The 57,671-nt window shown below is 57.5% G+C and carries 49 protein-coding genes and 3 pseudogenes (1 of these 52 running past the window's edge); 26 read left to right on the forward strand and 26 right to left on the reverse strand.

From position 1 onward, the window contains the following. Positions 1-107: 107 nt before the first annotated feature. Positions 108-365, reverse strand: coding sequence for a hypothetical protein (locus KHO41_RS29085; protein WP_211956707.1), 258 nt, complete (start codon positions 363-365; stop codon positions 108-110). A 942-nt stretch (positions 366-1,307) separates the two neighbouring features. Between KHO41_RS29085 and KHO41_RS29090 the strand changes: the two genes are divergently transcribed. The 4 genes and pseudogenes from KHO41_RS29090 (at position 1,308) to KHO41_RS29105 (ending at position 5,897) form a co-directional block, all read left to right on the forward strand. Beyond that, complete coding sequence (locus KHO41_RS29090; protein WP_211956708.1) at positions 1,308-3,311, forward strand: acetoacetate--CoA ligase; 2,004 nt, start codon at positions 1,308-1,310, stop codon at positions 3,309-3,311. A 26-nt stretch (positions 3,312-3,337) separates the two neighbouring features. Beyond that, positions 3,338-3,625, forward strand: a complete 288-nt coding sequence (locus KHO41_RS29095; protein ID WP_211956709.1) for a putative quinol monooxygenase — start codon at positions 3,338-3,340, stop codon at positions 3,623-3,625. 110 nt (positions 3,626-3,735) lie between these two features. After that, positions 3,736-3,849 (forward strand): annotated as a pseudogene (locus KHO41_RS29100) (helix-turn-helix domain-containing protein); the annotation flags it as partial. 254 nt (positions 3,850-4,103) lie between these two features. Beyond that, a complete protein-coding gene (locus KHO41_RS29105) occupies positions 4,104-5,897 on the forward strand; it encodes an acyl-CoA dehydrogenase (protein WP_211956710.1) in 1,794 nt (597 codons plus the stop codon). 442 nt (positions 5,898-6,339) lie between these two features. On the opposite strand, the gene KHO41_RS29110 is transcribed toward KHO41_RS29105, so the two are convergent. Next, a complete protein-coding gene (locus KHO41_RS29110) occupies positions 6,340-7,323 on the reverse strand; it encodes a Bug family tripartite tricarboxylate transporter substrate binding protein (RefSeq protein WP_211956711.1) in 984 nt (327 codons plus the stop codon). Between the two features lie 498 nt (positions 7,324-7,821). Here KHO41_RS29110 and KHO41_RS41985 point away from each other — a divergent pair, with 498 nt between their 5' ends. Next, positions 7,822-8,151 (forward strand): MerR family DNA-binding transcriptional regulator, encoded by a 330-nt coding sequence (locus tag KHO41_RS41985; protein ID WP_376989798.1) that lies wholly within the window; start codon positions 7,822-7,824, stop codon positions 8,149-8,151. A gap of 109 nt (positions 8,152-8,260) precedes the next feature. Here the strand turns inward: KHO41_RS41985 and KHO41_RS29120 are convergent, their stop codons facing one another. From KHO41_RS29120 to KHO41_RS29140, 5 genes are all read right to left on the reverse strand, one after another. Further along, positions 8,261-9,466 carry a MalY/PatB family protein gene (locus KHO41_RS29120; protein WP_244874084.1) on the reverse strand — a complete coding sequence of 402 codons (1,206 nt, stop codon included), beginning with the start codon at positions 9,464-9,466 and terminating at the stop codon, positions 8,261-8,263. Positions 9,467-9,586: 120 nt separating this feature from the next. Further along, the gene (locus KHO41_RS29125; RefSeq protein WP_211956713.1) at positions 9,587-10,372 is read right to left on the reverse strand and encodes a DUF169 domain-containing protein; all 786 of its coding nucleotides are present in this window, start codon (positions 10,370-10,372) and stop codon (positions 9,587-9,589) included. 144 nt (positions 10,373-10,516) lie between these two features. Next, positions 10,517-11,023 (reverse strand): hypothetical protein, encoded by a 507-nt coding sequence (locus KHO41_RS29130; RefSeq protein ID WP_211956714.1) that lies wholly within the window; start codon positions 11,021-11,023, stop codon positions 10,517-10,519. Positions 11,024-11,216: 193 nt separating this feature from the next. Then, positions 11,217-12,224, reverse strand: a complete 1,008-nt coding sequence (locus KHO41_RS29135; protein ID WP_211956715.1) for a Bug family tripartite tricarboxylate transporter substrate binding protein — start codon at positions 12,222-12,224, stop codon at positions 11,217-11,219. A 63-nt stretch (positions 12,225-12,287) separates the two neighbouring features. Continuing rightward, a complete protein-coding gene (locus tag KHO41_RS29140) occupies positions 12,288-13,409 on the reverse strand; it encodes a porin (protein WP_211956716.1) in 1,122 nt (373 codons plus the stop codon). Between the two features lie 669 nt (positions 13,410-14,078). On the opposite strand from KHO41_RS29140, the gene KHO41_RS29145 reads away from it, so the two are divergent. Continuing rightward, positions 14,079-15,065 carry an IS5 family transposase gene (locus KHO41_RS29145; RefSeq protein ID WP_211956717.1) on the forward strand — a complete coding sequence of 329 codons (987 nt, stop codon included), beginning with the start codon at positions 14,079-14,081 and terminating at the stop codon, positions 15,063-15,065. A 217-nt stretch (positions 15,066-15,282) separates the two neighbouring features. On the opposite strand, the gene KHO41_RS29150 is transcribed toward KHO41_RS29145, so the two are convergent. From KHO41_RS29150 to KHO41_RS29170, 5 genes are all read right to left on the reverse strand, one after another. Further along, on the reverse strand, positions 15,283-16,188 hold the full coding sequence (locus KHO41_RS29150) for a LysR family transcriptional regulator (protein WP_211956718.1): 906 nt from the start codon (positions 16,186-16,188) through the stop codon (positions 15,283-15,285). Positions 16,189-16,703: 515 nt separating this feature from the next. Then, positions 16,704-17,702: a tripartite tricarboxylate transporter substrate binding protein gene (locus KHO41_RS29155; RefSeq protein ID WP_211956719.1), complete on the reverse strand. Its 999-nt coding sequence runs from the start codon at positions 17,700-17,702 to the stop codon at positions 16,704-16,706. A gap of 491 nt (positions 17,703-18,193) precedes the next feature. After that, the gene (locus KHO41_RS29160) at positions 18,194-19,303 is read right to left on the reverse strand and encodes an alkene reductase (protein ID WP_211956720.1); all 1,110 of its coding nucleotides are present in this window, start codon (positions 19,301-19,303) and stop codon (positions 18,194-18,196) included. A gap of 83 nt (positions 19,304-19,386) precedes the next feature. Next, a complete protein-coding gene (locus tag KHO41_RS29165) occupies positions 19,387-20,619 on the reverse strand; it encodes a CaiB/BaiF CoA transferase family protein (protein ID WP_211956721.1) in 1,233 nt (410 codons plus the stop codon). A 1-nt stretch (position 20,620) separates the two neighbouring features. Further along, positions 20,621-21,379, reverse strand: a complete 759-nt coding sequence (locus KHO41_RS29170; protein WP_211956722.1) for an enoyl-CoA hydratase/isomerase family protein — start codon at positions 21,377-21,379, stop codon at positions 20,621-20,623. Positions 21,380-22,098: 719 nt separating this feature from the next. Here KHO41_RS29170 and KHO41_RS29175 point away from each other — a divergent pair. Then, entirely contained in the window at positions 22,099-23,133 is a 1,035-nt protein-coding gene (locus tag KHO41_RS29175) for an AraC family transcriptional regulator (RefSeq protein WP_244874085.1), read from the forward strand. A gap of 89 nt (positions 23,134-23,222) precedes the next feature. Here KHO41_RS29175 and KHO41_RS29180 read toward each other — a convergent pair. The 7 genes and pseudogenes from KHO41_RS29180 to KHO41_RS29210 form a co-directional block, all read right to left on the reverse strand. Beyond that, positions 23,223-23,951, reverse strand: a pseudogene (locus KHO41_RS29180) (acetyl-CoA C-acyltransferase); the annotation flags it as partial. 49 nt (positions 23,952-24,000) lie between these two features. Further along, on the reverse strand, positions 24,001-25,554 hold the full coding sequence (gene tnpC / locus KHO41_RS29185; protein ID WP_211956724.1) for an IS66 family transposase: 1,554 nt from the start codon (positions 25,552-25,554) through the stop codon (positions 24,001-24,003). A 30-nt stretch (positions 25,555-25,584) separates the two neighbouring features. Continuing rightward, positions 25,585-25,932: an IS66 family insertion sequence element accessory protein TnpB gene (gene tnpB, locus KHO41_RS29190; protein ID WP_211956725.1), complete on the reverse strand. Its 348-nt coding sequence runs from the start codon at positions 25,930-25,932 to the stop codon at positions 25,585-25,587. Further along, positions 25,929-26,339 carry an IS66-like element accessory protein TnpA gene (gene tnpA / locus KHO41_RS29195; protein ID WP_211956726.1) on the reverse strand — a complete coding sequence of 137 codons (411 nt, stop codon included), beginning with the start codon at positions 26,337-26,339 and terminating at the stop codon, positions 25,929-25,931. The genes tnpB and tnpA overlap by 4 nt, the downstream gene beginning before the upstream one ends. 69 nt (positions 26,340-26,408) lie before the next feature. Further along, positions 26,409-26,876, reverse strand: a pseudogene (locus KHO41_RS29200) (thiolase family protein); the annotation flags it as partial. A 103-nt stretch (positions 26,877-26,979) separates the two neighbouring features. Next, positions 26,980-27,921, reverse strand: a complete 942-nt coding sequence (locus KHO41_RS29205; RefSeq protein WP_342344483.1) for a 3-hydroxybutyryl-CoA dehydrogenase — start codon at positions 27,919-27,921, stop codon at positions 26,980-26,982. Between the two features lie 1,155 nt (positions 27,922-29,076). Continuing rightward, positions 29,077-30,072 (reverse strand): alpha/beta fold hydrolase, encoded by a 996-nt coding sequence (locus tag KHO41_RS29210; RefSeq protein WP_211956727.1) that lies wholly within the window; start codon positions 30,070-30,072, stop codon positions 29,077-29,079. Positions 30,073-30,298: 226 nt separating this feature from the next. Between KHO41_RS29210 and KHO41_RS29215 the strand changes: the two genes are divergently transcribed. Continuing rightward, entirely contained in the window at positions 30,299-30,580 is a 282-nt protein-coding gene (locus KHO41_RS29215; protein WP_211956728.1) for a putative quinol monooxygenase, read from the forward strand. A 3-nt stretch (positions 30,581-30,583) separates the two neighbouring features. Here KHO41_RS29215 and KHO41_RS29220 read toward each other — a convergent pair whose 3' ends face one another. Beyond that, positions 30,584-31,222 carry a TetR/AcrR family transcriptional regulator gene (locus KHO41_RS29220; RefSeq protein WP_211956729.1) on the reverse strand — a complete coding sequence of 213 codons (639 nt, stop codon included), beginning with the start codon at positions 31,220-31,222 and terminating at the stop codon, positions 30,584-30,586. A gap of 327 nt (positions 31,223-31,549) precedes the next feature. Between KHO41_RS29220 and KHO41_RS41990 the strand changes: the two genes are divergently transcribed. Together KHO41_RS41990 and KHO41_RS41995 are read left to right on the forward strand one after the other, a co-directional pair. After that, positions 31,550-32,080 (forward strand): hypothetical protein, encoded by a 531-nt coding sequence (locus KHO41_RS41990; protein WP_376989818.1) that lies wholly within the window; start codon positions 31,550-31,552, stop codon positions 32,078-32,080. Further along, a complete protein-coding gene (locus KHO41_RS41995) occupies positions 32,077-32,784 on the forward strand; it encodes a TetR/AcrR family transcriptional regulator (RefSeq protein WP_211956730.1) in 708 nt (235 codons plus the stop codon). The genes KHO41_RS41990 and KHO41_RS41995 overlap by 4 nt, the downstream gene beginning before the upstream one ends. On the opposite strand, the gene KHO41_RS29230 is transcribed toward KHO41_RS41995, so the two are convergent. After that, the gene (locus tag KHO41_RS29230; protein ID WP_211956731.1) at positions 32,781-33,413 is read right to left on the reverse strand and encodes a response regulator; all 633 of its coding nucleotides are present in this window, start codon (positions 33,411-33,413) and stop codon (positions 32,781-32,783) included. The two genes, KHO41_RS41995 and KHO41_RS29230, sit on opposite strands and share 4 nt — an antisense overlap. Next, positions 33,410-34,519, reverse strand: coding sequence for a PAS domain-containing sensor histidine kinase (locus KHO41_RS29235; protein WP_211956732.1), 1,110 nt, complete (start codon positions 34,517-34,519; stop codon positions 33,410-33,412). Before KHO41_RS29235 ends, KHO41_RS29230 begins: the two co-directional genes overlap by 4 nt. A gap of 187 nt (positions 34,520-34,706) precedes the next feature. Here KHO41_RS29235 and KHO41_RS29240 point away from each other — a divergent pair, with 187 nt between their 5' ends. The 11 genes from KHO41_RS29240 (at position 34,707) to KHO41_RS29290 (ending at position 46,429) form a co-directional block, all read left to right on the forward strand. After that, the gene (locus tag KHO41_RS29240) at positions 34,707-36,500 is read left to right on the forward strand and encodes an acyl-CoA dehydrogenase C-terminal domain-containing protein (RefSeq protein WP_211956733.1); all 1,794 of its coding nucleotides are present in this window, start codon (positions 34,707-34,709) and stop codon (positions 36,498-36,500) included. A 57-nt stretch (positions 36,501-36,557) separates the two neighbouring features. Beyond that, on the forward strand, positions 36,558-38,483 hold the full coding sequence (locus tag KHO41_RS29245) for an acyl-CoA synthetase (RefSeq protein WP_211956734.1): 1,926 nt from the start codon (positions 36,558-36,560) through the stop codon (positions 38,481-38,483). Positions 38,484-38,522: 39 nt separating this feature from the next. Further along, a complete protein-coding gene (locus KHO41_RS29250) occupies positions 38,523-39,269 on the forward strand; it encodes an enoyl-CoA hydratase-related protein (RefSeq protein ID WP_211956735.1) in 747 nt (248 codons plus the stop codon). Positions 39,270-39,324: 55 nt separating this feature from the next. Continuing rightward, a complete protein-coding gene (locus KHO41_RS29255; protein ID WP_211956736.1) occupies positions 39,325-41,388 on the forward strand; it encodes a 3-hydroxyacyl-CoA dehydrogenase NAD-binding domain-containing protein in 2,064 nt (687 codons plus the stop codon). Positions 41,389-41,413: 25 nt separating this feature from the next. After that, positions 41,414-42,592 carry an acetyl-CoA C-acyltransferase gene (locus KHO41_RS29260; protein ID WP_211956737.1) on the forward strand — a complete coding sequence of 393 codons (1,179 nt, stop codon included), beginning with the start codon at positions 41,414-41,416 and terminating at the stop codon, positions 42,590-42,592. A gap of 56 nt (positions 42,593-42,648) precedes the next feature. Then, positions 42,649-43,431 carry an SDR family oxidoreductase gene (locus KHO41_RS29265; RefSeq protein ID WP_211956738.1) on the forward strand — a complete coding sequence of 261 codons (783 nt, stop codon included), beginning with the start codon at positions 42,649-42,651 and terminating at the stop codon, positions 43,429-43,431. A gap of 33 nt (positions 43,432-43,464) precedes the next feature. After that, on the forward strand, positions 43,465-44,247 hold the full coding sequence (locus KHO41_RS29270) for a crotonase/enoyl-CoA hydratase family protein (RefSeq protein WP_211956739.1): 783 nt from the start codon (positions 43,465-43,467) through the stop codon (positions 44,245-44,247). A gap of 12 nt (positions 44,248-44,259) precedes the next feature. Continuing rightward, the gene (locus tag KHO41_RS29275; RefSeq protein WP_211956740.1) at positions 44,260-44,718 is read left to right on the forward strand and encodes a MaoC family dehydratase; all 459 of its coding nucleotides are present in this window, start codon (positions 44,260-44,262) and stop codon (positions 44,716-44,718) included. 130 nt (positions 44,719-44,848) lie between these two features. After that, positions 44,849-45,241 (forward strand): winged helix-turn-helix transcriptional regulator, encoded by a 393-nt coding sequence (locus KHO41_RS42000; protein ID WP_211956741.1) that lies wholly within the window; start codon positions 44,849-44,851, stop codon positions 45,239-45,241. Then, positions 45,228-45,419, forward strand: a complete 192-nt coding sequence (locus KHO41_RS29285) for a hypothetical protein (protein ID WP_211956742.1) — start codon at positions 45,228-45,230, stop codon at positions 45,417-45,419. Before KHO41_RS42000 ends, KHO41_RS29285 begins: the two co-directional genes overlap by 14 nt. A 32-nt stretch (positions 45,420-45,451) precedes the next feature. Beyond that, the gene (locus KHO41_RS29290; RefSeq protein ID WP_211956743.1) at positions 45,452-46,429 is read left to right on the forward strand and encodes an NAD(P)H-dependent flavin oxidoreductase; all 978 of its coding nucleotides are present in this window, start codon (positions 45,452-45,454) and stop codon (positions 46,427-46,429) included. A 66-nt stretch (positions 46,430-46,495) separates the two neighbouring features. Here the strand turns inward: KHO41_RS29290 and KHO41_RS29295 are convergent, their stop codons facing one another. From KHO41_RS29295 to KHO41_RS29310, 4 genes are all read right to left on the reverse strand, one after another. Beyond that, a complete protein-coding gene (locus KHO41_RS29295; RefSeq protein WP_211956744.1) occupies positions 46,496-48,403 on the reverse strand; it encodes an acyl-CoA synthetase in 1,908 nt (635 codons plus the stop codon). A 7-nt stretch (positions 48,404-48,410) separates the two neighbouring features. Continuing rightward, the gene (locus KHO41_RS29300; protein WP_211956745.1) at positions 48,411-49,250 is read right to left on the reverse strand and encodes a tripartite tricarboxylate transporter substrate binding protein; all 840 of its coding nucleotides are present in this window, start codon (positions 49,248-49,250) and stop codon (positions 48,411-48,413) included. Between the two features lie 498 nt (positions 49,251-49,748). After that, positions 49,749-51,662, reverse strand: a complete 1,914-nt coding sequence (locus KHO41_RS29305; RefSeq protein ID WP_211956746.1) for an acyl-CoA synthetase — start codon at positions 51,660-51,662, stop codon at positions 49,749-49,751. Positions 51,663-51,667: 5 nt separating this feature from the next. Beyond that, a complete protein-coding gene (locus KHO41_RS29310) occupies positions 51,668-52,669 on the reverse strand; it encodes a Bug family tripartite tricarboxylate transporter substrate binding protein (RefSeq protein ID WP_211956747.1) in 1,002 nt (333 codons plus the stop codon). Positions 52,670-53,386: 717 nt separating this feature from the next. Here KHO41_RS29310 and KHO41_RS29315 point away from each other — a divergent pair. The 5 genes from KHO41_RS29315 to KHO41_RS29335 all read left to right on the forward strand — a co-directional run. Continuing rightward, a complete protein-coding gene (locus KHO41_RS29315; protein ID WP_211956748.1) occupies positions 53,387-54,298 on the forward strand; it encodes a LysR family transcriptional regulator in 912 nt (303 codons plus the stop codon). A gap of 228 nt (positions 54,299-54,526) precedes the next feature. Continuing rightward, positions 54,527-55,297, forward strand: a complete 771-nt coding sequence (locus tag KHO41_RS29320; protein WP_211956749.1) for an enoyl-CoA hydratase-related protein — start codon at positions 54,527-54,529, stop codon at positions 55,295-55,297. A gap of 284 nt (positions 55,298-55,581) precedes the next feature. Next, a complete protein-coding gene (locus KHO41_RS29325) occupies positions 55,582-56,286 on the forward strand; it encodes a 3-oxoacid CoA-transferase subunit A (protein WP_211956750.1) in 705 nt (234 codons plus the stop codon). 8 nt (positions 56,287-56,294) lie between these two features. Beyond that, complete coding sequence (locus KHO41_RS29330) at positions 56,295-56,939, forward strand: 3-oxoacid CoA-transferase subunit B (protein WP_211956751.1); 645 nt, start codon at positions 56,295-56,297, stop codon at positions 56,937-56,939. A gap of 45 nt (positions 56,940-56,984) precedes the next feature. Continuing rightward, positions 56,985-57,671 carry the start of a CoA transferase gene (locus tag KHO41_RS29335; protein ID WP_211956752.1) on the forward strand. 1,800 nt of this gene lie beyond the right edge of the window, so 687 of the gene's 2,487 nt are visible here — the first part of the coding sequence; the start codon lies at positions 56,985-56,987; its stop codon lies beyond the right edge, outside the window.

Genomic DNA, 57,671 nt, shown 5'->3' on the forward strand with positions numbered 1-57,671 from the left:
CACGTTGCCACGCTGGCGAGGCAAGCAGTGTTCAATCTGTCGATATTGGGCTTCGGTGATTTCCATCACCGAAGCATACAACTAAATCAAATTAGTGTGAACAGGCCCTAGGAAACGTCCATGCAGTGGTAGGCCATAGCCTTGGTTCCGCTGCGAGCTTGATTGCCTTCCGCGATGGCTTGCGCGTTAACGCGAGCGTGCACCTGGCAGGTCCCTCTTCGATGTTCGCTGTGGCTTACAACCAGTTGGCTGCTGTAGGTGCGACCTTTGACGTTAGGAGACGATATTTTGAATGGATTCAAGATTTTACTAAGCAATCGGTGCTGGATGCTGACTTGCCATCCCTTACCCAGGGCCTTCTTCATCCAGGTCTCATTCTGCATGGTAGGGCGGACCGTGTAGTTCCGTTTAGGGCATCTGAAGCGCTCTATAGCGCATGGCCTCAGTCGACATTCGTTCCACTGGAAGGACTAGGTCATAGACAATTAATCACCGATACCAAAGTGATATCTGGCTGCGTTGATTTTATCCGTGCGAGGAGTCGGCCGACTCATGTGTAGGGAAGGTGCAGACGCGCTCACTGGGGGATATGGCTGTAGGAATCGCAGCTTCCGCGAAGAGCTATAGATTCGTGGAATCGACTGTCCAATGGTGAGGTGGATGGCAGACGACTGAGCACGAAAATGCCTGCCCGACGCTATGGAGATCAAGACGCCGTGACGTCTTGTGTTGCGATTCTTTTCTGACCCCGACCCGCCGAGCAGGTCGTTTGGCGCAAAAAGACCTCCCCCTTGGCCGAACTTCACCTTTATTGACTCGCTACTTCGGACCACTATTGAGACCAACAAAGTAGCAATTGACGTATATAAAAAGTGTCTAAAGAGGCGCTGAATGGGGGCGCAACATGGTTACCTTCTTCTTTCCTCGAGCGGTAGTTGTTCCCGTCTTGGTACTGGCCGGCACTGAGACGTGTGTCAACGCGCAGCCCTACGATCAGGCGGCACACACTCTTAAGCCGAAGAATCGATTCGGACATCAGCGGCCACGCTGGTTTTGCAGAGCCGCTCGCACAGTCCTCTCGCGGACATAAATCTTCAATAATGGTTTCGTCCGAACAATGAAAGTCCGCGGTCGGCTCGATTCACACATTTGCATCGGCCAAGAAACGAGACCGCTTTCGGGCGAATCGGCAGAACATTCCGTCGTAATGTTCTGCATCAGGTGCTGCACAGCCCGCATCTTTCCGCCAGTATCTCTCCAATTGCTAAAGCAAGCAAATTGACAAATTACTTCGAGGAATCTTTGAAATGAGTACCGAAACAATCAAAGCTGTGAACGAAGGTGACATTCTTTGGCAGCCGTCGGCGGATATGGTGGAGGGTGCACAGATCACTCACTATATCCACTGGCTGCGCAGCGAATATGACAAGTCATTTGACAGCTATTCTGACCTCCACGCATGGTCGGTAGATAAAAATGGCGAGTTTTGGGACTCCATTTGGCGATATTTCGAAATCATCTCAGATACGCCGTACACTGCAGTAGTCCAGGGCGAAATTTCTCGTGCCGCATGGTTTGAGGGTGCAAAAGTCAACTACGCTGAGCATGTCTTGAGGGCTGCAAAGCACGGAGGCGACGAGCCAGCCATTTTGGGGCTTAAGGAAGGTGGCGACATCACCAGCATGACTTGGTTCGAGCTGGCGTCAAATGTTCGGAAGCTTGCAAGTTCGATGCGGAGCATGGGTATCGGCTCCGGTGACCGCGTGGCGGCCTATTTGCCGAATTCACCTGAAGCTGTCATTGCCCTTCTTGCTACAGTCGCTATTGGCGCTATCTGGTCTTCAACTGCGCCAGAATTCGGCACTGGCGCCGTTGTCGATCGGCTCGCACAAATTGCCCCAAAGCTCATCTTTGTGGCTGACGGATATCGCTTTAACGGCAATCAGCATGACCGTCGACAAGCGGTCGAAGAGATCATTAAGGCGCTGCCGTCTCTCGAACAAGTCGTGTTGGTGCCGCAGCTGAATCTGAATGTTGGTTCCCCTAATACGCAAGGCAAGCCAAGTCGTCGCACCTTTGACGAACTTATGCAAGGTGAGCCAGTGGGGGAGAACGAGTTTGTCTTTGAACGAGTTCCGCACGATCACCCACTGTGGGTTTTGTACTCCTCTGGGACAACTGGTCTTCCGAAGGCCATTATGCATAGCCATGTTGGCATGCTTGTGTCGCATTACGTAGTAAACAACCTACATTTGAATCTTTCTACCGAATCCCGCTTGTTTTTCTACACGACAACGGGCTGGATGATGTTTAACTCGGTCGTAAGTGCGTTGTTGTGTGGTTCCAGCATTATCACCTACGACGGGAGTCCGACTTACCCCAGCGGAGCCGCGCTTTGGCGCTTGGCAAGCGAGACGCGGGCTACGGTTTTCGGCGCTAGCCCCACCTACATTCAGGTCATGGACCAAATGAGTGTACGTCCCAAGGACGAATTTGATTTGTCTGCGCTCGAGTTGATTCTTCTCTCGGGTTCGCCCGCCCAACCTGAGCACTTTGCATGGTTCCATGACAATGTGAAGTCCGATCTTTGGGTTGGTTCTTCGTCCGGAGGCACTGACATTTGTGGAGCAATTGTCGGTGCACTTCCGACGCTTCCGGTGCGAGCTGGTCGCATCCAATGTCCGATTCTAGGAATCGATGTCCACGCCTTCGATTCAGAGAACCGTTCAGTTGTTGACGAGGTTGGGGAACTCGTGATCGCGTCGCCTGCGCCTTGCATGCCATTAGGATTCTGGAATGATGAACGTCGGGACCGCTATGTTAGCGCATACTTTAAGGATATCCCAGGCGTTTGGAGGCATGGTGACTTCATACAGATCAGTTCTGATCTATCGTCGAACATCCTTGGACGCTCTGACTCCACTCTGAACCGTCACGGAGTTCGGATTGGCACTGCGGAAATATACCGCTGCGTGGAAAAAGTCGATGGTGTACGTGACAGCCTTGTCGTTGCATTGGAGCGATCGCCTGGCCATTACACGATGGAGTTGTTTATTGCCCTGATGCCCGGCTGGATTTTCGACCAATACCTCGTGAACGCGATTAAGGCGGCATTGCGGTCCAATTGTAGCCCCCGTCACGTTCCGGACGTGATTCACCCGGTTCAAGCAATTCCATACACGCTCTCCGGCAAGAAGATGGAGGTGCCAGTTCGGCGAATTCTACAAGGTGAGCCGGTTTCCAAAGTTGCTAGCGTTGATGCAATGAAGGACCCGAGGGCAATCGACGAATTCGTCAAGTTTAAAGTTTAATAACGGCCGATCTTTTGTGAGAAAAAATGATTGAAGTAATCGTAAAATTTACTCCAAAGTCAGGGAGTGAGAACGAGGTAGAGCGAATTCTTCGCTCTATGATAAAACCCGTGACCAATGAAGAAGGCTGTCACCGCTACGAACTCTACAAGAAGTTGAACGGGGCAGAGTTCTACCTCGTAGAGGCTTATGAGGATGATGAAGCCATCGACGCACATCGCAATAGCGACCACTATATTGCGTACCGAGAAGCTATCAAGACGCTGCTCGATAGAGATATTGATGTTTCGATCGTTGAGCGTCTTCACTCCTAGGGTTATTCCTCTCCTGGGATGAAGGGCAGGTACCCATAACCGACAAAATTGCGAGTTCTGGGTGCCCGCTACTCAAATCGACTTTGTTGTCTTGCTCACTTGACACGGCAGACCCCATTGCCGACATCGCATACGACGTCGGCTTTGACAACCCTACGGCGTTCCATCGTGCGTTCCGCCACTGGACCGGCAGCACGCCAAATACCCATCGCCGAATCATCTGATTCGATCGCGACTTGCGGCTGAGTGTGAAGCCAACAGGCTTCTCCTACGCGGCAGGATGGTTTTGCTCTGTCGACTTTCACACAGATACGCGGTCGAGTGAAGTGTACTTGCTTGTCATTGTGGCGGGATTCGTCAGTAAATGGGCAGATTTTGGTAATCATTTATTCTCCATCGTACCTTACGATTCCTTAATTAACGTCGCAACACAGGGCCGATGCGCCAGTGCACCGCATTCCTGGTTTCAAAGGAAAAAATGAGCTATACCGCCCCAACAAAAGACATGCTGTTCGCCATGCAGAATTTGGCCGGACTGGCAAGGATTTCAACGCTTCCTGGCTTCGAAGATGCCACCCTTGAGACGGTCGAGGCTGTTCTCCATGAAGCTGCGAAGTTCCACAGCGAGGTGGTTGCGCCGCTGAACGTCGTTGGGGACAAGGCACCCAGCAGCTGGCATGACGGTGAGGTAAGGACTACGGCGGGTTTCCGAGATGCATTCCGCCAATTCGGTGAAGGTGGTTGGCAAGGTATCGTCCATCCGACTCAATTTGGCGGCCAAGGCCTGCCCAAGCTTATTGGTACGCCGTGCACCGAAATGTTGCATGCTGCCAATATGTCCTTTGGCCTATGTGGGTTGCTGACCGATGGTGCCATTGAGGCGCTACTCACCGCGGGTTCTGACGAGCTCAAGCAGCGTTACCTGCCGCGCTTAATCGCCGGCGAGTGGACCGGGACGATGAACTTGACCGAGCCCCAGGCAGGATCCGACCTGGCGCTTGTACGCACGCGCGCTGAGCGCCAAGCGGATAATAGCTACAAGGTGTCGGGCACCAAGATCTTCATCACGTATGGGGAGCACGACATGGCGGAAAACATTGTGCACTTGGTGCTCGCGCGTACGCCTGGGGCTCCGGATGGCGTGAAAGGAATCTCGCTGTTCCTCGTACCCAAATTTCTGGTCAACAGCGATGGCTCTCTTGGTGCGCGCAACGATGTCGAGTGCGTGTCAATCGAGCACAAGCTTGGTATCAAGGCCAGTCCCACTGCCGTATTGCAGTTCGGGGACAACGGCGGCGCAGTGGGCTATCTGGTCGGCGAAGAGAGCCGTGGTCTGGAGTACATGTTCATCATGATGAACTCAGCGCGCTTCGCGGTGGGGGTGCAGGGCATTGCGGTCTCCGAGCGGGCCTACCAGCAGGCCGCAGCCTACGCGAAGGAGCGCATCCAAAGTCGTCCGGTGGATGGCTCGGTAAAAGAGGCTGTGCCTATCATCCGCCATCCCGACGTACGTCGGATGCTGACCGAGATGCGCGCGCTGACGGAAGGAGCGCGGGCTCTGGCGTTGGTGGCGGCCAGCTACTCAGATATTGCGCATGCCGCAGCCGAGGACGAAACACGTGCCCAATATACTGCCGCCTATGAATACCTAGTGCCTATCATTAAGGGATGGAGCACGGAGATGTCAGTGGAAGTGACCAGCCTTGGTGTGCAGATTCACGGTGGTATGGGCTTTATCGAGGAAACAGGAGCGGCGCAGCACTATCGAGATGCCCGAATCCTTCCCATCTATGAGGGTACCACCGCCATCCAGGCAAACGACCTGGTTGGCCGTAAAACTGTACGCGATGGTGGTGCGGCGGCACGGGCGATCCTTAGCCAGATCGACGATATGCTCGCTGCGCTGGCAATGCGTGGTGCGCAGCCGGTATGTAGCGTGATGTACGCACGCTTGAGCGCGGGGCACACCGCACTGGCCTCAGTGGTGGATTTCGTCGTTAATAACGCACGCACCGATGCCAACGCGGTGTTCGGGGTAAGTGTGGCTTATCTGAAGTTGGCAGGTATCGTATTGACCGGTTGGCAGATGGCGCGGTCGCTTCTCGTCGCTATCGAGAAGCATGACGAAGATCCGGATTTCTACAGCGCAAAAATCGCCACCGCTGATTTCTTTGCCAACCAGATCCTCGTACGCGCGCCGGGAATCGAAGCGGCGATCACCTCCGCTAGCGGCACTGACGGATATCTTACCCTTAGCGACACGCAGTTCTGAGAGTAAGCAGCCAAATTCACTTTCCATTCTCGATGGTGCGTTCGAACGACGACGCTTCGCACATCGCGATGGGGGCAGAACGTTTTGCGATAACTTTGACTAGGCGCCAGGACCGATACGGCTGGGCACCTAACGATCGCCGGCGCACACTGGGCATACGCAGCCATCTGGAGCGGCGCATGCCATTCCTTGCCGCCCGCTCGATAATTCAAACCGCGTTGCGCCTACAGAGTTAGGGGGGGCGATCGATCTTGGAAAGCATAGGCGGATGAAAGATAGTTCGCGTCGCTCCCGCCACTTCGGTCAGGAAGCTTCTCGATCGACCGTCGATCAGAATGAGCGTGTGGTTTTTGCTTCCGCAGGGGGGATCGAATTGGCTGTGCACACTTTCAAAATTGGACGTCGAGTTACCAACACAGTGCGCGGCTCGGGATGGCGGCCTCTACTCCGGCTTAAGATTGATAGCTCGAATAATTTCCTGCATTTGAAGGGACTGATTCTGGATCATCGAGGCAAATGCCCCGGAGTCTAGCGTAAGAGGCTGGCTGGCGCGCGATGCTGCAAAGGTTGCAAACTCAGGCGACTCAACCACTCGGCGAGATGCGGTTTGCAGGTAATCGACGACAGCTTTCGGGGTTTTTGGAGGGGCAAAGATACCTGCCCATGTAGGCAAGTCAATCTCAGGATACCCGGCCTGGGCGGTGGTTTGCACGGTAGGGAGATACGGGTCAGGCTTGTTCTGGAATACTCCCAGGCCCTTCAGTTCACCGTCCCGTATCCGCGGGAGCGCACTGATGGTCGTGATCACTCCCAAGTCGACCTCTCCGGATTTGATTGCGAGCAGGGGGGGCGAGTCTCCCTTGTACGGAATGTGCTGTACCTCAATGCCGCTTTTCCTCTTGAACATCTCCATGGCGAGATGGGCGGCCGATCCGATTCCAAGCGAAGCGTAATTCAGCGACTGTCTGCGACTCCTCGATATCTTCACAAGCTCAGAAAATGACGATGCCTGGAACGACGGCAGAGATACGAGAATATTGGCTTGTGCAGTAATAGGTGATACAGGAATGAATTGCCTAGGGTCATACGGCAGGTTTTTATAAAGATTTGGGCTTATCGAATGACTTCCAGGATTCCCTGCGACAAGGGTGTAGCCGTCGGGAGGACTATTTAGCGCCGATACCATCGAGACGATCTGTCCCGCCCCGGGTTTATTATCAATTACGACAGACTGCCCGATTTCGCGGGCCAGACGCGCGGCGAACTCTCTCGAAATGGAGTCGGACGCGCCTCCTGCAGCGTAGCCAATAATGATTCTAATAGGCCTTTCAGGGAATTTTGCCGCGCGAGCGGATGGAAGCGTTAGCGACGCTGTTGTGACCGCTAGTGCTTCGCAAAATCTCCGACGAGAATAATTGATGTTCATAAGAAGTTACTATTCATTCTGAAGTTGTGATGATGCAATGAGCGGTAATAGAGATAATTACACTTTGTAACTTCTTGGTTTGTGGCGATCTTGAAAAGTTTTGTGAACAGGAGGTTAGTGCACACCGTCACTGACGGCCCTTTGAAAGTGAGTCGTTAGCCGTTGATGGCGCTATATAAGCGCGCGATCTGATTTTTGCCGTTTCGACGACAAGGCGGCGGCCCCGCGTCGCCCGAATTGGGGTGTGCGGGGAGTAATGTGGCTTATAGCTCTAGCAAAGTGTCGTGCACCAATTATTGGCTGCTAGGGTACCGCTACTACAGTACCCGGCAAACGAAGCTATTTGCGCATCCATATGCGCAATGCAATCTGGGAGGCCTCAAGCCGAATCAGAATATGGAAGTGACGAAAAGGAACGCAGCAGGGGTATCTAGCTGTCGTGGATAGGCTGCGCAAACCTGATCTTGCGCGTTTGAAAACGCATGCCTATACCCGGTTATGATCAAACCGGGAACAAAACTTCCATCAATCGATGAAGCGGCAGCTGCGCTCGGCGTGGCCGCCGCCACATTGCGGCATTGGCATTGCCAGGGCCGCCTGCTGCCTGCTCTGCGCACCGTGGGCGGCAATCGGCGCTATGCGTCGGAGGCAGTCCCAACCGCTTGCCGGGCACAGATGTCTGCGGCCGGCAAGACCATTTGCTACGCCAGCGTCTCGTCTCATGACCAGAGCGCACTGCGGCGCAAGCATGGGGACTGCCATATCGCCGGCGTGCAGCTTCGATGCGGCCATGAAATGACGGCGCAGCACCTCCACGAGAGGTGGTAGCAACGCTGCGCGGTGACCGATAGTCCCGCCGGTGCCGTCTTATTGCTACACGGCCTGCAGAGCGCACGGATAGAATCCAGTGCAGGAAGCAGGTTCGGGAATGCCGTCTTCAGCGCGGCAATACATTCGCGAGCCGGCGCAGACTTTCGTCCACAACACTACGCGGGCAAGCCAAATTGATGCGCATGAATCCCTCGCCTTCGGGCCCGAACTTTGGTCCGTAGTCGAGCCAAAGGCGCCCGCTGCGCAGCAAGAAATCGTGCAGATCCGCTGGGCGCATGTTGAGCTTGCGGAAGTCCATCCACGCGAGGTACAGCGCATTCGTTGGAGTGACTTTCACCGGCAGGCCGAGCTTCTCAACCTGCGTTGCAAAGTGTCGGTGATTGTCGCTCACATAAGCCAGCATGGCATCGACCCACGATTCGCCGTATCGGTATGCGGCCTCGCCGGCGGCGGTGCCCATGGTATTTGAAATCGACACGCCGTTCCTTTCACACTGCGCTTGATATGCCTGACGCAGTCGAGCGTTAGGGATGAAGATGTTTGCGCACTGCAGGCCCGCGATATTGAATGTCTTGCTCGGTGCGGTGCAGACGATCGAATTCTCGGCCGCAGCATGATCCAGCTTTGGGAAAGGGATGTGCTGTTGCCCATCTCCGAATACCAGGTCCTGATGGACCTCGTCGGACACAACCAGAATGCCGTGGCGCTCGCATATCGATGCCATCGTCATCAGCTCATCTCGTGTCCACACATTGCCGGTGGGGTTATGCGGATTGCAGAGGATGAACAATTTCGTGCCTGGAACAATGGCTGCTTCGAAGACCTCGGGGTCGAACCGGTACACGCCGGTCTCGTCGAGACTGAGTGGGGCTCTTGCGACGCGCCTGCCGTTGATGATCACATCGTGATGGAAATGAATATAAACAGGCGTCTGGATCAGCACATGATCGCCAGGTTGCGTGAACGCCTGGACGACCATGCTGAGCGCACTGACGACTCCCGGGGACCGCGTGAGCCATTCTGGCTTTGCGTGCCATCCAAAGCGTCGGGCTTGCCAGTCGACGACTGCCTCGAGATAGGCGTCCGGCGTAATACCGTATCCGAGCGCGCCCGTTTCGATCGCGCGATGCAACGCTTTAGCAATCGGCTCAGCAACTCGAAAGTCCATGTCGGCAAGCCACATCGGCAGCGGATCGGCTGCGACCTGTTCCGGGGTCAGACGCAGCTTACCGGCTACCCACTTGGCAGAGTTTGTATTGCGCCTGTCAATGATTTCATCGAAATCAAACAGCGTATTTTGATGGGTGTGCATCGTTTTTCCTTATCTCCCCAGGGAAAATCCTTCAGCTGCCGAGAGCGACGTAGCAACTGGGAGCTCGAGTCTTAAGTGTCTGTGTGATCAGGCGGATCACAACGAATGTGCGTTGGCCGCTCAGCGCGCGTTGCCTGGATAGCTGGCGCTCATTCCTGCTCGGACGTCCATTTGGATACCATAGGCAGGGAACGGGTAACGAAGCCCGTTTTCCCCTAGCGCTTTCATACCCTCAATCGCTCTAACGATATCTCCGGGCTTCAATGCCATGAGCATTTCTTCATCAAGCACTCCGCCGTACCTGCGCTCCGCAAAGCAGGGGATAGAGAGGCTCGGCTCTTCTGTGCACAATGCGCGTCCCCAGGCGTCTGCACACGATGATTCGCCAACAACGCTCCAGTCAAAGCGCTTGTAGGCTTTCCACTGCAGGCCATTAATGAAGTACATCATTGCACCGGGAGTTGCATAGAAGAGAGCGATGTCCGGTACGCCCATGATGTCGGTCTGCTGACCCGACCATTTCCTTAAAGGAGCCGCAATCAACGCTCGGTAACGCCCAGCAGGGACACAATGCATAGACGCTTGGTGCCGCGATGCATCTTCAACGGTAGCAAACCACACACCTGCCATGTGCTTACCCGTGGACCATTCTGCGCTAGGCGTTCCGAGGCCTACCACGTTGCGGCATTGGTCTCCGACGAGATCATCGGCGGTAATACCAACAGTCCAGCCGAGTCGGGTAGCCTGGGCAACAATCTGGTCCATTGTATGAACGGCGGTCGGGCGCCGCAGCCGTGCAATCTTGTCCAGATCGTCTGCGGCTTCAAGAAGCTTCAAGCCGACTACCGGGAATTTCAGCTTCAAAGTCCCCTCTAGCTGCGACGAGATGTCTGCGAGTTCGATCATGGGTCACTCTCGTGAGTTTGGTTTTTCTATAGTTGGAACGACTGGTATCCCCTCACTCAGGCTTGGGTCCTGATTGACGGATGACGGTGCGGACCTGTCGGGTGTTGCACTTGTTCGCCGATAGCTTCTCGCGACAGCAGCGCGCTAACGCCTGCACCAGCAGAGGCCCCGAATCCCGCGGGCTGACAGCGTGGTGTACTGCTTTGACTTGTTCACCGACGTCGCCGTTGGGGTGCCGGACACGGCAGGCTTCATCGCCAGTGCGTGGCGCTGATCGAAAGCATTGAATTCGCTGGACGCCGCTGGTCGCACGATGCCCTTGGGCTTGCCGGCAGAGTGGGAGGAGTGGAGCAGGACTTCGCCGCTGATCGGGTCGGTCAGCGGCGTGTCCGTGCAGACCGCGGCAGCGGCGCCCCAACTCGGGTATCCCTCCAGGTCTTCGCCGCAAGCCATGGGATGTACCCGGTCCTCGATAAGGGCATCCAGAGTTGGTGGTGCCTCAGCCTTGGTGGCCGAGAGCGCCGGCACGCCGGAGCCACTGCCGGTGGCGAAGTGCGCCAGTTCCTCCGTCGTGCTGCAAGTGGAGACTGGCGTGAAGTAGACGCCGACGTGCTGGGCGGCCAGTGCAAGTTGTAAGGAAGGACTGGTCATTGTCCAAGCAGAACACCAGCGAGCCTCCGTTGCGCAAGCCGAGGCTGCACAACGGACGTGCGCTGCGGTTGGCACGCTGTTCCGACACCCAATACGTCAGCGTAGCGCCGCCCGCCGCAAAGACTGTGCAGACGGCGTCGGGCGTTGCTTGGCGAAATACGACGGGTGCTTCCCAACTTGCTGTGACACCGTGTTACTCCTCGATGGTCACGCCCGAGCGACGCACAGCATCTGCCCAGAACGCCAATTCCTTATGGAAGAAGCGGGAAGATTCATCAACATCGAGATCCAGTGGGGCCAGGTTGATGACCGCTGAGTTGCTCTTGCTCTCCTCGGACACGGCTTCCCGGAAGGCCTGGTTGAGCTTGGTCAAGACCGGTTTAGGCGTGCCAGTCGGCGCGTAGAGGCCTACGTGGAACCCCACAGCGAACTTCTCCATCCCGGGAGTTTCGGAGACCAGCGGGATACCAGGCATACTCGGGCTTCGCTTGCTTCCTGTCTGGGCGATAATCTTGACGCGGCCGCTCGGCAGCAACGAAGTGAAAGCGTTGTAGCTGTCGAAATTCAAGTCGATGATGCCTGAGCCCAGGTCGTTGAGCAGCGTCGGGCCGCCCTTGTACGGCACCTGGGTCAGCTTGATGCCGGCCATTTGTTCGAGCATCACAGCGCCGAGGTGGTTGCTGCCACCGGTCGTGGAGGTGCCGTAGGTGAGGCTGCCCGGCTTCGCCTTGGCCAGCGCGATCAGGCCCGCGAGATTACTCACGGGCAGTTTTCCGCTCACGGCAATGGCGAACCCGTCCTGGCCGAGATAAGCGACCGGCGTAAAGTCATTGGCGGTGTTGTAACCGAGCTTGCGGTATAACGCGGCGTTGGTGAGCAGTGTATTTACGCCGATCAGCAGCGTGTAGCCGTCGGGTTCGCTCTTGGCCACGGCACTGGACGCGATGATGGTATTGCCGCCGGGGCGCGGCTCAATCACCACGGGCTGACCGAGCTTCTTGCCGACACGTAGGGCCACTGGGCGGAGGAAGTTGTCGGTGGACCCACCCGCCGGGAACGGTGTGATGATGCGAATGGGTCGGGAGGGGAATGCGGCGTCGGATTCGGCGCGGGCGCAGTCTAGTCCGACGGACAATGACAGTGCCAGCGGCGCAAGCAGAAGGAAGCGGCGGCGGGCAGTACGGTGAGGCACGACGTTCATGGCAATGAACTCCAATGAAGGTATTGGCGGTGTGGGGCGGCTGGCGTGTAGCGTGTCCGGGCGTCAGAAAATATGACGGATACCAAGGGCTACGCCGACCATGTTGTCCTTGCCGGCGCCAAGGAAATAGCCGTTGGCGAAGCTGATGGCCGAGGTGTCGAAGTTCAGGCCGGAGTTGCGCACGTAGGCAGTACTGAGGTACAGGTCAGTACGCTTGCTGAGGCTGTAGTCCGCCACGAAGAGAACTTGCCAAGGGTTCTTGATATTGGTGCCAGCCAGTTTCTTCACGTCATCGTAGTAATAGGCGACCGTGAGTGCCAGCGGTGCGCTGAGCTGGTAGACCAGACCGGCCCAGTAGTAGTCGTCGCGCAGGAGCAGGCTGCTGTCCGGTGCCTTGTTCTGGCCCCAGCGATAGCCGCCCATAATCTTGGCGTTACCAACGGCGTAGCTGGCGGCCACGGCGGCTTTTTTGAACGTGCCGGTGGCGCCGGCGGCGTTCAGTGTCGGATTGAACTGGCTGTAGACTACTGCAGCGCCGACGGGCCCGGAAGCGTAGGTCAGGCCGGTGCCGTAGCCGGTGTCCCGGCGGAACTGACCCGGCACCTCACCGTTGCCTGTTACGCCGGTGCCAAAGGACCAGTGTGCGATCGCGCCCACCGGACCGAAAGTGCCGCTGTACTTGACGGTGTTGTCGGAGCGTGCGTCGAGCCCCAACTGAGCCACGAGCGGCTCGTACTGGCTGGCATATGCCGTAGGCGAGAAGTTGGCCAGGGCGGAGAACATCGTGGAGTACTGTCGGCCGAAAGTGACCCGGCCAAAGCTAGCGTGGTCGAGACCGAGATACGCCTGCCGCCCAAAGATGCGGCCGCCTTGTTGCAACTTGCCGTCATCGCTGCCGAAGCCATTTTCCAGTACGAAGAGGGCCTTCATGCCACTGCCCAGGTCTTCGGTGCCACGCAGGCCGAAGCGCGAGCCGGACAGCGCGCCGGAAGTCAGCCGGACGGCGTTGCCACCGGGCCCAGCGTTGAAACCGTTGGCAGCCGACGGCGCCTGGGTGCCTAGGTTGCTGACGTATTCGATGTTGTTATCGATTGCACCGTACAGGACCACACTGGTCTGGGCGTGGGTGGCGGGCGCAAACAATGCCAGGCTCGCGATCAGGACGGGTAGGGCTTTGACTCTCATCGTTCGTGTTTCCTCATTCTTTTTGTCATGGGTTGTGCGCGGCCACACGTCGCGCCTTTGCGCTGCCTCGGCCGGGTTTTTTGCGGGCGAGCTGAGAGGCGGACAATCATCGGAGCGACCGCAGGGCAAAACTATTTCATGGCGGGCCCGCCCCAGTCCAATGACAGAACGGAGATTATTGATGCGCAACTGGCATGAGTGTGAGCAAGGGCCAAATGCCACCGGGCTGGCGTCGAACTCATTTTGATCAATCCTGCCTACACGTCGAAGATCGCGACAGTGAAGTACGCCGCACGACGAGGTTGGACCGTGCATGCTGCCGCAGCGGATGTGATTGCCCGCCGCGGACAGGAGTTGTCTGAACGTGCGAGGATGCCATGACGTCCTGCGGTTACCTGTAAGGAAAGACCGCAGATCGCGACAAGGTGCCTGGGGCGAGGTTCATACCGCGTACAGGAGTCTGGTGCGCGAGCAATGGCTCGCAGTCGGTCGCGCATCCACGTGGCAAGGCGTCAGCACCGTTGCCCGAAGCCCTCCGGCTTCGCCCTCCAGGAAGGACGACCGTTCGCCTTGCGCCTCTTAGGGAATCGCTGATTAAATCAGTGCGCGAGTCATCGAGGCATTGGACGAGCGCGTTGTCAGAAGGGTGTCCATGATTCAGCTCCTGTGATGAAGCGACAGATCAGTTTTGCGGAAGCGGAAAGCCACGGCAATAAGCGTGTGACGCGCCGCCAGCGCTTCCTGACGGAGATGGAAAGCGTGGTGCCGTGGGCGCGCCTGATTGCGGCGGTCCAGCCGTACTACCCGAAGGGCAAACGTGGACGGCCGCCGATCGGCCTGGAGCGAATGCTGCGCATTTATTTCCTCCAGCAGTGGTACGGGCTGTCTGACGAGGCCCTGGAAGACGCGCTGTACGACAGCATGGCGATGCGGGCGTTCGCCGGGATCGACCTCGCAGTCGAGGCGGTGCCAGACGCGACCACGCTGCTGAAGTTTCGCCGCCTGCTCGTCGAGCATGAACTGACGCGAACGCTGTTCGACGAGATCGGCATCATGCTGTGCGAGCGGGGACTGATGATGAAGGAAGGCACGATCGTGGATGCCACCATCATCGAGGCGCCACCGTCGACCAAGAACAAGCAGAAGAGCCGCGATCCGGAGATGCACCAGGCCAAGAAAGGTAATGCTTGGCACTTTGGTATGAAAGCCCATGTCGGCGTGGATGCTGCCTCTGGGCTGGTACACAGCGTCGTGGGCACAGCGGCCAACGAGTCGGACGTGTCGCAGGCGCATGCGTTGCTGCATGGTCACGAGGAGCATGCGTTTGGCGACGCGGGCTACACGGGCGTGGACAAGCGCGAGGAGATGCAAGGCAAGACCGTGAAATGGCAGGTGGCAGTCAAGCGCGGAAAGATCAAGGCGATGCGTGACGGAACCGTCAAGGACTTGGTGATCGCCGTCGAGCGGGCCAAGGCCCAGATTCGGGCGCGGGTAGAGCATCCGTTCCACGTCATCAAGAATCTGTTTGGTCATCGCAAGGTTCGCTACAAGGGCCTGGTCAAGAACACGGCGCAGTTGTTCAGCTTGTTTGGTCTGGCGAATCTGGTGTTCGCCAGGAAGCTGTTGTTGGCCTCAGAGGGGAGCAAGCCGTCCTGAGCGCGCGAAGCGCGGCCGGGAAGGGTGCGAAACGCGAGAAAGACGGCTTGAATCGATCAATCTCTCCCGCATTGCGAAAACTGAAGTCCTTGGCTTGTGCAACATCAAGCGCAAACCTCATTGATCAGCGATTCCTTAGGTAATGTCCAGATTTGCTTAAAGTAACGGCAGGGGCTTAGTCTCGCTGTTCCGGAGGCGCGACGTTCGTTGTTGCCGCCTAGACCGGCTGCCTCGGTCCATCGCTGTATTTTCGTCGCAACAGGTTGATCATGCTGCGCACGATCGGCGACGTGTTGGATTTGCGCCAGATGCAGACATTTTCCAGTACGAGGTCGAGGTCGGAAATGCCCACCAGGTTCACGCCTCGTGGTAGCACGAAATTTTTGCCAAGCGGATGGATGCCGATGCCATCGTGCTCGATGATATGTTTGAGCACGATTTCCAGGAAACTGCTCTCATATCCCACAGTGATGTCCGCATCTTGCTTCGCAAGGCGTTCATCAAGCTGATCGCGCACGCGCGGCCACGTCTTCGCACTCACCAAGCTCAGCGCCACGTGGTTCAGGTCCTTCAGCTCCAGCTTCGGGCGCTCCGCAAGCGGATGCCGCTCCGACACCAGCGCGCAGTAGCGGGTCTGCTCGATCCGGATCAAGCCCAGCTTGTCATCATAGACGGGGCCGCTGCAGAAACCCAGGTCGAGGACTCCATTGCGCACGCAGAATGCGACGTCTTGGGAAGGCATGTATTCGATGCGCACTGTTACGTTGGGAAACGCCTTGGCGAACTCGTCGCTCAGGTTCTCCCACTCGCCCCAGCGTGAAGTCGAGCTGACGCCGAGCTGGAATGGTCCGCTGAGATCGAAGTCCGGCGAACTGACTTCCGCCAGACCCGCCTGGTAGTGTGCGAGCGCTTCGCTCCAGTGGCGCGCCAGCGTGAGTGCCGCCCGAGTCGGACGCACCAGCCGGGTCGTTCGCTCGAAAAGGCGCTGGTCCACGCGCTCTTCTATGGCGTTGATCCTTCGTGAAAGGCCAGATTGCGTCAGATGCAGACCTTCGGCCGCTGCATGGAAATTGCGCTTCTCCAGCAATTCTAGGAAAGCGTAGATATGGCTGATATTTAGCATGCTGCGGGTCGGAGGGCGGGACGCAGGCAGTTTGGCCGCCCGCGACGGGTAAGCGACACCCCCGTCTGCCGGGTTTCAGGCTGCCGGCGGAATCCGTAGATCCACTGTGGTCGCATTGCTCTCCCCGCATAGTTCTGCCAACCCAATAGACCCGTTACGGGCGTATTAACCGAAAAGTCATTGGGCTCGAGATCGACCGGCATGTGAGATCGCTTCGTCCAATGCTACGGGGTCCAAAAGGCGGACGTAACATTGAGCCAGCCTCTCGTATGCAATTGTCGACTGGAGCTAGCGATCTAGGACGCTGACCTTCATAGCCATACAAAGGCGCTGTGTCCTCGGATGGCTCAACGTCGACCGCCTGCGGCACACCCATCCGGCGTCGCACTACACGGACCTTCCTGCTTACATCGTTTGATATCCGTATTGCCCTAGATTGCGTCGCTCTGCAGACAGTCTCCATACGGGACGACTCATTCCCGCATGGAAACTCTCTTGTAAGAAAATAGGCCCGCTTACTGGGGTTCCAAATTAATATTTCGCGCAATCCTCTGAACCTTCTCAAGTTCACTTTGATAGAACGATGCAGCCTCCGACAGTGTCATTGGTTGAAGTGGCAGAGCTGCTGTATCGTGGAGATAGCGCTTGAAGTCATCGCGCTGTGTCACCTCAGTAATGCTCTTATTTAGCTTGATAGCCACAGCGTCGGGTACGTTGGCGGGAACGAAGATACCTCCCCAAATGTTGTGGAAGAAGTTTTTGAGATACTTCCCCTCATTGAGGGTTGGAACGTTTGGCAAGTGCGTATTTCGCTTCTGACTCGCCACCCCAATCACTCGGACCTTACCCGTACGAATGAGCTCCGCCACATTTCCAGAGAATGACAAGAACGCAAAGTCGATCTCCTGACTCAGCAAGGCCTGAACCTGTGGCGCCGCACCCTTGTACGGCACAGTGAGATACTGCACGCCGATCTTTTCGCCAAAGTCTGCCGCAACAATGTGGGTCGACGAACCATACCCCCAAGTCCCAATACTGAAAGCCTTTGGATCCCGACGGCTATGCTCGATTAGCTCATCGATACCTGTAAAGTTGTGCTTTTTGCTTGTAACCAAGACGACGTCGGAGTCGCCGAGCGGAGCCAGGAGTTTGAACCCTTCCGCTTTATATCGTGCCTGCGAGATCGCAAGCGGAGCAAGGATAAGATCATTGCCTGCAGCCGCCAGAAGAGTTCCGCCATCGGCCGGCGCGTTTTTTACACTGACGGCAGCGATGGAGCCACCCGCTCCGGGCTGGTTCTCGACAATCACAGCCTGACCTAGCAAGGTTTGAAGCGGTGCCTGTATCCGACGCGCGGAGGTATCGGTGGGGCCTCCGGCCGGGAACGCAACCTTCATCACGATTGGTTTGTTGGCCTGCCCCAGTGCCGGCGTCGCAGTCAGAAAAACAGTTGCAGATGCGAACATCGCACCGGCTACAACGCGAAGGGTTCGTTTTGACGAAATCTTCTTCATTTTACGTCTCCTCATTGATTTCTATCTTTGCACCTCGTTTTGGGCGCTTGCTTTAATAGAGCGAGAATCGCTCATAACTGCGCTGAATAATCCGTTAAAATCTCCTTTTTTATAGCCGTCCCACTCGGAGCCTTCAATGAATGATGACTCCGTAGAACATGAAAATCGTTATTCATGGGGGTAGATTTCTACCATCTATTTAACAGAAGTGCGATTCCATATTTTTTGGAAACGGATCAACAAATCCCGTGGAGTCGAAACGGCCAAAACCCCGCGTTTGGCCAGAGGATCTCTTGATTCATACCTGTCGATAAGCGGTATTAGTCCTCGATCCGATTTCAACACGAAAATAAGGAAGATTCTTCTCGACGACAGCCGGGGGCAAGTAGATCGCAGTGGAACTTGTCGGCTGCCGTAGTGGACGTCTGCCGCCAACGCCCCTTCGATCGTTTCAGGGCAGTGAGCAGACATCCACCAAATGCATTTGTAGGTCAGTCGACGAATGGATAGTCGACGTAGCCATGACGCCCAGTTCCGCCATAGGGCGGAGCGTCCTCGAAGGGCTTGTTGAGGGGGTGGTTTTCCCGGAAGCGTCGCGGCAAATCTGGGTTGGTGATCATCATGCGACCAAACGACACCATGTCAGCGCGACCGGTACGGATGGCGTCTTCCGCCATCTCCTTTGTATAGCCGTTGTTCACCATCCAGACACCGCTGTACAAGCTTCGCAACGCCTCATAGTCAAACGGTACGTTATCGCGTGGACCGCCTGTATGGCCCTCAACAATGTGAAGATACACGGGATGCAGCTTTTCTAGTTCACGGACGACATGCTCGAACAGCGGCTGCGGGTTGCTCTCTACCGCGTCGTTTACAGGCGATACTGGCGCCAGCCGTACACCAACTCGATCTGCCCCAATCTCGTCGACAACTGCGGCGGCGACTTCCAGGAGAAAGCGCGCACGGTTCTCGATACTGCCGCCATAAGCGTCTGTACGTTTGTTCGTACCATCGCGAAGGAAGGAGTCAAGGAGGTAGCCATGGGCGCCATGGAGTTCCACGCCATCGAAGCCCCCGAGAATGGCGTTCGCCGCTGCCTGTCGGAAGTCTTCGACGATGCCGGTGATCTCATCGATTTCGAGAGCACGTGGGGGTGAACAATCCTGAAATCCCGAACCCGTGATGTAGATTTGAGACTTTGCGACGATAGCCGAAGGAGCGACTGGCGCTTGATTGTTCGGTTGGAAATGCGTGTGCGACTTCCTACCGGTATGCCAGATCTGCAGAAAAATGCGGCCGCCCTGTGCATGCACCGCATCAGTCACCTTCTTCCAAAGCTCGATCTGCGCAGGGGTGTAAATGCCGGGCGTATGGCTGTAGCCTTGTGCTGTGATTGATACTTGTGTAGCTTCGGCGATGATCAGACCCACGCTCGCACGCTGGCCGTAGTACTCAGCCATCAAGTCGGTAGGCACGAGGTCATCGTCTGCCCGGCTACGCGTAATCGGTGCCATAGCCATGCGGTTGGCCAAGTCCAATTTCCCAAGCTTGACCCGCTGGAACAAGGCATCGGCCGGGGCGAGGTTAGTTTGTGCGCTCATGAATTTTTACTCCGTGGTTTGAACCGACCGATTGGGAGGCAACAATCAAACGGGTCATGCCGCCCCCCCAATTCAAAAGAAAGTTAGTCGAAAGTGGCGACCAGGCTGCGGCGGCTCAGCAAGATACGGCGCTTCTTCAGTTCTTCGACTTCGTCTTTGTGAATACCGATCTCTTCCATGATCTCGGCGTTGCACTCTCCTTGGAAGTACGGCACTCCCGGTGCAGGCAACTCGGAACGACTGAATCGCCAAGGCCGGCCGGGCATGCGGACCTTGCCGCCCGCGCGGTCATCTACTTCCACGATTGCGCCCCAATCTTTCGCCCATTCCGACGACGCCAGATCGTTGACACTACGTACAACGCCAATTGCAAGACTCGCCTCGCTCACTTGAGCCTGGAGCAACTCGAGATCAGAGAACGTCAGGATCCAGGCTCGCACTTCTTGCATTAGGCTTGCGAGGTTCTCGCGGCGGAGGGTCGCATTTGCATAGCGCGGGTCCTGAAGCAAGTCGGGACGCCGCATCATTGAGCAATAGCGACGGAAGGTGGGCGTGAAGACAGGACTGCCCGACAGGGTGAGGCGGCTGCCATCTGGCAATTCGATGATCGGCGACTCGTTAGCGCTAAGTGCATATGGCTCGTCGTTTACATCGATGCCCGACAACAGCGCACCGGCGCGCTCATTGACTGAGAGCATCGTCGCAGCCATGGAGACGTCCACATGCTGGCCTTCGCCGGTTTTCGACCGGTGTTGCAGACCAGCCAAAACCGCAATGACCCCTTGCAGACCGGTGTACACATCTGCGTGACTGCAAGCGTCGTTGCGCAACTCTGTCATTGCACCCGCATAGTGCTGCTCCAGCATATGGGTCAAGCCCGTCTCCGCATGAACCGTCGGGGCATAAGCAGGTCGGTTGCGCCACGGCCCGGTCTGACCGTAACCAGTAATCGACACATACACAACCCTCGGATTGAACTGGATGACGTCTTCATACGCGAGCCCAAAACGGTTCAGGGTTCCAGGCCTGAAGTTTTCGACAATGACGTCCGCATCCTGGCACAGTTCGATAGCTACTTGGCGTGCCTCGGAATAGTTCAGGTCGAGGCTGATTACTCGCTTACCTGCGTTCTGTTGCACGTAGTAAAGCGACATCGGCCCAACGTGCGGTACGCCTGCACGCCCAACATCGCCCGAGGGCGGCTCCACCTTAATGACTTCCGCGCCCAGATCACCCAGCGCCTTGGTGCAGCTAGGGCCCGAGAGAACACGGGTAAAGTCGACGATTTTTACGCCGGCGAGAGGTGCGGTACTCATGTCAATTCCCCTCGAAGACGGCAGTGCCCGGCCCGGTAGCGAGGAATGCAGTCAGGCCGCGCTTCTGGTCCTGGCTCTCCCACATCACACTGTTCACTTCCTCCTGGATGGCGTCCGCCGCCGCAATACCATGGCGAGCAGTGACGTTGGCCAGTCGCTTGATTCCACCCAGTGCAATCGTCGGACCGGCGGCGAGCTGCCGGGCAAAGGACAGGGACGCGCTGCTCAGGTCGCTCTCTTCCACGACGAGGTTGATAATCCCCCAGCGTTCCAGTGCACGCGGCTCGTGTCGACGCGCGAACATCCCCATTTCCTTCGCTCGCGCGACACCCGCCCGCTCAGTCACACGTTGAATTCCGCCAAAGAGCGGAAGCAGGCCGAGCGTGGCCTCTGCAAATCCGAATGACGCTGTATCCGCGGCAACAATAAAATCGCACAGCAGGGACAGTTCAAAGCCGCCACCGAGCGCTGCGCCATGCACCGCAGCTACTGTAGGAAGAGGAACGTTCTCGAGTGCGTTCCAGGCCGTCTCCATACGCTTGGTATCCATCCGGTCGGAATTGACTGCGTTTGTGTCAGCACCGGCACAGAAATGACGCATAGAACTGCGCAGGAGGATCGAGCGGCATCCCTCCTCAACGGCCTGTTCGTACGCGGCCATCAGTTCCGACATCAGCGTCTGATCCATCAGGTTGTGGGGAGGCTTGGCAAGCGTCACGATGCCGACGTTACCGTCTTTCACGAATTCAACTACTGGCATGGATTCCTCTACAGGTAGACAAGGGAATTTTCAGCCCATGTTTGGGCCATCATATGGTCGAGCGCGCTTGGTCATGGAAAAAGAACCAGTCGGTCGTGGGACCGGCGCGACGACGTAAGATTGAATCGACCGCGCTGCAACAGGGCCAACTCGCCAGTCGCATTGCATCTATCGACTCCCGCAAAGAGATCAGGTGGCCTCAGCGGAACGCCAGCAGACGAGCGGCTGACAATAAATCCAGCGCGATCACGCGTAGATCGGATAAGGGTGCTTAATGAAAGTCTCCTGAAGCACTCCGACTCCATTCAAGCGTGGACATACCTCCGAGCGAAAAAGTGAAACTGCCCTACCGAAACACTCCTCGCTCGCGCCAACGCCGTCATGTCGCAATCCGTCTCCGTGCCTTAATTATCAGAGGCCTTTGCCCAGTAAGTGAGGTCGCCTTCTGCCAACGATGCGGTGATTTTGTGTCAGCGCTTTGAATAGTGCATCACGCGAATGCTCCGCGTACCGCCCTGCGCGGGCGTTTAGATGGGATGTGGATCCGAAGAAACTGGAACGAGCTGGGATGCAACCACACTGCGTGCCATTCCAACGGCACTCAACGTCGTTCGCCTGGTAGATCCAGGTTGAATAGGGAGTCATTTTCTGCCATCATGAGGTCATAAGATGACAGGAGCCAATCGATGGCCTCAGTTCCTACCCCCTCGAGCACCGACGTGCTTGTCGGCAACTTTAGTGGCCTTCATGCGCCTACGATGGTGCTATTCGATCTCAAGTCACTCCTTACTGAATTGGAAAGTGAGGGGGTTCCTGCGCGCCAAGTGCTAGCAGGTACCGGAGTGCGGCTACAGCAGTTCGAGGAACCGCGGTCACTGATTTCGCGTCATCAGCGGATTGGCATCTATCGCAATGCCTACCGTCTCGCTACACGCCCTGATGTTGGGTTGTTAGCTGGCGCGCGACAGCGTATCAGCGGCTTTGGAATTTATGGGTACGCAATTGCGAGCAGCCGCACCCTGGGTGCAGCGCTCGATATTTGCATGAAGTACTTACAACACGCGGCGGGGCCGGTGTTACAGATCAGCTCGCGCATTGAGGGTGAAGTAGGCATTTTTCAGAGTCACGATCCGTGGTCGGTCGGCGACTTACTACCCTTCGTAGCCGAATTTTGGCGCAGTTCCAACAATTCGCTCCTCAGTCGTGCGTTGGAGGCGCCCGTTCCTTCCGTACGTATGCTGTTTCCGTATCCGGCGCCGGCTCATTGGAGAGCGTACTCAAAGATGTTTGGTTGCCCAGTCGAGTTTGGCTGCGATGTCATGGAATGGCACTATGACGCAAAGGCGAGGGAGCTGGAGTTGCCAAATGCCAATCCGATGACCGCGCTCATGTGTCAGAATCTCTGCGATGAGATGTTCGCAGGGGTCGAAAATGAGTCAGATCTGATACCCTCAATTCGCGCTTTTCTAGTTAATCAGCCCGGGCGCTTCGAGAACGTTGATGGACTTGCCGAACGTATGGGCGTGTCGGTGCGCACGCTGTATCGGCGTCTGTCTGCCGAAGGAACGTCATATCAAGCAATTGTCGACGACGTCCGATTGCGTCTCGCGCGGCAGTATCTTGAGCACACATCTATGACCATCGAGCAGATCGCCGAGCGACTAGGGTTTTCCGACGCGTCAAACTTCCGCAAGGCGTTTAAAAGGTGGACCGGATCAGCTCCCAGCGACCAGCGAACTGAACAGGCAGTCTAGCAGGCTGTTGAGTGCAAATGTCCTACATGGCGAAGTGCTTTTCGACAGCCTGTTAGCGTTGCTACTCAAGGCGGCAAAGAGGAAAGGCTTTAGATGCGCTCAAAGATTGCCGCAATGCCTTGACCACCGCCGATGCACATCGTGACAAGTGCGTAACGGCCTTGCACACGCTGCAGTTCATGCACTGCTTTAACCGTGATCAAAGCGCCCGTCGCGCCAATAGGGTGCCCGAGGGAAATGCCTGATCCATTGGGATTGACCTTGCTTGGATCCAAGCCGAGCTCCTTGGTCACAGCGCAAGCCTGTGAGGCAAAGGCCTCATTGGCCTCGACTACATCCAGATCCGACACTTGAAGTCCGGCTCGTTCGAGAGCGATCTTCGTTGCTGGTACAGGCCCGATTCCCATCATCTTAGGATCTACGCCGGCGTGGCCGTAAGAGACCAGGCGGGCAAGGGGCTTAAGGCCACGTCGTTCTGCTTCCGTGCGCTCCATCAATACAACCGCAGCTGCAGCGTCATTTAGCCCAGAGGAATTCCCTGCGGTAACGGTGCCATTCTCTTTGACGAATACAGGCTTGAGCTTGGCCATGTCATCCAGGGTGGCATCATGGCGGACATGCTCGTCGCTATCGAAGATTACGTCGCCCTTGCGGCCCTTAATGACGACCGGGACAATTTGATCCTTGAAGTACCCTGCCTTGATAGCAGCCGAAGCACGACGATGCGATTCCAGCGCAGTTTCGTCCTGCTGGGCGCGCGAAATGCCGTACTCTTGGGCAACGTTTTCTGCAGTGATGCCCATGTGAATTCGATGGTAAGCGCATCGCCAGCACCGTGGTTGACGACGAGACAGGAATGGTCCTGCTTTAGGCTTGCAACGCCAGTTGAGGGGCGACGTTCCACGGCATGAGTTCGTCGATCCGGTTGACCGGATGATCGGCGATGTGGGCCAAGACGTGACGCAGATAGGCCTCGGGATCGATGCCGTTGAGTTTGCAGGACCCGATGAGCGAGTACATGGCGGCCGCACGCTCGCCGCCACTGTCGGCGCCGGCGAATAAAAAATTCTTCCGACCCAACGCGACACCGCGCAGCGCATTCTCTGCGATGTTGTTGTCTATCTCTGCCAGGCCATCATCACAGTAGTGGATTAGTGCTTGCCACTGGTTCAGCATGTAATTGATGGCCTTGGTCGTTTCCGACTGTGTCGAGAGCGTCAATAGCCGCTCTCGCAACCACACTTCGAAGCTGTCCAATAGGGGCCGGGATCTTTGCTGCCGCACCTGTTGACGCACCGCAGGTGGCTTACCCCGGATTTCCGCTTCGATGGTATAGAGCTCGCCGATCCTGCGCAATGCCTCCGTGGTGGTCGGCGTTGCCTTGCGGACATGCAGATCGTGCACCTTACGGCGCGCGTGGGCCATACAAGCTGCCTCGCGCACACTGCCATCGGTAAAAACAGCGTTGAAGCCCGCATACGCGTCTGCCTGCAGGATGCCGCGGAAGCCGGCCAGATGCGCCTGGGGATGTTGGCCCTGGCGATTTGGTGTGTAGGCGAACCAGACCGCCGGCGCAGCATCCGAACCCGATGCGCGATCGTCCCGCACGTAGGCCCATAGTCTTCCCGTCTTGGTCTGCCCCTTACCTGGCGCAAGCACCGGCAGCGGCGTGTCGTCCGCGTGAACCTTGCCGGGCATCATCACGTATCGGTGCAAGGCCTCGACCAGCGGGCGTACCAGTGCACCACAAGCGCCGACCCCGCGAGCCATGGTCGTGCGGTCCAGATCCACGCCCTGCCGGGCATAGATCGCGGCTTGGCGGTACAGCGGTTGATGATCAGCGTATTTGGCAACCAGTATGTGAGCGTGCAGCCCCGCCGTGGCAATGCCGCGCTCAATCGGCCGACTTGGCGCTTCAGCCTGGACGATGCAATCACAACAGGCGCAGGCCTTCTTGCGCCGCACCTGCCGTATCACCCTGAATGAACTGCTGATGATATCGAGTTGCTCCGAGATGTCCTCGCCCAGCGGCTTGAGCTTACCGCCGCACTCTGGACAGGCTTCGGTTTCGGGCTCGAGAATGCGCTCCTCCCGCTCCAGGTGCTCCGGCAACGGCTTGCGTACCGCTTTCTTCCGGACTGGAGGGGGTGCCTGCGGACCGGCTTCGGTGTCGGCCGCACCTTCCTCGGCCAGCAGATCTTCCAGTCGCGTCTCGAGCTGTTCAATCTGTCGATCCAGCTTCTCGGACTTCTGGCCAAACTGCATCCGCCTTAGCTTTGAGATCTGCAGATTTAGCTGCTCAATCTCCATGGAACGGACCGCCAAGGCCCGTTCCATGAGTGCGATCGATTCCCGCTGTGCCAACACCAACGCCTTCAGGGCCTCAATATCGTCGGGAAGGTCGCTGGGGTCGATTGGCATGCGCGGCAGTTTACGCACATGCCGCAAGGTTTACAACACCGATAATGGCGGCCAGGTGCGCTCTGGCTGCTTCCAGTTAATTCCCTCTAGCAGCATCGACAACTGCGCTTGCGTCAGGTGGATCTTGCCGCTGTCGGCCTGCGGCCAGACGAAACGTCCACGCTCCAGGCGCTTCGAAAGCAAGCAAAGCCCATCGCCCGTTGACCACAACACCTTGATGACGTTGCCGCGCCTGCCGCGGAAGACGAAGACATGGCCGGAGAACGGGCTCTCCTCCAGAGCCGCCTCCACCTTCGCTGCGAGCCCGTTGAATCCACAGCGCATGTCGGTCACGCCTGCAGCGATCCAGATGCGTGTTCCCGCCGGCAACCCGATCATGGCGTCAAACGGTCCAGTACCGTACGCAACGTGGTCGGGTCGACTGCCCCTTCAATGCGAATCACCGCTCGGCCCAAACGGATCTCAATGGCGCCGTGCGGCGGCGTCGGCTCGCAAACCGCAGCGGCCGGACTCATCGGCATCGGACCGGGTGGCGAGCTTGGGTGTTCAATGGTCACCGGTAACAACACAGCGGCTTCCTGGCGCTGCTCCATTCGATAGCGTCGGCGCCAGGTGAACAGCATGTTCGCGTTGATGCCGTGCTCGCGCGCCAATTTAGATACCGAGACACCCGGCTCACACGCAGCGGCTGCCAACCGCCGCTTGAATTCCTCGCTGTGGTTCGGCCGGCCTTTGCGACTGCCGGCGACTGGTACTTCCTGTGACTGTGACAAAGTAGTTCCCATCACTATTTGGTGGGAACTACTTTGGCGCCACTCTACTAAACGGTACAGACGGTGCTGGCGACTCGCTTACATTCGATGGAAGGGGTCGTGCAGCGCCCCGAGCATCATGTCGACCAGTCCGGTATCACCCATGCGTGCGCCCCAGCGGGCCGCCGAAGTCACGTACGGCGCACGGCTCATACTTTCGGCGCCGCCAGCGATTGCGACGTCTGCATCGCCGAGAAGGATGCTCTGAGCGGCGCTGATAACGGCCTGAAGCCCTGAGTCGCACAGCCGGTTGACGTTCACGGCCGGCGTGTTGATGGAGACGCCGCCGTTTACCGCAGCGACACGGCCCAGATACATGTCTTTCGGCTCGGTTTGGATAACGGTGCCAAAGACGACGTGGCCAACATCGTCGCCAGAAGCCTGCGCGCGGGCCAAGGCCTCGCGGACGACGATTGCACCTAGTTCAGTCGGAGGGAGATCCTTCAGGCTGCCACCAAAGGTTCCAATTGCGGTACGAACCCCGCTTACTACCACGACTTCGCGCGTCATACTTTTTCTCCAGTACATCAATTTTCGCCGCACAAATCATGGCTGGCGGCGAAGCAAAAAGAGGATTACTTCGTAGGGGGAATGAGCTACTGCTCCAGCGGTGTTACAGGTTATAGACGTAGGCCCCACGTCCTGTCTTGCGCCCGAGATATCCCGCCGCCACCATCTCACGCAGCAGCATGGCGGGACGATACTTTGGATCTGCAAATTCTCGGTACAACACTTCCAACACGGCTAGAAGAGTATCGAGCCCAATCATGTCCCCCAATGCCAGCGGACCGATTGGATGGTTGCATCCCAGTTTCATGCCCTCGTCGATTTCCTCAGGGGAAGCAAGGCCTTCTCCAAGGACGCAGAAGGCTTCGTTGATCATTGGGCAAAGAATGCGGTTGACGACGAAGCCGGGGTTGTTCTGTACAGTGATTGGGTACTTGCCCAGCACCCTTGCTAGAGCCTCTACCGCTGCGTGGGTAGCATTGCTGGTTTGCAGCCCGCGGATTATCTCCACGAGGGTCATCAGCGGAACCGGGTTAAAGAAGTGCATCCCGATAAAGCGGTCCGGGCGGGAGACTGTCGAGGCGAGCTTTGTAATAGAGATCGACGACGTGTTTGATGCCACGATGACGTCTTCGTCAACGATGCTGTCAATCTGCTTAAGGATCTTTACCTTGAGGTCCTGGTTCTCCGTGGCGGCCTCGATGACGATGTCGACCGCTTTGAGGTCCTCGTACACGGCGCTGCCCTTGATGCGTGTCAGCGCATCTGTCTTCTGTCCCTCGGTGAGCTTCTCTTTCTTGATCAACCGATCCAGGCTCGCCTCTACTGTGGCCAAGCCCTTTTGGACTGCGGTGGTGCTTAGATCAATCATCACAACGTTTAGACCGGCCTGCGCACAAGCCTGCGCGATGCCATTGCCCATGGTGCCGGCACCCACGATGCCCACTGTCTTAATTGCCATTTGTTGAACGCCTATAAAGTTTGTAGAAAATTCGATGAGATTGCTTTGAGAGGAGCAAGGCCGCATGGCGGGGTTGCTCCAAGACATATCGCGTAGCCACAAAGAAGGAGTTTGCCTTTGTCTGGGTTAGGCGACATGTGTTCTTGTGCTGAGGGGCGCTCGCAACACGTGTGGCGGGCTTGGCCTCTGAGCCAAGATACTGCTGGTTTCAGACATCTAATATTGCTCAGCCGTGCCGCAACGGCGCCGTAGCCGTGTGTGCCCGAATCAGGCGACCGTCGAAAGCTCTACGCTCGGCTCCCGCCCGCGCGCTTTCGTCTGCGCACGCGGGTAAGCGACGAGGAAAGCAGGGCGGGCCGCCACGCCGCCGAATGGGTGGCCAAACGCGACGGCGAGAGGCAAGCCGGGGGCAGATGCCCCCCCAAGAATGCCGATCTCAAAACTTGACGCCCGTGCGAGGATGTACAAGGCACGATGTTGTAGCACTCAATCTCAAAACGCATACCGTATTGTTGGCAAGTCTTGAGGTTGTACTCGATGTCTGCGAACGTGCTACGAAAGAATCGTCCGCGCGGGCCCTTCCAAGTATGGCACTTCATGTGCACGTGTCAGCTTTCGTGTGCTCTATAGAATGGTCGTCGCTGGGGTAGGTTCCAACAAGGTGGAATTCGGTCAGCATCCCGGTGATTTCGCGTCACCGAGCGATTGGTCAGTGGCAGGCCCTTTTTTCATGTTTGCGAAGGGCAGCATTCAGCGTCGGAAGCGACTTTCTCGTACTCTTGGCGATCCAGCTAAGGCGTGCAGACGCCTTGTGATCGCGGGAGATCTCGCCGTGGCGTTTGCCGTGGCAACTGCGCCATCGGCGGACCTTGTTGCCTTCCAGGTCTTGCGGGTCTGGAAGGTGAATTGATGAGCCCCATCTGTTCGTTCGGGTGACGCACGAGGCCTATTTTTGAGAGTGACCGCGTCAACCACGGCCTTCCGTGCGCGCAACACCGACCCAAAGAGTTGGGAGCATTGAAGTTGCTTTTTTTGTGGTGTCGCGCTCAACGACTTGGCCTGATGAGCCAGATTGCACCAGATTCACGCTCGTAGTACTAAGCGACAGTCTGGCGGGATGCCTTCCGGTCAGGATGACCTTTTCATGGCGCCATGGCGATGCGGATCTTTAGCGCCAGAAAACGAAGCTTGATAGGTTCAAAGAGGTTTGTGCGGCCCATACTATCCCTTCTTTAATGCCAGCTAAGAAAGCTGGGAAACGACTTGAGGTTGTTGGAGAAACTCAATCAACAACCGTGATGTCTGTTCGGGCTTTTCCTGTTGTATCCAGTGGCCAGCGTCGGGAATCAATGTCTTCTTCCAGAGCCTCGGTACGTTGATCTCGAGGGTTTCGTACTCCATCTTCGCCATGCGGATGACTCCATCCAACTCGCCTGCAGCGAACATCGTTGGTTGCCCAATCCGTGCGCCGTCAAGGAACGCCGTCAGAGACCAGTTTCTGTCAATGTTCCTGTACCAGTTGATCGGCCCGGCGAAACCGCCGCGCGTAAACTGGTCGACAAACGTATCGAGGTCCTCGTCGCTAAGCCATGTCGGCAGGCCGTCGGGAAGCGCGAGGTTGTCAACGAAGCGTGTCGACTTCTCAAAGGTAATGAATCCTTTACGCCTATGTTCTGGATGCAGTCGGGACGCAGCGCTACCGGTGTACAGAATGCCAAGCAGAGCGCGACGCATGTCGGCTTCGATTTCTGATTCGATACGTCCGAAGACTTGGAAATACTCTTGGTAGAAATGCCGCTCCTGTGTGAGTGTGTGGAACTGCGCAGATGGTCGTATTCTTCGACGTGGCATGTAGGGGACGCTTAACAGCGCCAAGGCACGAAACATGTCAGGTCGAAGAAGGCTCGCCATAGCCGCAAGCATCGAACCCCAGTCATGCCCAACGAGGATGGCGTGCTCCTCCCCGAGGGCATTGACCAATCCAACCAGGTCGGCGGCCAAGGTGAGAATGTCATACGCTTCGACTGGCACGGGTTTTTCGGTGTCTCCGTAACCTCTTAGGTCCGGCGCGACAACACGGAAGCCAGCATTTGCCAGGGCGGGGATTTGGTGCCGCCAGGAGTACCAGGATTCCGGCCATCCATGGCAAAGCAACACCAGGGGGCCTTCTCCTTGCTCCACGTAGTGCATCCGAATCCCGTTGGTGAATGTGTAACTGTGTTGCCACTCCTCAGCCATCGCCTTGTCTCCTCGGTTTCATTTCAACTAGACTATATGGTCTAGTTGATTCTGCGGCAAAGAAGCATGGCATCAGTGAATACCCCTACGCTATGAAAGCGTCCTTCAGGTGGCATTCTAGAAGAGCAAGACGGCCTTACTTCATACATGAGTATGTCTTACTAGACGTATCGGTCTAGTGCAGATAAGCTTGCCCTCTTCATTACTGAGAGAACTGGGAGACGAAATGCTGGGTGTCGTTGCACAAATCACTGTGAAGCAAGGAGCTGAGGCACAGTTCGAAGAACTGGCTAACCAAATGGTCCAGGCGTCGCGCCAAGAAGAGGGGTGCCTGGAGTACGGTCTTTGGCGGACGGAGGTCGCAGGCCAGTACGCCTTCGTGGAGCGCTATAAGGATGAGGCGGCCGTCGAGGCGCACCGGAAGTCCGATCACTTTCGTCAAATCGGCCGTGCAATGGGAGCCTTCATGGAAGGCGCGCCCACCGTCCTGCGCTTGACGGCGGTCTGAAACCTAGCTTTGTGAGACCCGCTTCATGCGGGTCTCAGGCGCAAGCGGGCGAAGTAGCGCTGACATTACGGCCGATATGCTTTGCATCGCCTGTATGCGCCGCTGCGCGAGGTCCAAGATTAGAGCACCCTGGATTGTGGCAAGAATTGTGTCGGCAAGCTGGCCCGGCGGCAAGTCATCGCGAATAGTGCCTGCATGCTGTCCGCGGGCGATAACTTGCTCAACCGAGGTCTGCCAGTTGCCCAGCATGGTGCTGATAAGAGACCCGAATGCTTCGGAAGTGTTTGCAAGCTCAAGGGATAGCTTGCCAATCAGGCATCCGCGCTTGCACCCAGTCCGGGTAAAGTCGCTGACTAGCTCGTCCAGATATCCAGTGAGCATCTCATACTCATCCATGTCCGGCGCGCTGAACCATCTTTTGCGACGCTGCTGTTGCTTCTCGTAATAGAGCTGAAGCACGGCCAAGGCAAATGCTTCTTTTGAGCCAAAGTGGTGATAGAAGGAACCCTTTGGTACCCCTGCTTCGACGAGGACTGTGTCCACGCTCGTACCGGCGAAACCATGCGCGTAGAACTGCTTGAACCCCTGTTTTAGAAGGCGCTCTTTATGTGTGGGTGCGCGCGGAGCTGGATGATTTGACATAACGCTCAAGGATGCGGATTCTGGCGAGGGCAGTCTAGCACGAGGGTGTCGGCTGGCGAGCTATGCGCTCCGCGGAAATCGTTCTAGCCTCCTACTGGTTTTCCCCTTGTCTGTCAGATTTTTCCTTATCTGCGGGCACCTACTCCATGACGTAGAAACCGTCGATATAGTCGAAGTCAGTCGAATTGTATTTTGAAGGACTATCCGATGCCAAATGCATGCGAGCAGCTCAGCCGGGTCTCGCTGATAAGGTCTGGAAACGGGCGATACACAGGGCACGTGGCCGGCGAAGGCAATGGGACCGAGCCATGTGCTTTAGCGGCCGCTATGCTGTCGGCTGTGCTCGACCTCAGTGGGCCAGACGTCTTACCGGTATCTATAACCACTTACTTGCTGGCTGACTTACGGCCGGGTCCTTGCGAAGTTGCTATCAAGTGGGTCCGTGGCAACGGCAGCCTGCAGTGCTGGCAGGCAGAATTTCGTCAGGAATCTCCGGTGGCATCGAGCCAGATTGTATTGACGAGCGACTTGCCATCATCCTCATACGTTCCCTCAGCTTCGGGTATTGCTAACTCGGGGAGGGGCGATGCCACGATGCCCGTGGACTCGCCATTCTCGGATATGGCAAGGGCTCTTACTGTGTCACCTCGAGACTTGACGGGGGAAGACTGCGCGCCCTGTTCAGTGGCGATTCGGTTCCACGTAGACAACGAAGACTCCCACGCTGCTTCCTCGCTTGCTATCGAATATGAAGCGGCGCGATCATGCGGTGAGGTTTTGACCAGGGATGTGCGCCTGGTAGGCCCAACAGGACTTGCTGCGGCAGCTACCTACGCGTTTCTCCGAAGCCCGCGATGAGCAGCCAAGTCGAAACAAATGGCGTGGTCGTGACGCTCGGTGACATCAGGCAAAAGAAGGCTGGCAGGCCTCCAGGCTCCGCCATTCGGAGGTCTGACCGTCGTCGTTTCTTGGAGGTTGGCACGGCACTGGTCCGGAGCAACGGTCTAAGACAACTCACTATTGGCGAATTGTGTGGCCGCGTTGGGGTAGCAAAAAGCACCTTCTATATTCGCTTCTCTTCGAGGGAAGAGCTTCTGGAGACAGTGCTACACGAGTATTTGTCCTCGCTCCTCCGCGATGCGAAAGCAGCGGCTCGACTTGTACCGCGAGGAGTGCTACGGCTCATCAGAATGATCGAGGTGTGGGTTCAACACTACGTGCTGAAGCATGGCGGATGCCTGCTGTTAAGCAGCAGTGTCGAGTATGCGGGCGTGGCTGACGACAAGACGCGCGTTATCGTAGTAGAGATGGTGCGCACCTGGCGAGCCCTCCTGGCTGGCCAGATTCAGGATGCCATTCAAACCGGCGAACTTCTGTCCAACGTAGACGATGAACAGTTGCTGTTCGAGATTTTCAGCGTCGTCCTTGGGGTTCAGCATGACTGCAGATTCCTAGGGGAGCCGATTGGATTTCGAGCAGCAATGTTGTACTCGATATTCAAGCGGCACGGTGCCGAGTTGCCCCCCGGAACACCGGCACTGCTCCGTTGTGAGAACGGCTAGTCAATAAGCTTGTGGCGCAGAGCGTACTGCACCAGTTCCGCGTTAGTCCCGACGCCAATCTTCTTGAGAATCCGAGAACGATAGGTACTGACCGTTTTGACGCTGAGGAAGAACTGCCTGCCGATTTCAGTCAAGCGGACCCCCTGGACGATTAGACGCATGATTTCGTACTCGCGGGAGGAGAGATCCCTGTGCGGTAACTGCCCGTTCACGCGGTCCAGGTTATACATGACGCGCTCCGCCACCTGAGGCGAGAAGTAGCGCTTACCCTGTACGACTTTTCGGATAGACGCTACAAGCTCAACAGCGTCCATGTCCTTCGTGACATAGCCACTCGCACCCGCTTCGAACGCGCGAACGGCATACTGTTCGGCAGGGTACATGCTGAGTACGACGATAGGCAGCAAAGGCTTCTCGCTGCGGATGGAAGGGATGAGGTCTAGGCCACTGCGACCGGGCATGCTGATGTCGAGCACGAGAACGTCAAATTCATGCGTGCGAATGGCCGTGAGCGCATCGGGCCCGTTGCACGCTTCCGCGACAACTGAGAAGCCACCTTCGTCCATCAGGAGCCTCTTGAGGCCCTCGCGGAAGATGGTGTGGTCATCAACCAAGGCAATCCGAATCATTCCAGCTCCATAGGGGTGTCGTCTACGACAGTCGTTGGGATGCGAACCGAAACCCTCACGCCACCGGCGCGGCCAGGTCCAATCTCCGCAGTACCTTTCAGGTCACGAGCTCTTTCTCGCATTCCGAGTAATCCCAGATGGGCACCCTTAGACCGAACCGACGCAATGCCAACGCCGTTGTCCACCACATCCAAAGCGATGACGCTGGCGTTCCACTTAAGCGTCACGTCAACGGCGGAAGCATTAGCGTGGCGCGCGATGTTCGTCATTGCTTCTTGGAAGATTCGGTATAACCCGAGCTCCCGGGATTCGCTGATGGGGAGCGGTGCGCGGTCGCAATCGAAGCTGCATGCGATTCCATAGCGGGCCTCGAACTGGTTCAAGTCCTGAGCGAGCGCATCCTGAAGCCCTAAATGGTCCAAAGCGCCTGGCCGAAGCCCCTCGGCTATGCGCCGTACGGCTTCGATAGATTCCTGGACTAAGTCCAACAGCTGCTGTGTGGTCTCTTTCGCTGTGCCGGCGTTCGCGGGCAGCGGATCCTCTCCGCGCTCCTGCCGCTCCAGGCGTCGGCCAAGGCGCGAGATGTCGAATTTGATGGTGGTGAGCATCCCACCCACAACGTCATGAAGCTCTTGGGCGACAGTTGAACGTTCGCGCTCTCGCACTGAGTTCAGCCGCATCATTAGCTCGCGTAGTTGAGTACGTGACTTGCTTAATTCTTCCTGTTTCTGGATACGGTCAGTGACATCAAGACCCACTCCAACGATGGCAGGCTTTCCCCGGTACTGAACTGTGTTGCCGTGGATCTCAACATAGCCACGAGACCCATCGGGGCGCTTCGTGTGCAAGACGAACGGGCCAGGCCGCTCACCGCGGATTCGCCTGTGATACTGCTCCATTAGTGCATCGACTTGATGCGGCGCAGCAAGATTTGCGACCAGCTCTCCGGTCATGAGGCTTCGCGGCACGTGGCACATGGCAGCGAACGTTTCGTTCACGTACTGCAGCCGTCCATCCTGAAGGATGTAGATGCCGGCTACGGACTGCTCGACGATCCCCTTGAAAGGAATCTCGTAGTCGTTCAAGAACTCTTCCATCTCATCCATCTGGCTTTACCTGCGGTCTCCGGTGCCTCGTAGCGGCACTTGCCTTGGATTACAGCAGAACGCCGCCCGGGACACAACGGCATATCAGAAAACGCTGACAAGCCGCGCGGGGAATTCTGACAAGCCCTGCCAGAGCTCACATGCCAGACTCCACTCAACAAATTCACACAAACATCAAGGGGACAAAATGAGTGGTAACTACATTCCGCCGCTACGCGATATGCAGTTTGTGCTGCACGAGTTGCTCGACATGGAGGGCGTGCTGGCACGGCATTGCGCCGACAAGGCGATCGACCGCGAAACGGCCCACCAGGTGCTGGATGGTGCCGGGCGGTTTTGCGCGGAAGTTCTGGCGCCACTCAATTCCGTTGGCGACCAGCATGGTTGCGAATACAACGCCGGGGATGTCAAAACAGCCCCTGGCTTCCGTGAGGCGTTCAACCGCTACGCTTCTGATGGATGGAGTGGCCTGGTGTGTGACGTCGAGGACGGCGGACAGGGCCTGCCGCACATCATGGGAACAGTAGTCAGCGAAATGCTGGCTTCGAGCAATTCTGCATGGTCCCTGTACCCGAAGCTTTCGGAAGGTGCGTATCGCTGCATCCGAGCCAACGGTACCGACTGGCAGAAGGATACGTTCCTCACACCGTTGGCAACGGGAGAATGGACTGGGACGATGTGTCTGACTGAGCCACATTGCGGCACTGACCTCGGTCTGTTGCGAACTCGTGCGGTACCAAACGTCGATGGTTCGTTCGCGATTACCGGAACGAAGATCTTCATCTCGTCAGGAGAACACGATCTAGCGCCAAACATCATTCACCTCGTCCTGGCCCGGTTGCCAGATGCACCTGCGGGCGTGCGAGGCATCTCTCTGTTCATCGTTCCCAAGTTTCTTCTCGACGACGCCGGTAAGCTTGCGGCGCGCAACGGCGTCCAATGTGGCTCCCTGGAACGCAAGATGGGTATTCATGGCAATGCCACCTGCGTAATGAATTTCGAGGCGGCGACGGGATACCTTATCGGTGAGGCGGGCAAGGGACTAGCAGCGATGTTCGTCATGATGAATGGCGCTCGGCTGGGAACCGGTACGCAGGCGCTGGGCCTGTCGGAGACTGCCTACCAGCGCGCGCTTCGCTACTCGCAAGAGCGGTTGCAGAGCCGCTCCCCCGCGACCCCTGCCAGTTCGACCGGCCCGGATCCAATCCTGTCGTTGCCCGATGTGCGTCGCATGCTGTTGACGCAACGCGCGCTCGTGGAGGGCGGTCGTGCGTTCGCGTATTGGCTGGCGCTGCAAATCGACATTCACCAACACAGCGCGGATGCGCAAACTTCGCGGGATGCGGAGGGCTTGCTCGCGCTCCTGACGCCGGTCGCAAAGGCGTTTCTGTCTGACAACGGGGTAGATGTCACCAGTCTGGGGATGCAAGTGCATGGCGGTGCGGGGTTCATTACGGAAACCGGCGCGGAGCAATTGCTGCGCGATGCTCGCATTCTCCCAATCTACGAAGGCACCAATGGAGTTCAGGCAAACGACCTGGTCGGCCGGAAGGTCTTGGCCGATGAGGGGTTGCAGATTCGTAGACTGCTCACAATCGTGCGAGAGACCGCCACTGAGTGTCTCGCTCGGGACGGCAGCGCCGAGAGCAAGGTCGATGACATGGGACGTGCCATCGCGGAGCTCTGCGATGACGTCGAGGCAGCGACCCAGTTCATTCTCGACTCGGCCCAACTTGACCCATGCCAGCCCGGGACATCGTCCGCCGCTTACCTGCGCTTGATTGGCCACCTGATGTTTGCGCACTTCTGGGCTAGAGCGGCCCTGGTAGCAACGACAAAGGCCGCGGACAGCTTCTATGCGGGAAAGTTGGTTACCGCCCAGTTCTACTTCGCAAGTCTTCTCCCGGAATCGCGCTCATTGTTGCCGAGGATTCGACTGGAATCGTCAGCTGTAATGAACCCGCTGGCCTTCGCAGCATAAGCCCAGGATAGGGCCCGACGGTTCCGCGTAGCGGTTCGTCATTTGGAGCGAGACACGATGAGACAGCAAGCTGGCTACTGGGTTGACGCCGATTTATCGACCCTTGCGAAAATCCGCGCATTTGACGCTATACCGCTACCGGACAGGAAGCTTCCGACGAGCGTCTACGAGATGCTGGCGGATGCATGCGTGCACAGTCCAGACAAAATCGCCATTCACTACTTCTCCGACGCGCAGCGTTGCTACGCCACCGGTCAAGCGGTGACCTACGGAACGCTTTGGCGTCGCATCAACCAGACCGCAAACCTCTTCCATAGTTTGGGTGTCGGTCCGGAGGACGTTGTGGCCTTGCTTGCACCCGTAGTACCGCAGGCGCTGTACACGATGTGGGGGGCTCAGGCCGCCGGCATCGTTATGCCAATCAACTGGATGCTGGAACCGGGCATCATCGCCCAGTTGCTACGAGCGGCCGAGGCGAAAGTATTGGTGGCGTATGCGGGTGACGACTTGGTCAACACGTGGCCGAAGGTTCAGGCCGTGGTGGATCTCTTGCCCGCTTTGCAGGCAGTCGTCGTGATTTCGGATGCGACATCGGTGGCCTTGCCGTCAGACTTACCATCATCGGCGCGCGTCATCGCCTATGAGGACGTCATCGAGTCTTTCGATGGAGAGGGGTTGGCGTTCTCCCGCAATTTCGCAGGCTCCGACACCGCTGCGCTTTTTCACACGGGCGGAACGACCGGTGTGCCTAAGCTGGCGCGCCATACCCATGCCGGACAGGTGTTCATGACCTGGTCAACGGCAGTGAGCCATCGTGCTACAGCAGACGATGTGCGCTGCTGCGGACTCCCGCTGTTTCACGTATCGGGAGCGCTGCTTACCTGCCTACTTCCAATCGCGAGAGGCTCGTCGATTGTATTGATGACTTCTGCGGGCTGGCGGCATCCGTCTGCAATCCCAAATTTCTGGGATGTTGTGGAGACCTACGGTATTACCGGTGCGATGCTGGTACCTGCAGTCGTCGGGCAACTACTCTCCGTGCCGATTGGTGCCGCCGATATCTCGTCCCTGACAGGCGTCAGTTCGGGCTCTGCGCCGCTCTCACCCCATATCGCGGACTCATTCGAAGCACTGACGGGAATTAAGATTCGTGAGGGCTATGGGATGACCGAGACGACTGCCGTCACGGTTGTCAATCCTCTCGAGGGATGCATCAAGACTGGCTCGGTCGGTCTTCCCATTCCATACCAGCATGTTCGTGTGGTACGGCAGCAGCGATTGGATTCGGCGGCGGTTGATTGTGATGTCGACGAGCCGGGCCTCCTGCTCGTGCGTGGGCCCGGACTTTTTCCAGGATATCTGGACGAAAAAGCCAATGCGCGCGTCTTGGTCGATGGCGATTGGCTCGACACCGGAGACCTCGCCTACCTCGACTCGGATGGATACCTTTGGATTACCGGCAGAGCGAAGGACCTGATTATCCGTGGTGGCCACAACATCGACCCAAGAATCGTCGAGGAGGCAATCTATGCGCACCAGGATGTACTGGAGGCGGCTGTAGTCGCTGCGCCGGACGAAAAGGCGGGTGAGGTGCCGTTCGCGTACATCTCTCTGAAGCCGACCGCGAGGAGCACCGGCGAAGAGATTCTTGCCCAATCTGTGAGTCGCATTCCCGAGCGCGCAGCCATTCCCAAGGTCTGTTACGTCTTGCCGACGCTTCCAAAGACCGCCGTGGGGAAAGTGCAAAAGAATGTGCTGCGCGCGGATGCTGCGGAGCGCGTCATGAGCTTGGCAATTGCGCAGGCGGAGCTGGGGCCTGTAGTCGGCCTTCGAGTCGAGGACCGTGGAGCAGCAGGGATTGTCTGCATCGTGGAGCTCATGCTACTGACAGACCAAAGCCACGACGAGTTGAGCAAGAAAGTCCGTTCTGTGCTGGGAGCATTTCCCATCCAGCTTCTGATTCTCCCCTCTCCCGGCGCCTGAGTAAGACGCTGCGCGAGAGAGAAACCCACGAAATTCACCATGAAACACATTCAAGCGAAGTACGAGGACGGCGTCCTGACACTGTCGATGACCCGGGCAGAAAAGAAGAATGCCCTTACGCAGGAGATGTACCTGACGTTGGCGCTGGCGCTGGAAGACGCTGGTCAAGACGACAGCGTACGCGTTGTGGTACTGCGGGGAACGCCGACGGTATTCAGCAGCGGGAACGACATTCAGGACTTCGCTGACGATGGCTCCGGAAAAGAAAAGCTCGCCTCGGTCCGGTTCATGAAGGCCGTGACGTCCCTGCAAAAGCCCATGGTTGCCGCCGTCTGCGGCTATGCAGTTGGTATCGGTGCGACCGTCTTGCTCCATTGCGACTACGTGGTGGCATCGGAAGACGCTCGCATTCGGTTCCCATTCGTAGACCTGGGACTGTGCCCGGAGTTCGGCTCCACGCTCTTGCTTCCAGCCCTGGTTGGGCAACAGAAGGCAAGTGAGTGGATGCTCCTTGGCTCGTTCGTCTTGGCAGGGGAAGCACAGAAGGCGGGGTTGGCAAACCGCGTGCTACCGAACGACATGGTGTTCGAGGAGGCAGAGTCCATTGCACGCGCGCTCGCCAAGAAGCCCCCCGCGGCCCTGGCCGCTACCCGGCAATTGCTGAAGGCTGCGTCGCGAGAACTGGTCGAGGCAAGGATTCAGAAGGAGCGCGACATTTTTCAGACGTTGCGGAGTACAGAAGACGCTCAATCCATCTTCAATAGCTTTCTTTCCCGCGCGCGCTGAGCAACCCACCGTTTAGCCAAGCGCTCGGTCATCCCATCACCCGGAGTTCTTAGTCATGAGTACCGAATACCAGGTCACCGACGGCGTAGCCGTCATCTTGCTCGCGAATCCGCCTGTCAATGGACTCGGCTATTCCACCCGCGTTGGAATCGTCGACAGCATCGACCGTGCTGTCAAAGACCCCGAGGTCAAGGGCATTGTCCTGTCAGGATCGGGCAAGGCATTCTCAGGCGGCGCTGATATGCGTGAGTTCAACACTCCGGAGGCGCGCCGCGACCCGGGTCTGAATACCGTACTCGCCGCGATTGAGGATTGCCCCAAGCCCGTTGTGGCTGCCATCCATTCTGTTGCCATGGGCGGGGGCCTGGAGCTGGCCCTGGCCTGCCACTACCGCGTAGCGGTTCCCGGCGCACAGATTGCGCTGTCGGAGGTGCGTATGGGGCTGCTTCCTGGCGCAGGCGGCACGCAGCGCCTGCCGCGAATCATTGGGCTGGAACGCGCCACCAACATGATTGTCACTGGCGCCTCGGTGAAATCGGAAGCGCTAAAGGACAGCGGACTCTTCGACCGCTTCTTCGATGATGAACTTCTCGCTAACGCCGCGACCTTCGCCCGCGAAGTTGCAAGCCGACCCGGTCCGTATCCTCGCATTCGCGACCGACGCGTCGAGCATCCGAACCCCGAGGCATTCCTCGAGTTCGTGCGCACCTCCGTCGTGGCGAAGCAGCCGCAATACCCGGCGCCACAGCACGCGCTCCAGGCTGTTCATGCAGCCGTGTTCCAGAAGTTCGACGAAGGCCTGGCCCAGGAACGCCGCAGCTTTCTGGAGTTGATGGAAGGCAGCGTCTCTAAGTCGTTGCGCCATGCCTTCTTCGCAGAGCGCACCGCGCAGAAGATTGACGACCTGCCGAACGGCACGGCCCTGCGCACCATCGATAAGGTGGCCGTACTGGGCGGTGGCCTGATGGGCACAGGCATTGCAATGTGCTTCCTGAACGCCGGATTCCCGGTGAAGCTGTCGGAAACCAGTGATGAACTGGCTGCCAAGGCTGTGGGAACGATTCGCCGCAGCTACGAGGCGACAGTCAAGAAGGGCAAACTGTCCCAGGACGTGGCCGAAAAGCGCATGGCGTTGCTTCAGGCGGTCGTCGGCCTGAAGAATATCGGCGACACGGATTTGGTGGTGGAGGCAGTCTTCGAAGACATGGACCTCAAAAAGACGTTGTTCCGAGAACTCGACGCGGTGATGAAAAAGGGAGCAATCCTTGCCAGCAACACGTCTACGCTGGACCTCGACGCGATCGCGGACGTCGTATCGCGCCCTGCTGATGTGGTGGGCTTGCATTTCTTCAGCCCGGCTAATGTGATGCGTCTTCTGGAAGTCGTTCGCTGCGCGAAGACGGCTCCGGACGTTTTGGCTACCTCCATGCAAATTGCCAAACGCATCGGAAAGGTTGCAGTCGTATCCGGCGTGTGCGACGGCTTCATCGGCAACCGAATGATTGCGAAGTACGGCCAGCAGGCGCAACTGCTCGTTCAGCAAGGTGCCTATCCCGAAGAAGTTGACCGTGCAATGGAGTCGTTCGGCATGGCGATGGGTCCCTTCCGGATGAGCGACTTGGCTGGCAACGACATTAGCTGGGCAATTCGAAAGCGTCGTTATGCGGAGAACCCGTCCGCTCCCCGCTCGGAGGTAGCAGACCGACTGTGCGAAGCCGGACGCTTTGGTCAAAAGACCGGCGCAGGCTGGTACGACTACAAGGCCGATGAGCGCAAGCCCATTCCTGCGCAGGCCGTCAAGGAGTTGCTGGAAACCTACTGGGCTGAGAAGGGCGTTACCCGCCGCAAATATTCCCAGGACGAAATCGTCCAGCGACTCATCTTCGCCCTTGTGGACGAAGGTGCGCGGATTCTCGAAGAGGGGATTGCAGCCAGGGCATCGGATATCGACTTGGTTTACTTGAATGGCTACGGCTTCCCCACCTGGCGCGGCGGTCCTATGTTCTACGCCGACACCGTTGGCCTTTACAGCGTGGCTCGCGCGATGGAGCAAGGTGGCCAAGCTCCCGCTGCGCTTATTCAGAGCCTGGTAGCCGAAGGCGGCAGCTTCATTTCCTGATATCCCATCAATAGCGAGTCTCATCATGAAAGAAGCAGTTATCGTTTCCGTGGCACGTACTGGCCTGGCCAAGAGCTGGAAAGGAGCGTTCAACAGCACGCACGGAGCGTCGCTGGGTGCCCATTCGGTCAAGCATGCGGTACAGCGCGCTGGGGTCGACCCTGACGCAGTAGAAGACGTAATTATGGGCAGTGCGCTGCTTGAGGGCACGACCGGCGGAAACATCGCACGGAGTATCGCGCTTACCGCGGGCCTCCCCGTCCATGTTCCAGGTGTGTCCGTCAATCGCTTCTGTGCATCAGGTCTGCAGACCGTGGCGATGGCATCGCAGCGCATCCTGACCGGCGAAGGCGATGTGATTGTCGCAGGCGGCGTGGAGAGCATCTCTTGCGTGCAACCGCACGTGAATCGCTTCATGGCCCAGGACCCCGCCCTCAAGGCTGCCAAGCCGGAGGCGTACTGGAACATGATGCAAACCGCTGAGCAGGTGGCCAAGCGCTACGGCATTTCACGCGAGAGGCAGGACGAGTACGGCGTACAGAGCCAGCTCCGGGCCGCAGCTGCACGACAGGCCGGCCGGTTCGATGCGGAAATTGTGCCGATGACCACTTCGATGTCGGTCTACGACCCGGCGCTCGGCGGCTTCGCGACCCGCGAGGTCACCATCTCGGCTGACGAGGGCATCCGGGCCGACACCACTATGGAAGGTGTGGCGAAGATTCGTTCGGCCGTGCCCGGTGGGGTCGTGACAGCGGGCAACGCGAGCCAGTTCTCGGATGGCTCTGCCGCAGTTGTGGTCATGGACGGACAGTATGCGGAGCGACATGGTCACACGCCGCTCGGCGTGTTCCGCGGTTTTGCTGTCGCCGGCTGCGAACCCGACGAAATGGGTGTCGGTCCCGTCTTCGCGGTGCCGAAGCTGCTGAAGCGCGCGGGCCTTAGTGTCGACGATATCGGCCTGTGGGAACTGAACGAAGCTTTCGCCGTACAGGTGCTCTACTGCGCCGAGAAGCTGGGCATTCCCCTCGACAAACTCAACGTAGACGGTGGTGCAATTGCAGTCGGCCATCCGTACGGCGTCTCGGGTACCAGGCTGGTTGGCCACGCGCTGATTGAGGGCAAGCGCCGTGGTGTCAAGTACGTGGTCGTCACCATGTGCGTCGGCGGCGGCCAGGGCGCTGCCGGTCTGTTTGAAGTGTTGTGATGCACGGCGAGATGCGCCGAGCAGCAATCCATTAAGCGTCATCTAGGAGAAGAGACATGGGCAGCATCAAGAAAGCGTTGGACCTGACTGGCAAGACGGCACTCATCACGGGTGGCTCAAGCGGTCTTGGCCTGCAGGTTGCGGAAGTGCTCGGCGAGCAAGGCGCCAAGGTTCTGATTACGGGGCGCAAGGCAGATGCCCTCGAGTCGGCTCAGGCTCATCTGCGTCAGCTCGGTATCGAGGCCGACTGGGTGGTTGCCGACAACCAGAAGGAGTCGGACATCACCAAGCTGGTCGACGAAGCGCTGGCTCGCCTGGGTCGCGTCGACATCCTCGTCAACAATGCCGGCGCAACGTGGGGTGCACCCGCCGCCGAGCATCCTGTGGAAGCGTGGGACAAGGTATTGAACCTGAACGTTCGCAGCGTCTTCCTGTTGACTCAGCAGATTGGAAAGCGCTCGATGATTCCAAATCGCTACGGTCGAATCATCAACCTGGCATCGATTGCGGGACTAAAGGGTAATGGCCCCAACTCCATGGGGACTCTCGCCTACAACACCAGCAAGGGCGCGGTGGTCAATTTTACCCGAGGTCTGGCCGGCGAGTGGGGCCCGTTCGGCATCACTGTCAATGCACTGGCCCCTGGCTTCTTCCCCTCGAAGATGACTCGTGGGACGCTCGAGAAGGTGGGTGCGGACAAGTTGTCGGAGCGCGCGCCACTCCAACGCATCGGCGACGAGGATGACCTGAAGGGCGCAGCCCTGTTGTTCGCCAGCGATGCGGGCAAACACATTACTGGCCAGATTCTGGCCGTCGACGGCGGCCTCACCGCAGTCTGACGCATTTCACACCACGATAACTTGGAGAACAGAATGAGCAACGAACAAGGCGATGTGAAAATGACCATTGACGGCCACGTGGCCATCATTTCCGTCGACAACGTCGCAAAAAAGAATGCCATCACCCCGGAGATCATGGAAAAGCTCTGGGACCACTTGACTACGTTTGAGAATGACCCGAACCTGTGGGTCGCCGTGTTGGCGCCGGAAGGTGAACACACCACGGCAGGTCTTGATATGCCAAAGTTCTTTGGCCCGACTGCGACCGCCCGACCGGTTCCGAACGACAAGGTGGACCCGTTTGGCCTGCGCAAGCGCTCCACGAAGCCTATTATTTCCGTGGTTCAAGGCATCACCTACACCATCGGTATCGAGATGATGCTCGCCGGCGACATCGTGATTGCAGCCGATACGGCTCGCTTTTGCCAGATGGAATCCCGTCGTGGCATCGCGCCGCTGGGTGGCGCCCACTTCCGGTACCTCACGCGTACTGGCTGGGGCAATGCGATGTACCACCTCTTCCTGTGCGATGAGTTTGACGCGAAGCGGGCCCTCGAAATTGGCTTTGTCCAGGAAGTCCATCCGTTCGGCAAGCACCGCGAGCGTGCTATCGAACTGGCGCACCTCATCTGCAAGAACGCTCCTATCGGCCTGCGCGCAGCTAAGGAAGCTGCTCTGACGTACACCGAACAGGGCGAGAAGGCGGCAATCGACTGCATTCCGCGCATTCGCGACACGGTTTTTGCCACGGAAGACTTCAAGGAAGGTATGCGGTCTTTCGCGGAGCGTCGTGCCGCGAATTTCCAGGGCCGTTGACCGGAGCCAGCCATGAAGGAGATTGCGTCTCTTGACGCGTTGAAGGCTTTGGTTGGGCAGGACGTAGGCAGTAGCGAATGGATTGAAATCTCGCAGAATGACGTCAATCAATTCGCTCAGGCTACCGGTGACCATCAGTGGATTCACACTGACCCGGAACGCGCTAGGAAGGAGTCCCCATTCGGCGGCCCGGTCGCTCATGGGTTCCTGACTCTGTCCCTGCTTCCGGCATTGATGGCCAAGACCGTCAGGGTAAATGGAGTTCGCATGGGGGTGAACTACGGGCTCAATCGCGTTCGCTTCACGGCGCCGGTGCCGGTGGGCGCAGCAGTCCGCCTTCACGCCAAGCTGGTTTCGGTCGAAGCCCCAGACTCCTCGGTCGCCACCCTCACATGGGCTGTCACGATGGAGGCACGTGGCGCGGCCAAACCGGTTTGTGTGGCTGAGACGCTGAGTCGACTGTACTTCTGACGAGGGGTGGGCACTCGGCGTCTGACAATGTCTCTCCTGTGTAACCCAACTTACGGGTCACAGCTTTTCCCCGCGCAGAGTCGCGGGGATTCTTTTGTCCGCCATCAGTAGAGAGAAGGAGGAGACTGGGATGGACAGATGTAGGCAACTTACGGAAGACAAGCGAGTTCGACGGACCTTGGAGCTTCTGGGGGAACGATGGACTCTCCTTCTTCTGGGCGAAGCCCTCTTGGGACGCACTCGTTTCGACGAGTTTCAGCAATCGCTGGGAATGGCCCCAAGCACGCTTGCCGTTCGACTGAGATTGTTGGTCGAAATGGGATTGCTCGAACGCCGCGGAGTGCGTTGCAACAGACTCACATACCACCTGACAGAATCAGGCGCAGCCATGAGACCTTGCTTTGACATGCTGGCTCAGTGGGCAAATCAGTGGATGACCCTACCAGACGTTCTATCCGTACCGGCAAACGGTAGACCGGCCAATGACCATGAAACGAGAGGAGAGTTTGATGAAGCAATCTGATAATTCCCCAGCAGAGCAAGGGAGCAAGAACGACGACGGCGTAAGTGCTCGCGATGCTCTCGTGACCTCATGGCTGCACCACTTCGGCGTCGAATACCTGCAGGAGTTGGACCTGGGCACCTTGGAGATGCTGGGGCAACTTATACGGGACGGTTGTACTCCCCCCACTCGCGCGTGATGAAGCACTTCTGAAAGTCAAAAGAGGAAACTATGAAGACACGTATCACAGAATTGTTCGGAATCGAATATCCCATCATCCAAGGCGGCATGCATTATGTCGGCTTTGCCGAGCTTGCGTCGGCTGTATCGAACGCGGGTGCGTTGGGCTTCATTACGGGGCTCACACAAAAGACGCCCGACGATCTGGCGCGAGAGATTGCGCGATGCCGCGACATGACGGACAAGCCGTTCGGGGTCAATCTGACGTTCCTGCCGACGTTCTCCGAGCCGCCATACGCCGAATACATCGATGCTATCAAGCAAGGGGGAGTTCGAATCGTCGAGACCGCGGGCCGCAATCCCAAGCAGTACATGAGCCTTTTGAAGGAGGCCGGAATCAAGGTCATTCATAAATGCACGTCGGTGCGCCACGCGCTCAAGGCGCAGGAGATTGGATGCGACGCCGTCAGTGTTGACGGCTTCGAATGCGGCGGGCATCCCGGCGAGGATGACATTCCGAACTCTGTGTTGCTGCCCTTGGCAGCTGAGGCGCTGACGGTTCCGTTTGTGGCTTCAGGCGGCATGGCTGATGGTCGAGGCCTGGTTGCGGCCCTGGCACTGGGTGCTGACGGTATCAACATGGGTACTCGCTTCATCGCTACCAAGGAAGCACCGGTGCACCAGAACGTCAAGGATGCCATTGTCGCTGCGACTGAGTTGGATACGCGACTCGTCATGCGGCCGCTTCGGAACACTGAGCGCGTGCTGACAAATGCTGGCGTTGAACGCCTTTTAGAGATTGAGGCTGAGAAGGGCGAAAGCCTGCAAATCACTGATATTCTCGACCAGGTCGCGGGTGTCTATCCAAAGGTTATGATCCACGGAGAGATGGACGCCGGCGCCTGGAGTTGCGGGATGGTCGCCGGGCTCATCCGTGATGTGCCGAGCGTAGGCGAACTGGTTCGCAGGATTGCAGATGAAGCGAATGACATTGTCAAAAAGCGACTGGGCAGCATGATTACCGCTTGAGCGCGATTAGACTCAGCGTTCGTTGGATGGGCACGCAGATGCCCACCCAATCCAACTCTTGAGGAGCTATTGCACGATCGTGATGTCGTAGGGGATGGTAAATGCGCTGAGCGCGTGGCGAATGGCTGCCGTTTCGGACTGCTGCGCGGGTGTAGCCCGTAGTGATACGCGACACCGGACGCCAGCGCTGCCCTGGTCATAGGCTTCGACCCTTTCAAGGGATGCGATACCTAGCCCCTGGACAATACGGGCATACTCCCGTTGCGTGGCATCCACGCGTAGCGCGGCCTTATTCACCTTGCCGAGTGACGTTTTGGGCAGTTCGTCGACCAGGAAGTAGTGCTTTGGCACCGCCGCGCGCTCTGGGATGTTCGCTGCGCCGAATTGGAGCAGCTGTTCGGCACCGACCTTCGCGTCTGCCTTCACCACGACATAAGCGCCCGGCATCTCTCCTGCATAGGCATCCGGCACGCCGATGGCCGCCACTTCGATAACGTCGGGGTGCTTGAAGAACGCTTCCTCAATCATGCGAGGGTCGATGTTGTGCCCTCCACGGATAATTAGGTCCTTGGCCCGGCCCGTAATCCACAGATAGCCGTCTTCATCGATGTAGCCGAGGTCCCCGGTGTCGAGCCACTTTCCGACGAGGAATACCTGCCCATTGGCGGCGGCGTCCAAATAGCCGTCAAAAACGGCCGGACCCTCGATTACGATGCTTCCCGCCTCGTTAGGCGCACAATCGCTAAAGGACCTGGTTTTAGCATCAATGCGCACGGCTTTGATGCTCTGATATGGGAATGGGAGCCCAGCGGAGCCAGTCTTCTTGACCCCAAAACGAGGGTTGGATGTCGTGACAGACGTGGATTCCGTCATCCCATAGGTTTCGAGGAGCGGAATGCCCACCTTCGCCTTGAAACCTTCAGCAACGTGCGCGGAGAGCGGGGCCGTCCCTGTGCTGGCCACACGGAGACTGCTGATATCGGCGGCTCCAATCGGCAGCCTCAGCAACTGATTGATGATGGTCGGTACGAGTGCGGCTGCGGAAATGCGGAAGGCTTCCACAGTGTTCCAAAAATTGGATACAGCCGTGGGGTGGCGCCAGCCAATCGACGTCATGAGCACCAGCGTTGCGCCTCTCACCAGAGTATGCAAGCAGCCAGCGAGGGCGCCGCCAACGTGGAAGACGGGCAGCCCGGTACTGCGAACGTCCTCCGCTTTGGTTCCATAGACCATCCCATAGGCCCAGGTGCTGAAGACTTCGGCACGGTGCGTTTGCGGCGCGAGCTTCGGTGTTCCCGTGGTCCCGCCCGTGTGAAAGAGTGCAGCAACATCCGTCCCTTGGATCTGCCTGCCGCTGGCGAGGTGGTCGTCGGGAAACTGCTCGATGACGGCTTCAAAATCAATTACCGGTACACCGTGGAGCTCCTGAACTGCCGGGCGCCGACCGCCGACGCTCACCACTGCCTTGATGTTCGGCAGGGATGGCAGCATCTCGGATACCTTGGGCCAGAGGTCGATATGCTCGTCGCCGCCATACACGGCCAGAACGCGAGCCTCGGCGGAGCCAATCATGTGTTCCAGGATGTTCGAATCGAGCATCCAGTTGACTGGATTGATGATGCCTGCAGCCTGGCCACCCCAGAGTAAGAATTGCGATTCCGTTACAGTAGGGACCAGCAGAGAGACGACGTCAGTCTTGCCAATGCCGAGGGACGACAGCAGATTGGCTGTCTGGTTGACCCGACGCCAAAGCTGTCGGTACGTTGTCGCTTCAGCATTTTCCGGAGTGTCGCACCCAGTGTGCATGTACCAGATGGCGACCTTATCGGGGTCAATCGCGCAGCCATCGCGGAGCATCTGATATGTCGTTTCAGGCAAGCGGCGCTCGGTGAGCGGGATTTCTTCGTACGCTCGAATCTTCTCACGGGAAGAGAGGTCGGCTTCAGACCAGTAAGTATTGGATTGAGGTTGCATGGCCACCTCACATCTCAGGCTTGTAGCCAATGCGATTGACAAAGCTTGACCACTTCGCTTGGTCCTCTCGAACCCTCTTCGAGAATGATGCAATCTGAGTAGTTTCAGGCTCCATGAGACCGAGTTCCTTCACCTTGCTGAGATATTCCGGCGAATTGACGGCGCGACGAGCGAGCGCCTCAAGTCGGCCGGCCAGCGCAGGGGCGAGACCAGCCGGAGCATACAAGCCGAAGTTGCCATTAAATTGCTCCATCTCTGGGTAGCCGAGTTCACGGAATGTAGGAACGTTCGGAGCGAGGGGCGAACGCTCTGTGCCAGCTGTGGCCAGCGCCAAGAGCTTTCCTGACTTCACATAGTTCATCGCAGGAAGCAATGCGTCGAACATCACCTGGACTTGGCCGCCGAGGAGATCTTGCATTGCAGGTGCCGAACCTTTGTAGGCGACATGCAGCATATCGATACCGGCAAGCTGGTTCAAGCGAATGCCGGCGAAGTGGCCTTGGGTACCTACGCTATAGGAAGCGAAGGAAAGCTTTCCCGGGTTGGCTTTCGCCCACTTCACGAGCGACGGAAGGTCTTTGGCGGGAATGTTGGGATTGGCGTACATGACCTGGGGCGTTCTTGCCAGTTCCGAGATGGGCAGGAACGCATCGGGCTTGTACGGCACCTTGGTCGTAAAGGGGACTAGGGACACTGTGCTACCAATGGACACCATCAACGTGTAGCCGTCTGGCTTGGCGCGGGCAACTGCGTCGGCTCCGATTGCTCCCGAAGCGCCTGGGCGATTTTCGACAATGAATGGTTGGCCGCTCGCCGATGCGAGGCGCTCAGCAAGCATGCGTGCCATGCTGTCCGTCGCTCCGCCCGGGGGAAGCGGAACTACGATGCGGACGGGCTTGCTGGGGTAACTTTCGGGCGTTTCTGCGCGGGCTTGGCTGGCAAGGAACGCTGCGAGAACGAGGGATCCACTAAGGACGCCTGCGAGGAGCTTGATACGTCGTGACGCTGCCATGTCTATGGTCTCCAAAATTTATAACGACGCATGTCATTTGCATGCGCTCACCGGCAATGATGGGGGACACCGAGCTGACATCGGACTATTCAGACTGAAATGGGAAAATTCCTACACTGAGTCTGCCGTGCAGCATAGAAAGCTGCGGCTGGCTCGGAGAAGTTTTCGGGAGCGATACGTCAGGCCGTCAGTCTTGTTGCTCTCAGCCTTCATCCGCACCGAGTGCGCCCGAAGAGCGGTTCCAGGCGGACAAAATTCTGAGTGATGAAGGCGGCGTCGAGGGAGGTTGCCGGCGGATCTGTCTCTTGTAGACATCCCGCCGAGCATCTACGGTTAGACTACCTGGTGGAACTCGTAGGGAATCGTTAGAGCGCGTAGACGCTGATCTGCATCCTTATCGTCGGGTAGTTGTCCCTTGACGTGAATCTCGACAAGAAAGCCTCGCGCGCCACGGTCAATGGCCTTGATAGTCGAGGCAGACCGCCACGAAGCGTCGCCTAGTGCAGCGGCAAACATCCGTTCGATAGCGTCGACCCTCAACAGATTCTTCTGGATCTTACCCACAGCTGTCTTGGGCATCTGGGGCAGGATGTAGCACTGCTTTGGTACGGCAGCTCGTTCGGGCACATGTGCTGCCGCAAACTGCAACAGATCAGTTGACGAAGCCTCGGCGCCGGGCTTCAGGACGACATAGGCGACGGGAACCTCCCCAGAATGGGCGTCCGGAGCACCAACGACAGCAGCGTCCTGAATTGCTGGATTAGCAAAGAGAGTCTCTTCGACCATCTTGGGGTCAATGTTGTGTCCACCCCTGATAATCAGGTCCTTTGCTCGTCCGGTGATCCAGAGCCAATTGTCTTCATCGAGATATCCTAGGTCTCCGGTGTCGAGCCATTCGCCATCGACCCAATTGGTGGATTGCTCCTGCCCCAGATAACCTGGAGAAACCGCAGGGCCCTTGACGATGATGAGGCCGGCCTCTCCAGGCGCGCAATCGCGGGCGGTAGATTTCTCGGAACCGGGCTGTACGACTCGCACTGATTGATAGGGTAGCCGAATTCCAGAACTCCCCACTTTAACCACGTCCAGGGGGGGCGTTATACAGGTGACGGCGGTCGTCTCGGTAAGCCCATAGCTTTCCCGGATACGATGGCCGGTCATTTGATAGAACGCTTCAGCGACGTTGGTCGAGAGGGGCGCTGTTGAGGAAGCAACATAATTGAGGCAGGAGACATCCGCCGCGCCGATGGGTATCGACAGTACTTGGTTGACCAACGTTGGAACGAGCGTGAGCATGGTAATTCGAAACGAATCAACGATCTTCCAGATGTTGGGAAGTACGGATCGGTGACGAAAGCCGGCTGACGTCATCAACACGATACTCGCGCCGCGAGAAAGCGGCGAGAGGCAACTCGCAATGGCACCAGCGCTGTGGAAGATTGGCACGCCAACAGCACGAACCTCCTCACTGCCGAGTCCGGTCATGTAGCTGCTTGCCCAAATCCAGAAAACCTGGTTTCGATGCAGGTGCTTCGCCAGCTTTGGCACACCAGTTGTGCCGCCTGTGTGAAGCAGTGCGGCAGTGTCATCCGGAGAAAATACTCGGGCGGACACCAAGCGGTCATTTTCCTGCTCTGCGATAGACGACGAGAAATCGATTACCGGCACGGCGCCGATGCTGGTGCGTGGTGTGCCTACGCCGCCAACGCGAATCACCGCTGCCAAAGATGGCAATTCTTTGACAACAAGTTCAATCTTCGGCCAAATTTCGGTGCTCTCGTCTCCCGCATAAGCAATGATTACCCGCGTACCGGCAGCCTTGAACATCTGGACTAAGATGTCCGCCTCTAGCATCCAATTCACCGGATTTACGACGCCTGCCGCTTGCGCACCCCAAAGCGCGTACAGACCTTCAGGAACTGCTGGCATGAGTACAGAGGTCACGTCATCCGTTGTGACTCCCAGTTCGTAGAGAAGGTTGGCAGTTTGCAAAATCTTCTGCCTCATTTCTCCGTAGGTGACCGAGACTGCTGTCTCCTTGGGACGAGTCCCATCGCTGAAAAACTGGATGGCTACTTTGGATGGATCAATGGAGCAGGCGTCCATCAACATTTCGTGGGTAGACGTCGGGAGGTTGCGGGCGGAAAGAGGAGTCTTCTCGAAGCGATTGACGTCTTCTTCGGAGCACAGAACTTCCGAGGTCCAGTAGGCGGGCTGGTGAGATGGCATGCTATTGGTGGTGTTCAAGGGGTTTACTCGCGTTCAATCTTGATTTCGCGGGCGAGACGTTCGAATCGGCCGGACTCGGCCAAGAAGTACTTGGCCGACTGCTCCAAGTCCATAACTGCACCTGCCGAGTTGCCGCGCTCGCCTACCCATTCGCGGTAGGCCGGTGTCGCCACAATCCTGTTTGTTGCCTTTCCGATGATGTCAGCCGTTTCCTTCGGCACCTTCGAGGAAACAAAAAGGCCGGTCCACATTGAATAGTGGAATCCTCGAAGGGCGGGTACCGTGTCGACGGAGGGAACTTCAGGCATTCCCGCGTGCCGTTCTGCGGACATGATGCCAAGCACCTTGATTTTTCCTTCCTTTGCCGCCTGGATGTAGCTTGGGATCAGCGGAAGGAAGGTGATGTCGACTTGGTCCGCCATGAGGTCCTGAATCGCGGGAGCACCGCCTTTGTAGGGTACGTGAGTTGCACGGATGCCCACGCGTTTGGCGAAGTCGGCACCGGCAAGATGAAAGACGGAGCCAACGCCCGTGCTGGCATACGCGAGCGGCTTCGCGTCGGGCCGCTTGGCCTTGTCGACGAGCTCGCTAAGGCTGTTTGCCGGAAAGTGCGGGCGCGCCATAATCGCCAACGCACCAATCGACAACTGCGCCACCATCCTGAAATCTTCTGGCTTGTATCGGACGCTTTGCAAAGTCATTGGGGGCAGCGTCAGTTCATTGGGCGAACCAATCAACATTGTCAACGTTCCAGGGTCCGCGTTTAGCAGGCGTTGGGCCCCGAGAGAGCCGCTGGCACCGCCGAAGTTTTCGACGATGATGGTCTTCGCGAGGCTATTCCCAAGTTCGGGTTGGATGCGGCGCGCAACGATGTCGAATGAACTGCCAGCAGGGTAGGGAACGATTATCGTGGCCAGGTTGCGACCAGGTAGTTGTGCTTGCGCACTTGCACCCGACTGCAGCAGAAGGCTTGTCGTGAAAATCCCGACACACTTCAAAAGTTGTACTATGGTCCTCGAAGTCATGTTGTCTCCACTCGTAGTTGCACATAATGATTTGTGCATCGGTAGAGTGTGAGAGAGGACGACGGTGATGAGATGTCAGAATTGCCTCTGACATTTGTCAGGCTTTTCTGACTTGTTCGGTTGGCAACGGTTCTCTAGGAAGAGCCGCGGCACACTAATGCAGTTACAGGCTAGATCAAGCGCTTGGCCACGCGCCGTCGTCGGCAACCTGAAGGCAATCCAGCCTACGAATCGACGATCGCGGCAGTGAAGTAGGCCGCACGAGGGGGCTGGAGCGTGCATGCTGCCGCGGCGGGTGTGATTGCCCGCAGCGGGCAGAAGTTGTCTGAACGATTGCCACGCGCCGGCACGGAGGTTCGTGTCCCGGTGCGAGGGCGCCATGAAGTCCTGCGGTTCTGCACCTCTGACTAGACTGCTTAGTCTAGCGCGGTTACTATATTTTGGCGAAGAGTGCCCGCCTGCTGGTCCTTGGCGAGCACGCTCTACATCCGAATGCCTGTTGTCTAGAATTATCCAGAGCAATAATGCGAGAGTTTTAGATGATGTCGCCGACAGTGCCAGTGGTCATCTTTCCGCCAAGCAACCGTAGCGCCCACGATGTAGCTCGACAGCCGAGTATCGGCTCGGAAGCGGCGATCGAGTCTGGCAGACCGCCGCGGCGAAATAAGGCGTGACTTCGGCGATCCACGAGGGCTCGTCCCCTCCTGCAAGGCAAGTATGTCGAAAGCGGTGAATCCTATCGAGAACGTGGCCGACCTGGATATGGAGGCCGTGCAACTGCTCGTGAGCGTCAGTAAGCTTAAATCTTTCAAGGCTGCCGCGGATCAACATCGCATGACTGTCTCGAACGTCAGCAGCCGGATACGAAAACTTGAAGGAACCTTTGGCGAGCAGGTGCTCCGTCGAACGACGCGCAAACTGGAACTTACCCAACTCGGATCGCGCCTCGTCGCGCTCGGAGAATTGGTGTCACGCGAATTGGCTTCAGCGGAAGGCGAGTTGGCACGTATCGCGGGGGAATTCGCCGGCACCCTGGAATGTTCCGTTTCGCACAGCACACTTCTGCCGTTCTTAATGCCCGTCGTATTCGATCTCGCTGAAACCAATGCGAGACTTCGAATAGAAGTTAAGGTTGCTGACGACGCTCTATCCGACCACAGTGATGTCCGCTTAGGGATAGTACCAAGAGACTCCGAGAACGCTTACCCGCTCGCAATGGTGGTCTGTCAAGCCATTCGATCGGCGGTGGCGCCAGAGTTGGAGTCGGCGTTGCAACTCAATGAAGTGCCCATATGCATCCTGGGACATTCATTAATGCCGCTTACTATTGACGCCGTCCATAAGGACGGAAAGATAGTTCGCCTACAGGTCGTGCCCAGCTTCATGTCGACGGACGTCGAGATTCTGCTTCACGCAGTGGAGCGCGGCATAGGTCTAGGTTTTCTGCCAAAGATCGTCTTCGACGCATCGGCATCGCGAGACAGGTTCCGCGTGTTGCTTATGGAGCACACAATTCTGTCGGCGGACACCGCGCTCTCCATTTCAGTGGCGCCCCACATTGGTGCAAAGGCGGCAGCAATCTTTGCTGCTCACCGGCTCTCCGAGCGCCTTACGGGCGCAACCTCGTAGCCTGTTAGCTTTAACTTCTATTACACAATGCATTGAATGGGTGGAGATTGTAGTGGTCGCCCGCCTGTTCCAGAATGTCCAAAAGACATCTGACCTGCATGCGGTATAGCAACAGTGTTTCGCCCTGCGGCACACGCCGGCCTTGTACGGCAGACGCATGGCCCGAGGAGAACTTCGGCACGGTATGCCGACTTGAGTAGGTCAAAAAGATAAAATCGGAGACTTAATGTGACCTCATCGATCAAAACTCACCGTGAGGGCGGAGTGCTCACCCTTACCCTAGCACGCGCCGACAAGAAAAATGCACTGACCAATGCCATGTATGGCGCTCTGGCTGACGCTATCGACAGTGCGTCTAGCGGCGATATTCAAGTGATTTTGATTGAGGCCGACGGTGATACATTCACAGCTGGCAATGATCTCGGGGAGTTCGCGGCTCAGGGAGCGGACAGCAACGAAGAACGGCATGTCGCGCGATTCCTGAAAAATCTCGCCACAACGTCGGTCCCTGTGATCGCTGCGGTGCAGGGAAAGGCCGTGGGAGTTGGTACGACAATGCTCCTGCATTGCGATTTTGTGGTCCTCGCCGAGGACGCGCAATTAATTACACCGTTTGTTAATCTCGCGTTGATTCCCGAAGCTGCCTCGACTTATCTGCTGCCGCTCCGTGTTGGCTATGCCCGTGCATTCGAGATGTTCGCTTTTGGTAAGCCCGTGCTTGCCGCGGATGCCATGAAGTGGGGTCTAGCCAACAAAGTCGTTCCCAAAGAAAGCCTCGGTCGCGAAGCGAAACAGGTAGCTGATGAAATTGCAGCGAAGCCTGCGGGTTCGATCTCCGCGATGAAGACACTTATGCGTGAATCCGACAAGGTTTTGACGCAGATGCGGACCGAGAGCAGCATCTTTAGCGAGCGACTGAAAAGTGCAGAGGCACGCGAAGCATTCGCCGCCTTTGCGGAAAAGCGAAAGCCCGATTTCGCCAAAGTGCGTAGCAAATAGCGCGCCGTTTTTGCCTGTTCAAACGACGTCGTCGAGACGGGCCTCTTTTCTCCAGAACACGCCCGCGTAGGTCGTTCATCGATGCTTTGTTTCCTGTTCGCTCGCCATTCGGCGAGCGAAGGGAGCGCTTTGTCAAAATCCAAGAACGACTGACCATGCCGTCCGTCTCTCGGCACGGAGAATAGTCACTTGCAACGAGTGGACTTGCCTCTTTGGTTGTGCAGATCACAGCCCGCGGAGCAGACAATTATCCCAGCCTGTTAGCCTGATGCAGGAGTAATACAGTGATTAATAAAATATCAAAAACGGTACCGGAAGCGATAGGCAACGTGCGCGACGGGTCCACTATCCTCGTGGGCGGATTTGGTACCGCAGGAATTCCCAATGAACTTCTCGAGGGATTGATCCAGATTGGCGCCAAAGACCTTGTCATTGTGAATAACAATGCCGGCAACGGTGATACAGGACTCGCCGCGCTGCTGCGTGCTGGCTTGGTCCGGAAAATCATATGCAGCTTTCCGCGCGCGGCAGATGGCTACGTGTTCGAAGAGTTGTATCGAGCTCGAAAGATTGAGCTGGAGCTTGTGCCGCAAGGCAACCTGGCGGAAAGAATTCGCGCGGCGGGCGCTGGCATTGGAGCCTTCTTCTGCCCAACTTCCCACGGGACGCAGCTCGCGGCTGGCAAGGAGACACGCGTGATCGACGGCAGGCCCTATGTACTTGAGTACCCGATTCACGGTGATCTCGCGCTGATCAAAGCCGAGGTTGGCGATCGATGGGGCAATCTCCTCTACCGAAAGGCCGCCCGAAATTTCGGACCAGTCATGGCAATGGCCGCTAAGCGGACGGTGGCGTCGGTTCATGAGGTCAAGGAGCTCGGTGCGATTGACCCCGAGTGCATCGTGACGCCGGGCATCTTTGTCAGCAGCATCGTAAGTGTGGACCGCGTACCGAGTCAGGCAGGCGGCTTTACAAACAGCAATTCATGAGCACTGCAATGAGCTATCAAAAGCGAACCAAGCATGAAGTGGCTCAACGCCTCGCCCGAGATCTCCCAGATGGTGCATATGTGAATCTCGGCATCGGCCAGCCTACGCTCGTCGCAAACTACATCCCGACGGGCATCGAGATCATCCTGCATAGCGAAAACGGAATCCTTGGCATGGGTCCGGCGCCAGAGGCGGGCGATGAGGACTTTGATCTCATTAACGCAGGCAAGCAGCCGGTCTCCCTTATCACAGGGGGCGCGTTCTTTCATCATGCCGATAGCTTCGCAATGATGCGCGGCGGGCATCTCGACATCTGCGTTCTGGGTGCTTTTCAAGTTTCCGCGACGGGAGATTTGGCGAATTGGCACACGGGCGACCCCGAGGCGATCCCAGCAGTCGGAGGTGCGATGGATCTCGCCGTCGGGGCAAAACAAACGTGGGTGATGATGGACGTGCTCACGAAGCAGGGCCAGAGCAAGGTCGTCAAACACTGCACGTATCCGGTGACAGCGTTTTCCTGTGTGAAGCGTATCTATTCGGATCTCGCGACACTGGAATGCACAAGTGAAGGCGTGCGCTTGATCGACATGGTGGAAGGCATCAGCCTTCCTGAGCTTGAGGAAATGGTGGGGCTTCCAATCTCACCTCGTTGAGAATCGTGTGATTGCGCAGACCGGCAAACAAGGATGGAGAAATCAATGACGACGAACATTCGCCCTTTGGAAGGGATCCGTGTACTTAATCTGGGTGGCATCTGGGCAGGCCGCGTTGCGGCAATGCTTCTTGCAGACCAGGGCGCCGAAGTTATCGAAGTAAATCATCCCGAGCGGGAGGACAAACTAGAAGATGCGGCGCTAGCACGTGGGAAGGTTTCCGTTCGCGCAGACTTCAAAGTAGCGAAAGATCGTGAGGATGTGTTGCGTCTCGCGCACCAGGCCGACATTATCATCGACAACCTGGGCCCTGGTCGCGCGGCAACGTACGATCTCGACTATGCCCGTATTCGGGAACACAACGAATCGGTCGTCTATGTTTCGCTCCCAGGCTTCGCGCGCGGCAGCGAATGGGACGGTGTCCCTGCATATGAAGGGACAGTCGCCGCTTCGGTTGGCGTTTATACAGACATCCATGCGCTCGGTCCCATCGCAGGCGGGCGGCCGATCTTCTCGTCGGTGCCTATGGCCTCTGCATACGCCGGCGTACATGCAGCGATCGCCGCGACGCTGGCTCTCTATCGGCGGATCGAGACCGGTCTTGGATCTGAAGTCGAGGTGCCGCTGGCCGACGCGTTGATGTCTGCTATGGCCTTGTTGATCATGAAAGTTGAAGGCCAGCCGCAGCGCTTTGACTTGCCACCTATCGACAAAGCCATGACGGAGGTCGCG

This window comes from Cupriavidus numazuensis (assembly GCF_905397435.1).
In the GTDB taxonomy this organism is placed as follows: Bacteria; Pseudomonadota; Gammaproteobacteria; order Burkholderiales; family Burkholderiaceae; genus Cupriavidus; species Cupriavidus numazuensis.

Coding starts and splice junctions, on each gene's coding strand:
- KHO41_RS29210 (WP_211956727.1), bottom strand. CDS start 30,072: ATGGCTGAGGAGTGGCAACACAGTTACACATTCACCAACGGGATTCGG.
- KHO41_RS29310 (WP_211956747.1), bottom strand. CDS start 52,669: ATGACTTCGAGGACCATAGTACAACTTTTGAAGTGTGTCGGGATTTTC.
- KHO41_RS29215 (WP_211956728.1), top strand. CDS start 30,299: ATGCTGGGTGTCGTTGCACAAATCACTGTGAAGCAAGGAGCTGAGGCA.
- KHO41_RS29285 (WP_211956742.1), top strand. CDS start 45,228: ATGAAGCAATCTGATAATTCCCCAGCAGAGCAAGGGAGCAAGAACGAC.
- KHO41_RS29220 (WP_211956729.1), bottom strand. CDS start 31,222: ATGTCAAATCATCCAGCTCCGCGCGCACCCACACATAAAGAGCGCCTT.
- KHO41_RS29120 (WP_244874084.1), bottom strand. CDS start 9,466: ATGCACACCCATCAAAATACGCTGTTTGATTTCGATGAAATCATTGAC.
- KHO41_RS29270 (WP_211956739.1), top strand. CDS start 43,465: ATGAGCAACGAACAAGGCGATGTGAAAATGACCATTGACGGCCACGTG.
- KHO41_RS29265 (WP_211956738.1), top strand. CDS start 42,649: ATGGGCAGCATCAAGAAAGCGTTGGACCTGACTGGCAAGACGGCACTC.
- KHO41_RS29205 (WP_342344483.1), bottom strand. CDS start 27,921: ATGTCTTGGAGCAACCCCGCCATGCGGCCTTGCTCCTCTCAAAGCAAT.
- KHO41_RS29145 (WP_211956717.1), top strand. CDS start 14,079: ATGAAGCGACAGATCAGTTTTGCGGAAGCGGAAAGCCACGGCAATAAG.
- KHO41_RS42000 (WP_211956741.1), top strand. CDS start 44,849: ATGGACAGATGTAGGCAACTTACGGAAGACAAGCGAGTTCGACGGACC.
- KHO41_RS29160 (WP_211956720.1), bottom strand. CDS start 19,303: ATGAGCGCACAAACTAACCTCGCCCCGGCCGATGCCTTGTTCCAGCGG.
- KHO41_RS29155 (WP_211956719.1), bottom strand. CDS start 17,702: ATGAAGAAGATTTCGTCAAAACGAACCCTTCGCGTTGTAGCCGGTGCG.
- KHO41_RS29295 (WP_211956744.1), bottom strand. CDS start 48,403: ATGCAACCTCAATCCAATACTTACTGGTCTGAAGCCGACCTCTCTTCC.
- KHO41_RS29260 (WP_211956737.1), top strand. CDS start 41,414: ATGAAAGAAGCAGTTATCGTTTCCGTGGCACGTACTGGCCTGGCCAAG.
- KHO41_RS29315 (WP_211956748.1), top strand. CDS start 53,387: ATGTCGAAAGCGGTGAATCCTATCGAGAACGTGGCCGACCTGGATATG.
- KHO41_RS29130 (WP_211956714.1), bottom strand. CDS start 11,023: ATGACCAGTCCTTCCTTACAACTTGCACTGGCCGCCCAGCACGTCGGC.
- KHO41_RS29165 (WP_211956721.1), bottom strand. CDS start 20,619: ATGAGTACCGCACCTCTCGCCGGCGTAAAAATCGTCGACTTTACCCGT.
- KHO41_RS29300 (WP_211956745.1), bottom strand. CDS start 49,250: ATGGCACGCATGCTTGCTGAGCGCCTCGCATCGGCGAGCGGCCAACCA.
- KHO41_RS29245 (WP_211956734.1), top strand. CDS start 36,558: ATGAGACAGCAAGCTGGCTACTGGGTTGACGCCGATTTATCGACCCTT.
- KHO41_RS29105 (WP_211956710.1), top strand. CDS start 4,104: ATGAGCTATACCGCCCCAACAAAAGACATGCTGTTCGCCATGCAGAAT.
- KHO41_RS29095 (WP_211956709.1), top strand. CDS start 3,338: ATGATTGAAGTAATCGTAAAATTTACTCCAAAGTCAGGGAGTGAGAAC.
- KHO41_RS29125 (WP_211956713.1), bottom strand. CDS start 10,372: ATGATCGAACTCGCAGACATCTCGTCGCAGCTAGAGGGGACTTTGAAG.
- KHO41_RS29275 (WP_211956740.1), top strand. CDS start 44,260: ATGAAGGAGATTGCGTCTCTTGACGCGTTGAAGGCTTTGGTTGGGCAG.
- KHO41_RS29235 (WP_211956732.1), bottom strand. CDS start 34,519: ATGGATGAGATGGAAGAGTTCTTGAACGACTACGAGATTCCTTTCAAG.
- tnpB (WP_211956725.1), bottom strand. CDS start 25,932: ATGATCGGGTTGCCGGCGGGAACACGCATCTGGATCGCTGCAGGCGTG.
- KHO41_RS29085 (WP_211956707.1), bottom strand. CDS start 365: ATGAAGAAGGCCCTGGGTAAGGGATGGCAAGTCAGCATCCAGCACCGA.
- tnpC (WP_211956724.1), bottom strand. CDS start 25,554: ATGCCAATCGACCCCAGCGACCTTCCCGACGATATTGAGGCCCTGAAG.
- KHO41_RS29140 (WP_211956716.1), bottom strand. CDS start 13,409: ATGAGAGTCAAAGCCCTACCCGTCCTGATCGCGAGCCTGGCATTGTTT.
- KHO41_RS29255 (WP_211956736.1), top strand. CDS start 39,325: ATGAGTACCGAATACCAGGTCACCGACGGCGTAGCCGTCATCTTGCTC.
- KHO41_RS41990 (WP_376989818.1), top strand. CDS start 31,550: ATGCTGTCGGCTGTGCTCGACCTCAGTGGGCCAGACGTCTTACCGGTA.
- tnpA (WP_211956726.1), bottom strand. CDS start 26,339: ATGGGAACTACTTTGTCACAGTCACAGGAAGTACCAGTCGCCGGCAGT.
- KHO41_RS29090 (WP_211956708.1), top strand. CDS start 1,308: ATGAGTACCGAAACAATCAAAGCTGTGAACGAAGGTGACATTCTTTGG.
- KHO41_RS41985 (WP_376989798.1), top strand. CDS start 7,822: ATGATCAAACCGGGAACAAAACTTCCATCAATCGATGAAGCGGCAGCT.
- KHO41_RS29230 (WP_211956731.1), bottom strand. CDS start 33,413: ATGATTCGGATTGCCTTGGTTGATGACCACACCATCTTCCGCGAGGGC.
- KHO41_RS29240 (WP_211956733.1), top strand. CDS start 34,707: ATGAGTGGTAACTACATTCCGCCGCTACGCGATATGCAGTTTGTGCTG.
- KHO41_RS29135 (WP_211956715.1), bottom strand. CDS start 12,224: ATGAACGTCGTGCCTCACCGTACTGCCCGCCGCCGCTTCCTTCTGCTT.
- KHO41_RS41995 (WP_211956730.1), top strand. CDS start 32,077: ATGAGCAGCCAAGTCGAAACAAATGGCGTGGTCGTGACGCTCGGTGAC.
- KHO41_RS29330 (WP_211956751.1), top strand. CDS start 56,295: ATGAGCTATCAAAAGCGAACCAAGCATGAAGTGGCTCAACGCCTCGCC.
- KHO41_RS29170 (WP_211956722.1), bottom strand. CDS start 21,379: ATGCCAGTAGTTGAATTCGTGAAAGACGGTAACGTCGGCATCGTGACG.
- KHO41_RS29110 (WP_211956711.1), bottom strand. CDS start 7,323: ATGAACATCAATTATTCTCGTCGGAGATTTTGCGAAGCACTAGCGGTC.
- KHO41_RS29290 (WP_211956743.1), top strand. CDS start 45,452: ATGAAGACACGTATCACAGAATTGTTCGGAATCGAATATCCCATCATC.
- KHO41_RS29150 (WP_211956718.1), bottom strand. CDS start 16,188: ATGCTAAATATCAGCCATATCTACGCTTTCCTAGAATTGCTGGAGAAG.
- KHO41_RS29250 (WP_211956735.1), top strand. CDS start 38,523: ATGAAACACATTCAAGCGAAGTACGAGGACGGCGTCCTGACACTGTCG.